Origin of the sequence: Streptomyces sp. NPDC088706, assembly GCF_044752765.1 — a bacterium.
Classification (GTDB): Bacteria; Actinomycetota; Actinomycetes; order Streptomycetales; family Streptomycetaceae; genus Streptomyces.
Map to the genome: position 1 here is coordinate 312,614 of NZ_JBIVLW010000002.1, position 57,215 is coordinate 369,828.

The window sequence follows — 57,215 nt, forward strand, 5'->3', positions numbered from 1 at the left end:
TGACGGGTATCAAGTCCGGGGAGCTGTAGCAGCCGTAGCCGCGCCCGACCGCCGACGAAGGGACGTTCCGTGACGACCGAATCCACGACCCATCAGTGGGTCAAGTCCTCCTACAGCGACACCGGCGGTTCCTGCGTCGAGTGGGCCCCGCGCACCGCGTCCACCACCGGCATCGTCCCCGTACGCGACTCGAAGAACACGAACGGCCCCGTACTCAGCCTCCCCGCTGCCGCGTTCTCCACCTTCGTGACGGGTATCAAGTCCGGGGAGCTGTAGCAGCCGTAGCCGCGCCCGACCGCCGACGAAGGGACGTTCCGTGACGACCGAATCCACGACCCATCATTGGGTCAAGTCCTCCTACAGCGCCAACGGTGGCACCTGCGTCGAGTGGGCCCCGCGCACCGCGTCCACCACCGGCATCGTCCCCGTACGCGACTCGAAGAACGCGAACGGCCCCGTACTCAGCGTCCCCGCCGCCGCGTTCACCGCCTTCGTGACGGGCGTCCGGGCCGGGGACTTCGACACCGTCTGACCGCCCGGACCAGCCGCCCGCACTGCCGCTCCACCGTGCCGAGCACGGTGGAGCGCTCTGCTGTCCGTGGCAGATCTGCTGTAGGGTGCCGCGCCCCGCTCTCCGTCAGCGGTGGCCGAGCACGTTGACCACCCGGCCGTTGGGATCGCGGACGAAGAACCGCCGTACGCCCCATTCCTCGTCCTGGAGAGGGTGGAGGATCTCCGCGCCGGTCGCCTGCACGAGCGCGTAAGCCGCGTCCACGTCGTCCACTTCCACGCTCATGTCGGGGACGACCGGGGCGGTCTTGTCACCGGCCATGAAGCTGACCTGCGCCGCCGGGTTGGACGGCGAGGCGAGCGTCATGATCCAGCCGTGGTTCATCACTTCCTCGAAACCCAGCAGACCGTAGAACTCCCGGCTTTCCTGCACGGCTTCCGACTCGATGTTGGGCACAACACGGCGAACGGCCATCGACGACTCCCTGTGAGAACGGACCTGACTCCGAGATCTCCATGAGTACTACGGCACGTCCTTCCGCGCGCCCCTGTGCGGGGACCTTATCGCCGGCGATGAAGGCCGTCTCCGTGTGGAAGTCCCTTACGGAGGAAGACGAGCAGGAGATACGTGACGGTGTCGTGCCGTGGACGAGGGGAGTGGAGATGGTGGCCGCGGACTGGGTGGTGGACCGTGAGCGCCTCACCAAGTGGGTTCCGGAGGGTGAGCGGATGATGGCGGGCTGCGGCGTGACGTACGGACGCCAGTTCTGGGGCCTGTCGGCTCGGCGGGCATCCTTGCTGCTGACCGACCGTCGGGTACGCGTACTCCGGCACCGAGGCAATGATCCCCAGTACGCCATACGCGGCATCTGGTTCGAGATGATGCGCGGTGAGGCCGAGGCGGTGTGCGGGAATCCGCGGGTGCGTGTGCAGTTCGATCACGGCCAGGAGGTCGAGCTGCGACGGCACGGGGGCGGGGTGGAGCGCGTGCTGATCAGCGAGTACGACGCGGTACACGCCGAAGCGCTGTACGAAGCGTTCCCTCCTGGAAACTGAAGGCTTCCGGCGCCCGCCGAGACTTCCCGGAGCCGGCGCGATCCGATGCCGAGACCTTCCGGACAGCGCCTAGGAGAGAGCGGAACTCAGAGCCTTGGCTATGAGGTCGCGGGCGGTCCCTCCATAGGCAGCGATGCGGGACAGCTCCGCGAATGCTCTCAGGTAGGTGTGGACTTCGCTGGGTTCTGCGATGTTCACCTCGGCCGTCAGCGTCTCCACGGCCACCTGGGCATCGTCGAACGCGTAGAATGCTTCCAGCGGCCAGACGGTACGCCGAGCCTCAAGGGGAATGATCCCCAGAGATACGTTCTGCCGTCCCATGACCTCTCCCAGGTGCCGCAGTTGTGCGGCCAGCTCGGGTCCGTCGCAGACGCGGTAGTGGAGGACAGCCTCTTCGACCAGCAGGGCGAAGCGGTGGTTGCCCTCGTAGACGACGCGGGAGCGAGCCATCCGGGCCCGGACGGCATCGGCCACGTCGTCGGGGGTGCCCTGGAAGGCCGTGATGGACCGGAGGACTCCCGTTGCGTACTCCGGGGTCTGGAGCATGCCGGGCAGGACGTTGGAGGCGTACACGCGGAAGTGGGTCGTCCGCTCATACGGGGGGAGGGTGCTCTCGTGCACTCGCCGCATCCCGTCCCGGTGGATCTGCCGCCACTGGACGTACATGGATTCGGCCGTCCGGGACGCGGCGATGAGGTCGGCCGCCTGGTTCCCCGCTCCGCAGGCTTCGCACCATGCCTGGATGTCGGAGTCCGAGGGGGCCGTCATGGCGCGCGCGATGCGAGAGGCCTTCGACTTGTGCCAGCCGCACCGCATGGCCAGCTCATGCCCGGTGAGCCCGGCGTCCCGCCGTAACCCGTCCAGACGGGACGCGAGGGCCGCACGGGCGGCACGGGCGGTGGACAGTGGCACACGGGCGGTGGACAGTGGCAACTCGGGCATGAACGTGATCCTCAGGCGGTGTACTTGTCGTGCGGTACAGCCCGCTCCCAGACGGCTTCGAAGACGGCGGAGCAGAGATCGGCCGTTTTTTGATCATCAGTTTGGTCGGTGTGGACCCAACGCCCCTCACCGTCGAACACATTGAACTGGACGAGCCTGTCGTCGAACAGCCAGAAGTCGTTGTCCGGCAGGGCAAGACCCGTGGCCGAGCGGCGCGGGAGCCAGCGGATCTCCTCGCCCACCGCGATGTTGGTAAAGGTGAACGAATGCTCGTAACGGATGTACTCGCTCGGCGGTTCGCTCACGATGCGGGCACGGCGCAGCCGAACGCCCTTGGCAGTGATCTCCTGCACGACATCGAGCCATGGCCGCCACCAGGACTCACGGTCGTCCGCGTCGAGGCGGTGGCCCTGTCGCCACGCCGCATAGCCCCTCCTCACGTCGTGCCGGGTTGTCAGCCGGCTGTGCTCAGCCTCACGGCCTTACGGTCGGGCGTCAACGCTGCACAAGGGGGCGTGCAACCGTCTGCAACAACGTGGATTTTCCGTTCGCCGCTTCCCTAGGGTCGTTCCGTCCGAGCCGCCAAGTAAAGGGGTCTTGCTATGGGTTGGGGACCTGGTAAAGGCGGCGGCGGTGGCGACGGAAAACACTCGGGGGGCAAGGATCCGGGCACCGCGAAGCCGTCACCGGAACCGAAGCACAAGGGCGTCCTTCCCGAGAAGGTCTGGGTGGGCGGTGAACTGTCGGAGTGCTCCCGGGAAGAAACGCCCGAGGACTGGCTGCGTCACGCCTATGCCGACACCGCCGTCGTCACGCAGGTCAATGACGGGGAGGCCGCCGAGCCGGGAGAGCGCTGGGCGTCGTGCTCGGCCTCTGCTCCCTCGATCGTCTTCCGCATGCTCGGCATGCTTGAGGTGAGAGCAGGCCACAGAGTCTTGGAGATCGGCACGGGTACGGGCTGGAACGCCGGCCTGCTCGCGCACCGGCTCGGGCCGGACCGGGTGACCACGATCGAGGTGGACCCGGCGCTGTCCGCACAGGCGACAGACTGTCTCCGGAGCGTGGGGCTGGAGGTGCGGGCGATCTGTGGCGACGGGACGGACGGCTATGCAACCGGGGTCCCTACGACCGGGTGATCGCGACCTGTTCCGTGCGGGCCGTTCCTCCGGCGTGGATCGCGCAGACCGAGCCGGGCGGGGTCATCCTTGTCCCGTGGGAGTCGCCGTGGCTCTGCTACGGGCTCTTGCGGCTCACCGTGGACGGTCACGGAGGCGCCTCGGGCTCCTTCTCACCGTACTCGGCGTTCATGCTGTTGCGGGGGCAGCGTAGGGACCTGCGGATCTACCGCGATGTGGTGGGGGATGGCCACGTACCTGTGGAGTCCATGACCCGGTTGTCTCCCTGGGCCGTCGCGGGCGACGACTGGGCCGCGCAGTTCTCGGTCGGCCTGCACCTGCGGAACGTATGGCGGACCTGGCATGACAACCCCGATGTGCAGGGTGTCGCATCCCGCCTGTGGCTGGCGACCACCAAGGCCGACTCCTGGGCGGCTGTGGACTGCGACGGGCGGAGTTCCGAACGCTTCACCGTGTGGGAGCACGGGCCTCGACGGCTGTGGGCGATGGCGGAAGCGGCTCACGACTGGTGGCGCGACGCGGGCCGCCCCGGGCCGGAGCGGTTCGGGATGACGATCACTCCTGAGGGCGTGCACGTGCCGTGGCTGGACACCCCGGATGACCCCATGCCCGTCCTGCCCTGACCGTGGAAGTCAGGCGGAACCGGCGGCAGCCCGCCTGCGGATGCCCACCGGGCCCCCGGTGCACGCCTCTGGGAGGGGTATGTGCGGGGCTTCGCTGCCCGTCGGCTCGTCACACAGACGCCGCGCCGACGCAGAACTCATTGCCCTCCGGGTCTCCCAACACTCCGGTCTAGCGGTTCTGGGGTGCGGTCATGGTCGCGTCGGTCCTGGTCAGGGAGCACAGCAACACGGGGAACCCGTCGGTCCCTACGGGAGGCATGAACAGTGCACCCCGGAACCCCCTCGCGGGCACGGTCTACGAAACGCGGACCCTCCGGGGTGTGCGGTGCGTGCGCCTGTCCGTATTGACCGACGAGACCACCAGCCCCGAGTGGCAGCGCGAGGCCGACGACAAGGTTGCGGCAGAACTCAACATCGACTTTGGGTTTGGTGACGCGCTCCGCGAGGCCGTAGACCTGGACGTGTCGGCGAGCAAGATTGCTCCGTTCGACCGTCCCGCCCTCGGACATTGGCTCGCCCGTCCGAACGATCAGGTCGTGCGAGGACCTGTCCGTCACGCTGGAAGCACACGGGGCGACCGTCGCGCGGCTACTGCGCGCCGTGGCCGGATATAAGTGGTTCCGGGTGCTCGCCCGTGATCGGTACACGGAAGGGCTCGCCGGCTCGGTCGAGTGGGTGCGGAGCCCTGAAGCCGGTCTGTGGGTCCAGTGGGACGAGCCGTGGATAGCGTGCGCCTACGGGCAGCACGAGCCCGCTGCAACCATGCTGCTGGCCGCGTGATGGCGACGCGAGCGTTCATCCTCGGGCGCGAGGAACGAGACGACGCGTGGACCGAGACGCAGCGATTCGCAGCGGTGCTCGTCGGGCATCGGATCACCGACCGGTACGGCGTGAGCGTGCACAAGATCCCCGGACGCCGTGGCGCGTGGGGCGTCTACCTGACCGACCGCACGCCCGAGCTGGGGCCGCCCTCGCTGCTCATAATCCGCGCATTCCGTAGCTTCGGCCCCGCCGCGTAGCACACGCGAGAGCCCGCCCCTCCGAGATGGAGAGGCGGGGCCCGTGGTAGCGGCCGTGGGGCGTCAGCCGTGCTTCCTGGCGAACGCGACCAGCCCCGCCCACTGGTCGGCCGTGAGCGCGAGATGAGGCCCTTCGGTGTCCTTGCTGTCCCGGACGAGATAGTCACCCGTTGCGGCAGCGTGCTCGGGGGCCCACTCGATGCACTGTCCTTCCCCAGCGCTGTAAGTGCTCTTGACCCACCGCAGCGGGTCAGGGCTGGGAGTGTTGCTCATTCGCGTGTTCCTCCATGATCTTGCGAATCCTGGCGAGCGACTCGTTTTCGGAGAGCGCCGCCATGCGTAGCCGGTCGAACGTGTTGACCGCCGTAACCACCACGCTAGGCGTCTCGTCCACCTGCCCGCCGTGGGTCGGCGTCTCGGTGTAGACAGCGTGCGGCTTGTCGTCCAACGAGAGCAGCGTAAAGGGCAGATGGGACGGAGCGGCACCCGCAGAGTACGGAAGCACTTGCACGGTCACGTGTGGCGACTGCATGGCCACCGCGAGGTGTTCAAGCTGCCCCACCATGACCGAGGTACTTTTGACGACGGTCCGCAAGACAGCTTCGTGAACGATCACCCAAAGTGCTGGTGGGTCGTCGCGCTCTATGACTCCTTGCCGACGCATCCGAAGCTCTACGCGGTCTTTGATCTGGTCGTCTGTCTCCCGAGGGAAGGATGCGTGCATGACCGCTGCCGCGTACTCGGGAGTCTGGAGCAGACCCATAAGGAACGTGCACGAGTAGTCCGTGACGTGGCTCGCGGACTCTTCAAGCGTGATGTACGGGACGAACCAATCCGGGTGTCCCTGTCGCGCGAGCCTGTCTCGTAGACGGCGGTAAACCCCGGGAGTCTTGGCGACGCGATCCATGGCGTCCGCGAAGGCTGGAGAGGCGAGGGCGGTGCCGCTCTCAACCTTGCTGACCTGGGCTTGTTTGTAGTGCAGTTCATCGGCGAACGCTTCTTGAGGCAGCTTCAAGTGATCGCGTAACTCCTTGACTTCCCGCCCGAAGTACGCGGCAGCGTCCCGAGGTTCCTGTTGCTGGTCTGCTTGCTCGCTCACGCGTACAACTCTTCTCTATTCCGGCTCGGTTGGAATGGCTCTGGGCCTGTTGAGCGTACGGCCGGGGCGTCACTCTAGGTGTTGTACCGCTTGCAATCCGAACCCCCGGAACCGAGGTACCCCCATGCCCGAAGCCGTGATGAGCACCAGGACGACCAGCAAACCCCGAGCTTGAGCCGGTCGCGCACCCGCAGTGCCGTATCTGCAACGCCACTCACCGGGGCCGCACGGCGTCGCGCATCAACGGCAACGACGGCGGGATAAGGCAGTACAACGCGATCATCGGAGCCCACCCGCACAAGAACGACCCGGCCGACAACGAGAGCCGCGACCAGGCCGACGACGAGCCGACCGCCAACGGCGAGGATTCCACCCTGATGCACGGTCTTCGGGAGCGTGTGAGCGAGGAAAAAGAGCTGCGCCGCTTGCACCGGGTAAACCCGTGATCATCGCCCTGCCGTCCGGCATCCTGCACCCCGACGTAACGGGCACGCCCGAGCCGGCGAGCACGGATGACGGGAACGGGTGGACATACGGAACGTGCTGGGGCTGGTGCGACCAGGAACACGCACAGGTGCTGTGGATCGGCGTAGCTCAGACGACGGGTCACGTAGTCGCTGACCTGTACTACTGCGGCCCGTGCATTGCTCGGCTTCACGACCGGATCGCCTCGCACGCTCGCGGGAGCGTTCCCGCCCGGACCGTCTCGGCCGAGGTTCTGCCGCAGCCGACACAAGGCACCGCGAACGGGACTGTTCCGGTAGCCGCGTACCCCCGCCCTGGTTGTGATCTCGGTTCCCCCCGACGACCAGGGCGGGCCCCTCGCCAACCGTCTGACCGAGAGCACTGGAATAACCCCGATGCCCAAGCGTTCCCGCGCCGAACTCGCGCAGTCCCGGGAGAAGTTCGTAGCTGCTCGCGCCGAGGTGACCGAGCGCTACCAGGGCGGAGAGTCCGCCGCGTCCCTGTCTCGTTTCTTCGGGGACGTGGGGGAAAAGTGGCTCGCCGAACGGCTCGACGAGTGGGGGATTCCCCGCCGGGACCGGTCCGCTGCTGCGGTGCCCCGTGGCCCCGGGGTGCCTCCGCTTTACGAGGGCGCGCGGCCTGACCTGACTTCCCCTGCCCGCAGGAGTGGGCGTTCCCACTCGGCAGGGGCTGCCCTGTCCCGCCACACATGAGAGGAGGGAAAACATATGGACCACGAGCCCACCACGGACGCTCCGGAAGACACGGACGTTCCGTCGGTCATCGTTCTTGGCGACGCTGCCGCGCTGACGCGGGGTAGCTCGTCATCGTCCACGGAGTCCAAGCAGACCCCGTACAGCTAGACCGGCTCGGACGGCCCCCGGGGGGAGCAATCTCCCCGGGGGCCGTTCCGTTTCCGCGGCGGAAGGGATCACGAGATGGAAGAACACAAGGCGCGGTGGTACGGCGGATGCGCACCCGGCAACCGACCCGCTGCGACACCAGTAGGCGCACGTCTGCTTTGGCGTGACCCCGCGTTGTGGGTCTGTGGTGACTGGCAGTCCGAGTACGTCCGGACCGTGCAACTCGGCAGCGCACGAATCGCCGTGCTCGGCCCTTGCTCGGCAACCATGCACGACATTGCACGTGCGCTTGCGACCCCCGATTTGGCGACGGTAGCGGGAACGTGGGCGGGCTCTCACACCGTTGTTCGGCTGTCCGAGCCGGGCCGTGTGGAAGTCCTCGCGGACGCGGGGGCAGCCTCGCCCCTCTATACCGTCAGCACGCCGGACGGGCCGGTATGGGGGTCCAGCTCCCTCGCGCTGTCACCGCTCGCCGGCGGACGCGTGGATACGGGATGGCTCGCCGCGTACCTGCGGGACAAGCACAGCCCCGCTACGGGCCGTAGTGCGTGGGCGGGGGTTGTCCCTGTCCCCGCCGGACGTCTGCTGACGCTCAACGCTAAGGACGGTCCCTCACTCTCCGCGTGGTGGAAGCCGACACGGCGCACGCCGCGCGAGGCATCGGCAGCGCTTCGGCGCACCCTCGGGGAGGGGGTCCGCGTTCGGGTCGAGGGAGTGTCCGCAACGACTGATCTTGCAGGCATGGACTCAAGCACGGTCGCTGTGCTCGCCGCACAGTGCGGACCCATCACCGGCGTGACTGTGCACCCGGCAGGTATCACCAGCGGTGGTGATATGCAGTACGCCCAAGCGCTGAACGTTCCCGGGCTCACCCGCTCACCCTTCCCTCTTACCGCTCGGCACCTGCCCTTCACGGCAACCCACGTTCCCTTGCCCGCGACGGACGAGCCGGCTCCTTCTACGGCGGTGTGGTCGATGTTCTCGGACCAGCTCGTCACGATGGCTGCTGCGGGGTCCGTCTGTCATCTGACCGGCGACGGCGGGGACAACCTGTTCTTGTCCGCCCCCGCGCACCTGGCGACCCTCGCGCGTAGCGGGAACTGGCTCCGGATGCTTGGAGATGCACGGGACTGGGCTCGGTTGCGCCGCCAAAGTCCCCGTCCGCTGGTCGCTGCCGCTCTACGGGGCAATGCTGCGCGCGTTGGCCGCTCGGATTTCGGGCGTCCCGGATGGCTTACCGCGTCGCTGCCGAGGGTGGACACCACCAGGGGCCCCGACGCTGACATGGCGCTGGTCGCCGAGCTGCGCACGGAGGCACGGTCGGCCTATTCGGAACTCCAACTCGCGGACTCGCTCGGCCTCGCGCTGCACAACCCCTACTTTGACGGCGCGGTCCTGGACGCGGTGGTCTCGGCCCCCATCGAACAGCGCTACTCGGCGCGGCGGTACAAGCCGATGCTTGCCGACACGTTCGCCGATCTACTGCCCCATGCGCACCGCACACGGGCAGCCAAGGGGCTCATGGTCGGCGACTTCCACCTAGGGCTACGGGTCAACCGTCGTCGCGTGCTCGGCCTCGCGGACGGACGTCTAGCGGCCCTCGGGCTCGTCAACCCCGTGCCGTTGCGCGCAACCGTGCACGCGGCTGCCCTCGGCGCGGAAACGATCTGGCCGCCGCTGCTGTCCGCCCTCGCTGCCGAGGCTTGGCTAGAGGCGGTCGAGCGTGCGTCCGGGACCGAGTGGACATACACCGCGCCGACTCCGGCGGGTGCATTGTGAGCCGTACGAACACCGTGGTCGCCCGCGCCTCTCACGCGTCTGTCGTGATCGACTACGACACGGGCGCGACCGAGCTACGTCCCACATCCGAGGCGGTAACCGCTATGGGGGCGACCTTCGTTGACGTGCCGGACACCGTATTGACATGGGGAACCGTCGAACAGTCGGCAGCCCCGCCCGAACCGGCTCCGATTCCGTTGCGGTGGCGGGTCACCGCTGGACCGGTCGTCCTCGCCACCGCTGCTGTGTGGGCCGCTGGTCGTCGCCGTAACCGCTTCGCTCGGCTCGTTCGCCTCGCATCCTTGGGGCGCGATTTGCCCCCGGCCGCAGAGACACAGGCTCGCTACGCTGTCCGCGCGGTTCGCTGGGCCGCACAGCTCTTGCCGATGCGCTGGGCGTGTCTGGAGGACTCGACGGCTACCGCACTCATGCTGACGGTCGTTCGACGCCGTGCCGAGTGGCGACACGGCGTAGCGCTCGACCTCGTACGGCTGCACGCCTGGATAGCGGGCCCGGACGGGTCTCCGGTCGAGGAACCGGCGGACACCGCTCTCTACACCCCCACCTACACACCAGATGGGCCCGGATCGGCTCGGGCCACCAGGAAGGTACGACCGTGAGTGAACCGCACATCCTGTTGAGCGGCGAAACCCTCGCCCTTGCCATGCCCCGGGCGGACATGCTGCCCGAGTACCACAAGTGGGAGAACGACCCCGCCACCATCACGGGGTACGGAAACCAGTGGGCGCAGGCGTGGGAGGTTCGCGCCGCCGGGTACGAGCGGCAGCGCGGAAACGAGCGCTTCCAACAGTTCGAGGTGGTCCGGGTGGACGACGGGTCATCCATGGGAATGACGATTCTGGAGGTCAACACCTACGTGCGAACGGCTGAGTTCGTAATGGTCCTCGCCCCCGAGGAGCGCGGGAAGGGCCACGCCACGGAAGCGACCCGCCTAACGCTGGACTGGGCGTTCCACCTTGCCCACCTACGCGCGGTGTGGCTCAAGGTGCTTGAACCCAACTCGGCCGGAGTCAAGGCGTACGAGAAGGCAGGGTTCCGGTCGGCTGGACGGCTCCGCCGCTCGGGGTTCTGGCTCGGCAAGCCCGTGGACGAGCTGATCATGGACGCGGTGCCTGAGGACTTCCCCGGAACGTCTGCCGTGGCCGCTGCGCTCGGTAGCTGACTCGCTGACCCCCTCGCGGCCCCGCTCGTCCATCTGCGGGCGGGACCGCACCTTTCCGCCGAAGAACACGCGGCGAGCCCTAATCTCCCTCGACCCCGCTCGGCTCGCCGACTACGTACGTCCCGCGCTGCGGCACCACGAACAGCACGCCATCGGCGACCAGGGCCGCAATGGATCGGCGCACGGTCGGACGCGAAAGCTCGTACTCCTCGCCCAACCGGGTCTCGGACGGCAGGGGGCGACGGGGCTTCCAATCGCCCCGCCCGATGCGCGCCCGCAGGATGCCCGCGAGCTGTTCATACGGGGGCTCGGGAGCATCACGAACGATCTTCGCATCGGGACTGTAGTCCATAGGGCAAACGCTAGCGGGTGCCCGACGACAGGACACTGAGAGCCGCGTGCGCTGACGTCGTTTGACGTATCTATACGCACCTTGACGTATGGATCTAAGGTCGAACCGAAAAGCGCCCCGGAAGACCGCTTGGGACCGGTCCGCCGGGGCTCCGCCGAACAGCTGTAAGAGAGCTGAAACGACATGCGATGCTATCGCCCTCGCAGCAATCGGACTCGGGTCCGTGCTCGTCATCCTGTGTGCCCTCGCGTCCCTGTCTCACCGACCCGGACGCCACTCCGCCGCATTCCTCGCCGAGCTGGCCGAGCCCGTCCCCGCCCCCGTCTCGCCCTGGTCCCGTCCGTGGACCGGATCAAAAAGAGGAAGCCGCAGCGCTGTTCCAGCGGGAAGCCGAAGCGACGCTGCAACTGCGGGTGATCCGTGAGCGGCGACGCGCGGCAACGCTCGCAACGCTCGGCGTGGACTACCCCTACACGTACGAGGGTGCCCCCTTTGGAGCCGACTCGTTCGCCGCTGCGGGGGTGTCGGCATGACCGCCGACGAGCTATTCCCGGTCGTCCTCGCGGGACACGCGGCGCTCTGTGTCGATGGCAAGACCGTGACGCGTGCTCCGGTTCCCGTCCGGTACATACAGAGCAGTAGCGGCCCCGGAACGACCCTTTACGCATGCCCCGACCACGCGGTGAAGCTCGGGGCGGGACCGACCCCCGAGGGCGTGTTGCACCGCCCGTAGGGCCAGAACTCAAAGAGCCCGGTTCGGCACCAGTTGCCGGGCGGGGCTTTTACGTGGCTTGACAAGGGGTGACCAGGGCTTACCACCAGAACTGGTAGTTACGTGTGTTGGGTTCGGCCATCACACATGGTGCCCGTCGAACTTCCCCAGGACGGTGCCGCCCGTGCGCACCAGGCGCTCGGACTCCGCCTCGATCCGCGCCCATCGCTCGTCCGGACTGCCGTGTCCTGGCACTCGGATGTCGATGTGGAGCCGGTTCTTCGCCGTCTTCCGCTCGGGGACCTCAAGGATGCAGAGACGGGGGCCGACGCCGTCGGGATCACACAGCCACGCTCCGTCCTCCACGGATTCGTCCTCCGGCAGGTCGAACTGTGCGAGCCACTCCTCGCGCGTCCTGAAAGGAGCCGGCGGTGGCTCGTCGACATCGCCCAGGGCTGCCTTCCAGAAGGCGGCAGGAGCCTGCGCGTCCGCACCATCAAGCGTCAGGTCGATTCCGGCTGCTGGTCCTGATGGGGGCCGGTGGCCAGACGACAGGCCCGGGTTCGGTCATGACGGGCAACCTAGTATGCGATCGGCGGCCCTACGATCGGGTCGGACAACACAACCAAGGAGCGCGTCAGGTGCGGGGCTGCGACGACGGGAGCCGTCAACTTGACGTCGGGGACGCGATGAACGCAGATATTCCTCCCGACCTGGAAGATCCGGCGTTCCGGACCTGGCTCCGCACCCTGTCCGAAGGCCTCGACACCGATCCGGCAGGCGTACGCGAATCCCAGGACGCCCTCGCGTTCCTCTGGGCGGTCTTCGTGGAGAACGGTGCGATGCCCCCGTCGTACTTCGCGCCTCTGCTCGGCGCGCACCGGCAGGCGCATGCCCAACAGGCCGTCACCGCCCTGCTCGCGGAGGTCCATGACGAGACCGGGCGGGCCTACGACGTCTCCGTGCGGTACTCCCCGCCCGGCGAGCGCGAGCCGGAGGGCGTCGTCCGCGTCGGGTCCGAAGCCGTCCACGGCATCGATCCGAGCGACATCCACACCGAGGCGGCCGAAGGGGTGCAATGCCTGCTGGCGGACCGGGACCGGCTCGTCTGGCCGCTCTGTCCCGTCCACCACGTCGGGCTGCACGCCACCCGCACCGCGTCCGGCTCCGTCTGGGCGTGCTCGGTGAACCGGCACACGGTACGCCCCGTCGTGAGCTGAGGCCCGGAGAGCCGAACCCGCCCGGGCGGGGTGCTCGGGCGGGTCCGGTGGCGTTGCCCCGCTGCGGACTCGCTCGCTTCCGGGCGGCAGGCCTCAGTTCTTGAGGAAGTCGAGGAGGTCCTTGTTGAACTTCTCCTTGTCACCGGGGACGAGCGCGATGCCGTGGGAACCGCCCTCGTAGACCTTGAGGGTCGCGTTCGGGATGATCTTCGCGGACTTGCGGCCGGTGGCGTCGATCGGGACGACCTGGTCGTCGTCGCCGTGCACGATCAGGGTCGGCACGTCGAACTTCTTGAGGTCGTCGGTGAAGTCCGTCGAGGCGAAGGCGTCGACACAGTCCACACCGCCCTTGATGGTCTGGGCCATGCCCATGTACCAGAAGGCGTCCTTGTTTCCCTGCGTCACCTTGTTGCCCTCGCGGTTGGCTCCGAAGAACCCGACGGCGGTGTCCTTCCAGAACTGGGAGCGCTCGGTGATGATGCCGTCCTTGATGCCGTCGAAGACGGACTGCGGCACACCCTCGGGGTTGTCCGGGCCCCGCAGCATCAGCGGCGGGACCGCGGAGAGCAGCACCGCGGACCTGATCCGGTCGGTGCCGTGCCGGCCGATGTAGCGGGCCAGTTCACCGCCACCCATGGAGTGCGCGACCAGCGTGACGTCCCGCAGGTCGAGCTGGGTGATGAGGTCGTGGAGGTCGTCGGCGAAGGTGTCGAAGTCGTAGCCGTCCCACACGGGAGTGGAACGGCCGTGGCCGCGACGGTCGTGCGCGATGCCGCGGAAGCCCGCGTCCGCGACGGTCTTCAGCTGGTCCTGCCAGGCGTCGCCGTTCAGCGGCCAGCCGTGGATGAAGACGACCGGACGCCCCTGGCCCCAGTCCTTGTAGAAGATCTCGACACCGTCGCGGGTGGTGACGATGGGCATGGTGGTTCCTCTCGCGTCGATGACCGTCCGCACACCGGACAGCCGCATCACTGAAGGTCCGGGCACCCCGACCGCTGAGCCCGGACCCGGGAAACGGGACCACCGGCGTTGTCAGGACTCCACCGGCGTGGCCGGGTCGATGGCGTACGCCTTCTCGACCAGCTCGGGGCGTGCGCCGTCGTTGAGCTCGCGCTCCCACTGCGCGGCGACCTGGTCCCGTACCGAGGGCTCCATCTCGGCCGGCAGCACGTGCCGGTAGCGGCGGTCCTCGCCGAGCAGCACCTTGACCGTCATGTCGTACACCGGCTCCGGGTCGTACTGCTCGTGCGGGAACGCGATCTCCGTGTAGTCGAAGAGCCGCTGGGACGGGTCGTCGCGCCACTGCTTCCAGGTCTCGAACATCGTGTCGTTGAAACCGGTCAGGAACGGGCCCGGGTTGATGGTCGCCACCGTGACGCCGAACTCGGCCAGCTCCTGGTCGAGGGCGTCCGCGAACGCCTCGACGGCGTGCTTCGATCCCGCGTACGCCCCGGTGAACGGGTCCACGGTGAGCCCGGCGACGGACGACATGAAGACGATCCGGCCGCTGCGGCGCGCGGCCATCTTCCGGGCGAAGCCCTGGGTCAGCAGGACGGGCCCGAAGACGTTCACCTCGAACTGGCGGCGCAGCCGGTCGGCCGGGATGTCCACCGTGGAGCCGCCCTCGGAGACGCCCGCGTTGTTGAGCAGCACCTCCACATCCCAGGCCCAGGCGTTCTCCCGGTCGTCGGGGTCGGTCACATCGAGCTTCTCCACCCGCAGCGGCGCCCCGCGCTCCTTCGCCGCCTCGCGTACGGCGGTCACCTGGGCGACGATCTCCACGCCCGCGATGACATCGTGCCCGGCCGCGGCCAGGCGCAGCGCGACCTCCTTGCCGAATCCGGTGCCTGCTCCGGTGATGAGGATCGTTCCCGCCATGCCGGTGCCACCCTTCTGCCGTTCGCCGTTCGCCATTCGCTGTCCGTTCCCCGTTACCCGCTCCCCGCCTGCCGTCACCGCCGCACGGGGGCCGACATAAGCGACCTTACGGGCGCATCGGGCAGTGCGTCGGGTCGGGCCGGGCGGCCCGCCCCAGGTGGCCGGACATGCACCACCTCGGTGGTCAGGCCGCTCCGCTCCACGGCGTCGGCACGGTGTCGGAACGGGGGGCGGAAGGGTGCCGGAACGGGAGGCGAAGGCGTGCCGGAACGGGAGGCGAAGGCGTGCCGGAACGGGAGGCGAAGGCGTGCCGGAACGTTCCTCCGGGCGGGTGAGCTTGTGGGCCCCCTCCGCCGTGTCGGCGCCCCCTCCCGCGCGGAGGCGCCTTCAGTGGACCGAAGGAATCAGTGTGATCAACTGCAAATGCCACCACACACGCACTATCCGGTCCATTCCGGTACGGGGTGGTCCGGGCCGGCCCCGGAGGTATCAGCCATGTCCCACGTCGGCGTCCCGCGCGGGACGGTACGAAAGCGCCGCTCGCTCGCGCTCCTCACGGCGGGGGTGCTCACGATCCCCGCGCTGGCGGGCTGTAGCTCCGACGGCGAGGAGACCTCCCGGGGGGTCCCGCAGGACATCGCCCCCGCCGCCCGCGACCGGGTCGCCGACGGTTCGACGGTGAACTGGGCGGTCGACGCGATGCCCACCACCCTCAACGCCTTCCAGGCGGACGCCGACAGCGCCACCACCAGGATCACCAGCGCCCTGCTGCCCACGCTCTTCCCGATGGACGCGGCCGGGCAGCCGAAGCTCAACCCGGACTACCTGGAGTCCGCGAAGATCATCGAGCGCGAACCGAAGCAGGTCGTGCTCTACAAGCTCAACCAGCAGGCGGTCTGGAGCGACGGCCGCGAGATCGGGGCGCCCGACTTCGTGGCCCAGTGGCGGGCGCTCAGCGGCAAGGACTCGGCCTTCTGGACGGCCCGCAACTCCGGCTACGAGCGGATCGAGAAGATCGAGCGCGGCGCCGACGATCTCCAGGTCAGGGTCACCTTCGCCAAGCCGTACGCGGACTGGCGCTCCCTCTTCTCGCCGCTCTACCCGAAGGAGGTCACCGGCTCGCCGGACACCTTCAACGACGGGGCGCGCACCGTCCTGAAGAACACCGCCGGCCCCTTCCAGCTGAAGAGCGTGAGCAAGGCCGACGGCACCGTCACCCTCGTCCGCAGCCCCCGCTGGTGGGGCGACAAGGCCAAGCTGGACACCCTCGTCTTCCGGGTCGTCGCCCCCGAGGACCGTACGAAGGCCCTCGCCGACGGCACCGTGCACGTCACCGACATCGACGCCCCCACGGCCAGCCGCATCACCCTCGCCCTCCGCGAGGGCAGCAACGGCCAGCCGCTCACCCACGGCCCCGGTGCCGACCTCACACCCGCCGCCGCCCTGCGCTCCTGGGCGCTGGCGCACGGCTCCGACGAGGAGCAGGCGGAGATCGCCCAGGCGGCCCGGGACGCGAACCGCAAGGCCGTCGTCGCGTACGGGGCGGAGCAGAAGGCCCTGCGTGGCTACGCCGTACGCAAGTCCCTGGAGCCCGCCTACACCCAGCTCGCGCTGAACGGCGAGTCCGGGCCGCTCGCGGACGACCGGGTGCGCCGGGCGGTGGCGCGCGCCCTGGACCGGCAGGAGCTGGCCGAGACCGTCCTGAAGCCGCTGGGTCTCCCGGCGAAGCCGCTCGGCAGCCACCTGGCCCTCGCCGGACAGCCCGGCTACAGGGACGGCAGCGGGGCGCTCGGCGACCAGAACACCAAGGAGGCCCAGGCGCTGCTGGCCGACGCGGGCTGGACCCGGGGCGGTGCGGCCGAGAAGCCCAAGGACACCAAGGCGGGCAGCGAGGCGGAGGACAAGGAGAGCGAGGAGGACAAGGAGAAAAAGGAGAAAGCGGAGGAGGAGAAGGAGGAGGGCACGGAGAAGGCGGAGAAGGCTGAGAAGGCCGACAAGGCGGAGAAGTCCGGGGCGGACGAGGAGAAGGCCGACGAGGAGGACGAGGAGAAGGCCGACCGGGCCGCCTCCGACTCCGAGGAGAGCGCCGCCTCCCGCGCCGAGGGCCTGTACATCGTCGGCCAGGACGACAAGCCGGGCGCCGGACCCGTCCAGGGCCCCGACGCCACCCACGTCCTCGCCCCCTCCCGCGCCGCCGCGGCCCAGAGCATCGCCCTGCTCCGCCAGGCCGGCGCCGCCCGCAAGGACAGCGCCGCCCGCAAGGACAGCGCCGCCCGCAAGGGCAGCGCCGCCACCGAAGCGGCCGCCAAGGTCACCGCCCAGGACAAGCAGCCCGGCGGCGCGGCCGGCGCGTACGCCCCCGTGGGTACCGCCGCCCCCGCCCCCGCCTCGGTCAAGGGACCGCTCGGCAAGGAAGGCAAGGCGCTGACCCTGCGCTTCGTGCTCCCCGCCGGCCCGGGCTCGCAGTCCCTGCGCGGCGTGGGCGAGCGGATCGCGGCCATGCTGGAGAGGATCGGGATCGGCACGGAGATCACCAAGGTCCCCGACGAGAGCTACTTCAAGGACCACATCGCCTCCGGCGACTACGACCTGGCGCTCTACTCCTGGCCCGCCACCGCCTACCCGGCCACCGACGGACGCCCGATCTACGCCAAGCCGGAGCCGGCCTCCGACGGGTCGCTGCTCGTCGAGCAGAACTACACCCGGGTCGGCACCGACCACATCGACCAGCTCTTCGACCGAGCGGTCGCCGAGCTCGACGAGCAGGCCTCCCGGGAGCTGATGAAGCAGGCGGACGCCCGGATCTGGGCGGCGGCCGGATCGATTCCGCTCTTCCAGCGCCCGCAGCTCGTCGCGGTGGACAAGAAGCTCGCCAACGTCGGCGCCTTCGGCTTCGCGGCCCCCCGTTACCAGGACATCGGGTTCACGGACCGGCAAGCGGCAGGTTCCCCCGCAGACCGGAAGAAGTAGCAGGTCCCGGTTGGAAACAGCAGGTCAGCAGCTTGCACAAGCTCAGATGCTGCTCAAAAGCCTTGCCCGCCGCCACCGCGGCGGGCAAGGTGGTACCCGCCCTGACCCGGGCCGTTCGACCCTCCCCACCCCCTCCCCCCACGCGGTCCTCCACCGGCCGCCGCCGCTTCTTGACATGAGCTGAATATCGGCTGAATCACACGGGAAGACCGCCTTCGCGGATCGGCCCGGGAAGCCCGGCCCGCGCAAGGCCCGTACCATGGGACGAGCCGTGGCGTGCCGCCCGGCGGGCGTACGAGGACTCGAAGACCGACTGAGACGCCTGATCCCACGATCCGAGAGAAGCGCAAGCCACCCATGCCCACGCGCCACGACATCCGTAACGTAGCCATCGTCGCCCACGTCGACCACGGCAAGACCACGCTGGTCGACGCCATGCTCAAGCAGGCCGGAGCCTTCGCCGCCCACGCCGCCGAGCACCTCGACGATCGCATGATGGACTCGAACGACCTGGAGCGTGAGAAGGGCATCACGATCCTCGCCAAGAACACGGCGGTGAAGTACCACCCCAAGGACGGCGGGGACCCGATCACGATCAACATCATCGACACCCCCGGCCACGCCGACTTCGGCGGCGAGGTCGAGCGCGGTCTGTCGATGGTGGACGCTGTCGTGCTGCTCGTCGACGCCTCCGAGGGCCCGCTGCCCCAGACCCGCTTCGTGCTGCGCAAGGCGCTGGCCGCGAAGATGCCGGTCATCCTCTGCATCAACAAGACCGACCGCCCCGACTCCCGGATCGCCGAGGTCGTCGACGAGACGTACGACCTGTTCCTGGACCTGGACGCGGACGAGGACCAGATCGAGTTCCCGATCGTCTACGCCTGTGCCCGTGACGGCGTCGCCTCGCTGACCAAGCCCGAGGACGGCACCGTCCCGCAGGACAGCGAGAACCTGGAGCCGTTCTTCTCCACGATCCTCTCGCACGTCCCGGCCCCCGAGTTCGACGAGGACGCCCCGCTCCAGGCCCACGTCACCAACCTGGACGCCGACAACTTCCTCGGCCGTATCGCGCTCTGCCGCGTCGAGCAGGGCGAGCTGCGCAAGGGCCAGACCGTCACCTGGATCAAGCGCGACGGCACCATGTCCAACGTCCGCATCACCGAGCTGATGATGACCGAGGCGCTCACCCGCAAGCCGGCCGAGGTGGCGGGCCCGGGCGACATCTGCGCGGTCGCCGGATTCCCGGACATCATGATCGGCGAGACCCTGGCCGACCCCGAGAACCCGATCGCGCTGCCGCTGATCACGGTCGACGAGCCGGCCATCTCGATGACCATCGGCACCAACACCTCGCCGCTCGTCGGCAAGGGCGGCAAGGGCCATAAGGTCACCGCCCGTCAGGTGAAGGACCGTCTGGACCGCGAGCTGATCGGTAACGTCTCGCTCCGCGTCCTGGACACCGAGCGCCCCGACGCCTGGGAGGTCCAGGGCCGTGGTGAGCTCGCGCTCGCCATCCTGGTCGAGCAGATGCGCCGCGAGGGCTTCGAGCTGACCGTCGGCAAGCCCGAGGTCGTCACCAAGCAGATCGACGGCAAGACGCACGAGCCGATCGAGCGCATGACGATCGACTCCCCCGAGGAGCACCTCGGCGCCATCACGCAGCTCATGGCGACCCGCAAGGGCCGTATGGAGACGATGACGAACCACGGTTCGGGCTGGGTCCGCATGGAGTGGATCGTGCCTTCCCGCGGCCTCATCGGCTTCCGTACGGAGTTCCTGACCCAGACCCGCGGTACGGGCATCGCGCACTCCATCTTCGAGGGCCACGAGCCGTGGTTCGGCGAGCTGCGCACCCGTCACAACGGCTCGCTGGTCGCGGACCGTTCGGGTTCGGTCACGCCGTTCGCCATGGTCAACCTCCAGGAGCGCGGTGTCATCTTCACCGAGGCCGGCACCGAGGTCTACGAGGGCATGATCGTCGGCGAGAACTCCCGCGCCGACGACATGGACGTGAACATCACCAAGGAGAAGAAGCTCACCAACATGCGTGCGGCCTCCGCGGACACCACGGAGAACGTGGTCCCGGCCCGCAAGCTCTCGCTGGAGCAGTCCCTGGAGTTCTGCCGCGAGGACGAGTGCATCGAGGTGACCCCGGAGACCGTGCGTATCCGCAAGGTCGTCCTGGACCAGAAGGAGCGCGGCCGCGCCGCCTCCCGCGCCAAGCGCTGACGCGACCCCCTGAGATGCGCCCGGCGGCCCCTGGGGCTGCCGGGCGGCTCCCTGTACCGCCCGGAGCCGTACGCTCCGTATACGCCGGTTCTCCGGGGCCTGTGAGGGCCCGTCGGACGGACCGTCAGCACAGGCATTGACATGAGGCCCGGCCCGCCGCAGAAACTGTGGGGGGCCGGGCCTTCGTCAATCGCTTTTTCCGACCGTGGTGTCCGGATATCGGGGGTCGCTCTCCGGAACATGTGTTAACAGTCCGTTTCGGGCGTGTCTGTCTGGGATCGCTTTGTCCGTATTTCGGGCACACGGGGGGGTCTGATGTTGTCAAACCGAGACCCTTTAAGTGTGGTTTACAGCTCTGCCGTACTCAATAGTTGGCTCCATTGAGCTCGGGTCAATGGGTCACGCACTGTGGGGAGTGCCGACTCACGAGCACACTCGGGGCACTGAACGATCACCGTCAGGGGTGTCGGTGAATCTCTCCAGTGCCCTTCTTGTAGTCAAAAGTGGACTCATGAGGAGGAAACCCATGCGTGGTGCCAAGAGCGCCAAGTGGGTCGCGGGAGCGGCCGTCATCGCCCTGGCTGCGACTGCCTGTGGTGGCGGCGACAGCAGCGACGAAGGCAAGAAGAACACGTCGGGCCAGCCCGCCGGTTACGTCTCGATCGACGTCGGTGAGCCGCAGAAGCTGCTGATGCCGGCCGACACCAACGAGACCAACGGCTCCTACGTCATCCAGTCGCTGTTCACCCAGCTGCTGGACTTCGACGCCAAGGGCGAGATCGTTCTCACGAACGCCGAGTCCGTCGAGACCCAGGACTCCAAGACGTGGACCGTCAAGCTCAAGAAGGGCTGGAAGTTCCACAACGGCGAGGCCGTCACCGCGCAGTCGTACATCGACGCGTGGAACTGGTACGCCAACGTCGACAACAAGCAGCAGAACGCCTTCTGGTTCTCCGACATCAAGGGCTACGCGGACGTCCACCCCGAGAAGGGTGCCGCGAAGGGCGACAAGATGTCCGGCCTGAAGGCCGTGGACGACACCACCTTCACCATCGAGCTGTCGGAGAAGGTCCCGTACTTCAACTACAAGCTCGGCTACGCGACGTTCGCGCCGCTGCCGAAGGTCTTCTACGACGACCCGAAGGCGTTCGGTCTCAAGCCGATCGGCAACGGCCCGTACACGTTCGAGAAGTGGGACCGCAAGAAGCTCATCCAGGTCAAGGCCTGGGGTGAGTACCAGGGCCCGAACAAGGCTGCCAACAAGGGCATCCAGTTCAAGAACTACACGACCGTCGAGGCCGCGTACACGGACGTCGTCTCGGGCAACCTGGACATCATCCGCCAGGTCGGTCCGCGTGACCTGCCGAAGTACAAGACGGACCTGGGCGACGGCGCCATCGAGCAGCCGTACGCCGCGATCCAGACGCTGGTCCCGGCCTTCTACACCAAGACGTTCAAGGACATCAACCCCAAGGTCCTCCAGGGTCTGTCCAAGGCGATCGACCGCGACACGATCACCAAGACCGTCCTGAACAACACCCGTACGCCCGCGACGAGCTTCACGCCGCCGCAGGTCAAGGGCAACCAGCAGCTCGAATCGGACTTTCTGAAGTACGACCCGGCCAAGGCCAAGGCCCTCATCAAGGAGGGTGGCGGTGTCCCGGAGAACAAGATCTCCATCCAGTACAACGCCGACGGTGGGCACAAGGAGTGGGTGACCGCGGTCTGCGAGTCCATCCGCAACGCCACCGGGGTCGACTGCGTGGGCGACGCCAAGCCGGACTTCCCGACCGACCTTGAGGCTCGTGACAACGACGAGGTCAAGGGCATGTACCGCGGTGGCTGGGTCGCCGACTACCCGGTCAACGTGAACTTCCTCAAGGAGCTCTACCACTCCAAGGCGGAGTCCAACAACGGCCGCTTCTCCGACAAGGAGATCGACGACCTGATGGCGAAGGGTGACAAGGCCGACTCGCTCGAGGCCTCCGTCGCCGCCTACCAGGAGGTCGAGAAGAAGCTCGTCGAGAAGATGCCGGCGATCCCGCTCTGGTACTACCGCATCAACGGCGGCCACGGGAAGAACGTCGAGAACGTCGAGGTCGACTTCCACGGTGACCTCGAACTGACCGGCGTCACCACCAAGTAACACGCCGGCGGGTCATTTCCCCACTTGGCCGTCATCCGGCCGCGCTGCCCTCAGCGCGGCCGGGGGCTCGGGGGTCGTCTCTGCGAAGAGGCGGCCCCCGAGCCGCAGTTATCCCCACACGGAGGCACCCATGGGGCGCTATGTCGCACGACGACTGCTCCAGATGATCCCGGTCTTCATCGGGTCGACCCTGCTGGTCTTCCTGATGATGTACGCACTGCCCGGCGACCCCGTCAGAGCACTTGCCGGTGAACAGCACGTAGATGCTTCACAGATCGCCGCGCTCAAGGCGGCCTACGGGCTCGACCAGCCGATCTGGCAGCAGTATCTGAACTACCTGGGCAATTTGTTCCAGGGGGACTTCGGCACCCAGATCGGCACGCAGCGCCCGGTCGCCGACGTCATCGCCGACGCCTATCCCATCACCGTGAGACTGGCGATCTTCGCCTTCGTCTTCACGGTCGTCGCCGGGATCTCACTCGGCATCATCGCCGGCCTCAAGGCCGAGTCCTTCCGGGACCGCGGTCTGCTCGGCCTGACGCTGGTGCTGATCTCCATGCCGTCCTTCGTGCTGGGCTTCCTCGTTCAGCACTTCTTCGCGTTCCAGCTCGGGATCGCCAAGCCCAACGTGAGCATCGAACCGACCAACGGCGAACTGATCATGCCGGCCGTCGTCCTGGCGTCGCTGTCACTCGCCTACGTGGCCCGGCTCACGCGTACCTCGGTCGCCGAGAACATGCGCGCCGACTACATGCGCACGGCCGTCGCCAAGGGCCTGCCGCGCCGCCGCGTGATCGGTGTCCACCTGATGCGCAACTCGCTCATCCCGGTCGTCACCTTCCTCGGCACCGACATCGGCGCCCTGATGGGCGGCGCGATCGTCACCGAGGGCATCTTCAACATCAAGGGCGTCGGCCAGCTGGTCTTCGAAGCCCTCGGTAAGCGTGAGGGCGCCACGGTGGTCGGCATCGTGACGCTGCTCGTCATCGTCTACCTCGTCTGCAGCCTGCTCGTCGACCTGCTCTACGCGGTCCTGGACCCGAGGATCCGGTATGCCTGACACCACCGCACTCCAGAGCACCGACGCGCCGGCCACCGCCGTCGACGCGCCCGCCGCGACCGAGGCCGGCCCCGCGCCCGGCAAGCCCCGCAGCCTCTGGTCCGACGCCTGGCACGACCTGCGCCGCAACCCGATGTTCGTCGTCTCGATGGCGCTGATCCTGGTGCTCGGCGTCATGGCGATCTTCCCGGGTCTGTTCACCAGCGCCTCGCCGCGCGACGCCGACCTGGCCAAGCACTACCTCCAGCACCCGAACTGGGGCCACTTCTTCGCCCCCGATTGGCTCGGCTACGACGGCCAGGGGCGCTCGATCTACGCGCGTGTCGTCTACGGGGCCCGTGCCTCCATCACCGTCGGCATCGTCGTGACCCTCGCGGTCACCGTCTTCGGCCTGGTGATCGGCATGATCGCCGGTTACTTCGGCGGCTGGATCGACACGATCCTGTCCCGCCTCACCGACGTCTTCTTCGGAGTGCCGTTCATCGTCGGCGCCATGGTCATCCTGACCAGCTTCGAGGAGCGCTCCGTCTGGGTCGTGATCCTGTCGATGGCCTTCCTCGGCTGGACATCGATCGCCCGGGTCGCCCGCGGCTCGGTCATCACGATCAAGCAGGCCGACTACGTGGTCGCCGCCAAGGCGCTGGGCGCCTCCACGACCCGGATCCTGACCCGGCACATCCTGCCGAACGCCATCGCTCCGGTGATCGTCGTCGCCACCATCGCGCTCGGCGGTTACATCGCCGCCGAGGCCACCCTCTCGTTCCTCGGCATCGGCCTCGCCGAGCCGACGGTCTCGTGGGGCATCGATGTGTCCGCTGCGAAGGACCAGCTGCGCAACGCTCCGTACGTCCTGATCATCCCCTCGGTGATGGTCTCGGTCACGGTGCTGTCCTTCCTGATGTTCGGCGATGCGGTCCGCAACGCCCTCGACCCCAAGATGCGCTGAGGGAGGCGTTCGTGACCACCATCGACAAGACGGCTCACGTCCCCGCACCGCGGGAGTCCGTGAGTGGCGAAGGTCCACTGCTCGACGTCCGCGACCTGCACGTGGAGTTCCACACCCGCGACGGCATCGCCAAGGCGGTCAACGGTGTCAACTACACCATCAGCGCCGGCGAGACCCTGGCGGTGCTGGGCGAGTCCGGTTCCGGCAAGTCCGTGACCGCGCAGACCATCATGGGCATCCTGGACATGCCGCCCGGGAAGATCACGCAGGGCGAGATCCTCTTCCGTGGCCAGGACATGCTGAAGATGTCCAACGAGGAGCGCCGGAAGATCCGCGGCCGCAAGATCGCGATGATCTTCCAGGACGCGCTGTCCTCGCTGAACCCGGTCCTCACCGTGGGCTACCAGCTCGGCGAGATGTTCCGGGTGCACCAGGGGCTGTCCAAGAAGGAGGCCCGCGCCAAGGCCATCGAGCTGATGGACCAGGTCAAGATCCCGGCGGCGGCGGCCCGTATCTCGGACTACCCGCACCAGTTCTCCGGCGGTATGCGCCAGCGCATCATGATCGCCATGGCGATGGCCCTGGAGCCGGACCTGATCATCGCGGACGAGCCGACCACCGCGCTCGACGTGACGGTGCAGGCCCAGGTCATGGACCTGCTGGCCGAGCTCCAGCGCGAGTACAACATGGGTCTGATCCTGATCACCCACGACCTCGGCGTGGTCGCCGACGTCGCGGACAAGATCGCCGTGATGTACGCGGGACGGATCGTGGAGACCGCCCCGGTCGGTGAGCTGTACAGCCGGCCCGCCCACCCGTACACCAAGGGCCTGCTGGACTCGATCCCGCGCCTGGACCAGAAGGGCCAGGAGCTCTACGCGATCAAGGGGCTGCCGCCCAACCTGACGCGTATCCCGACGGGCTGCGCGTTCAACCCCCGCTGCCCGAAGGCGCAGGACATCTGCCGTACGGAGGTTCCGCCGCTGTTCCCGGTGACCGAACAGGACGGCCTCGAGCTGGTCGGCCGCGGCAGCGCGTGCCACTTCTGGAAGGAGACGATCCATGGCTGAGCTCGAGAAGGAGCCCCTGGACGCCACCCCGAACGTTTCCGACGTGGAGACCGTGGACGCCGCGACCGAGGAGGAGGCCGTGGCCGCCATCGAGGCGCCGGCGAGCCGGGGCGAGCCGATCCTCCAGGTGCGCAACCTGGTCAAGCACTTCCCGCTGACCCAGGGCATCCTGTTCAAGAAGCAGGTCGGTGCGGTCAAGGCCGTGGACGGGATCTCCTTCGATCTCTACCAGGGCGAGACCCTCGGCATCGTGGGCGAGTCCGGCTGCGGCAAGTCCACCGTCGCCAAGCTGCTCATGACGCTGGAGAAGGCCACCGCGGGCGAGGTCTTCTACAAGGGCCAGGACATCACCAAGCTGTCCGGCCGGGCGCTGAAGGCCGTACGCCGGAACATCCAGATGGTGTTCCAGGACCCGTACACCTCGCTGAACCCGCGGATGACGGTCGGCGACATCATCGGGGAGACCTACGAGATCCACCCCGAGGTGGCCCCCAAGGGTGACCGGCGCCGCAAGGTCCAGGAGCTCCTGGACGTCGTCGGGCTCAACCCGGAGTACATCAACCGCTACCCGCACCAGTTCTCCGGCGGTCAGCGCCAGCGCATCGGCATCGCCCGCGGCCTCGCGCTCAACCCGGAGATCATCATCTGCGACGAGCCGGTCTCCGCGCTCGACGTGTCGGTGCAGGCGCAGGTCATCAACCTGATGGAGAAGCTCCAGGACGAGTTCAACCTGTCCTACGTCTTCATCGCGCACGACCTCTCCATCGTGCGGCACATCTCGGACCGGGTCGGCGTCATGTACCTCGGCAAGATGGCCGAGATCGGCACGGACACGCAGATCTACGACCACCCGACGCACCCCTACACCCAGGCGCTGCTGTCGGCGGTCCCGGTCCCGGACCCGGCGGCGCGTGAGGGCCGGGAGCGGATCATCCTCACCGGTGACGTTCCGTCACCGGCGAACCCGCCCTCGGGCTGCCGCTTCCGCACCCGGTGCTGGAAGGCGGAGGAGCGCTGCGCGACGGAGGAGCCGCTGCTGGCGATCCCCGAGCGCTTCGTGGCGAGCGCGACCCCGGCCGCGCACGAGTCGGCGTGCCACTTCGCCGAGGAGAAGGACGTCGTGCACGCGGCGTAACCGCTTCCGGTAGAGCTACGTCGGATGCCCGGTCCCCACCGAGGGGGCCGGGCATCGTCGTGCCCGGCAGCCCCGTGCTCGTACGGGGTAAGCCCACATGCGATGCCGGGTGGTATGGGGTGATATGAGGCATTGAGCTACTCAATGACTCTAGGAGGCACTTCATGCGCGGAGCCACACGGGTCAGGTGGGCCGCATGTGCGGTGGCCGTCGCCCTGGCAGCGACGGCCTGCGGCGGCGGGGGCGGCGACGGCGGCGGCAGCGGTGCCGACGGGATCGTCAGCTCCTCCTGGGGTGACCCGCAGAACCCGCTGGAGCCCGCCAACACCAACGAGGTGCAGGGCGGCAAGGTCCTCGACATGGTCTTCCGTGGGCTCATCCGGTACGACCCCAGGACCGGTGAGGCCCAGAACATGCTCGCCGAGTCCATCGAGTCGACCGACGCCCAGAACTTCACGGTCAAGCTCAAGAGCGGCTGGACCTTCTCCAACGGCGAGAAGGTCACCGCCAAGTCCTTCGTGGACGCCTGGAACTACGGCGCGGCGCTGAAGAACAACCAGAAGAACGCCTACTTCTTCCAGTACATCGAGGGCTACGACGAGGTCCACCCCGAGTCCGGTTCGGCCTCCGCCGACACCCTCTCCGGCCTCAAGGTCGTCGACGAACTGACCTTCACCGCCAAGCTCAGCCAGAAGTTCTCGCTCTGGCCCGACACCCTCGGCTACTCGGCCTTCGTGCCGCTGCCCAAGGCCTTCTACGACGACCACGACGCCTGGCTCTCCAAGCCCGTCGGCAACGGCCCGTACACCATCGAGTCGTACGCCAAGGGCTCCTCGATGAACCTGCGCAAGTGGGACGCCTACCCCGGCGACGACAAGCCGAAGAACGGCGGGGTCGACCTCAAGGTCTTCACCGCCAACAACACCGCCTACACCGACCTGACCTCGGGCAACCTCGACCTCGTCGACGACGTGCCCGCCTCCCAGCTCAGGAACGTCGAGCAGGACCTCGGCAACCGGTACATCAACACCCCCGCCGGCATCATCCAGACCCTCTCCTTCCCGTTCTACGACAAGGAGTGGGACACCGACGACGCCCGCAAGGTCCGCCAGGGCCTCTCGATGGCGATCAACCGGCCGCAGATCACCGACCAGATCTTCCGGAGGACCCGCACCCCCGCCTCCGACTGGACCTCCCCGGTCCTCGGTGCGGAGGGCGGCTTCAAGAAGGGGCTCTGCGGCAAGGAGTGCACGTACGACAAGGCCGCGGCCAAGAAGCTGATCGACGAGGGCGGCGGCATCCCCGGCGGCCAGCTGAAGATCTCGTACAACGCGGACACCGGCTCCCACAAGGAGTGGGTCGACGCCGTGTGCAACAGCATCAACAACGTCATGGGCGACAACCAGGCCTGCGTCGGCGGTGCGGTCGGCACCTTCGCCGACTTCCGCAGCCAGGTCTCCACCCAGAAGATGACGGGCCCCTGGCGCGCCGGCTGGCAGATGGACTACCCGCTGATCCAGAACTTCCTACAGCCGCTCTACTACACCAACGCCCCGTCCAACGACGGCAAGTGGACCGACGAGAAGTTCGACGACCTGGTCGACCGGGCGAACGCCGAGACCGACAAGGCGAAGGCCATCACCACCTTCCAGGAAGCGGAGAAGGTCCTCGTCGAGCAGATGCCGTCCATCCCGCTCTGGTACCAGAACGGCAGCGCCGGCTACTCGGAGCGGGTCGACAACGTCGAGCTGAACCCGTTCAGCGTCCCGGTCTACACGGAGATCACGGTCAAGTGACCCCCTGGGACCCCTGGGACCCCTGGGACCGTGGGGGCCGCTGGGGCCGCGGAGGCCGCTGAGGCCGAGGGGGCGGAGGGGCCGGGGCGCCGACGCGCGCCCCGGCCACCGGCCCATCCCTCCCCGCCGCATCCCTCCCCGCGCAGAGCCCCGGCAAGCCGCGCAGAGCCCCGGCAAGCCGCGCAGAGCCCCGGCAAGGCACCCCGTCCGCCCGTTCGCCCCGACCCCCCCGGAGGCCCCCATGGGACGTTATGTGATCCGGCGGCTGCTGCAGATGATCCCCGTCTTCTTCGGCACCACGCTGCTGATCTTCCTCATGGTGAACGTGATGGGCGACCCCATCGCGGGCCTCTGCGGCGACCGCCAGTGCGATCCGGCCACCGCCGCCCAGCTGCGCTCCGAGTTCGGCCTCGACAAGCCGGTATGGCAGCAATACCTGACCTACATGGGGAACCTCTTCACCGGCGACTTCGGCACCGCGTTCAACGGGCAGAAGGTCACCGAGCTGATGGCCACCGCCTTCCCCATCACGATCCGGCTCACCGTCGTCGCCATCGTCTTCGAGATCGTCATCGGCATCAGCCTCGGCGTCGTCACCGGCCTGCGGCGCGGCCGTCCCGTCGACACCACGGTCCTGGTCCTGACCCTCATCGTCATCGCCGTCCCGACCTTCGTCACCGGCCTGCTGCTCCAGCTCCTGCTCGGCGTCGAGTGGGGCATCATCAAGCCCTCGGTCTCCCCGGACCCCACCATCGACGAACTGCTCGTCCCCGGCCTCGTCCTCGCCTCGGTCTCGCTCGCCTACGTCACCCGGCTCACCCGGACCTCGATCGCCGAGAACGCCCGCGCCGACTACGTACGCACCGCCGTCGCCAAGGGCCTGCCCCGGCGCCGGGTCGTCGTCCGGCACCTGCTGCGCAACTCCCTGATCCCCGTCGTCACCTTCATCGGTACGGACGTGGGCGCCCTGATGGGCGGAGCCATCGTCACCGAGCGGATCTTCAACATCCACGGGGTCGGCTACCAGCTCTACCAGGGCATCCTGCGCCAGAACTCCCAGACCGTCGTCGGGTTCGTCACCATCCTGGTCCTCGTCTTCCTGGCGGCCAACCTGATCGTCGACCTCCTGTACGCCGTACTCGACCCGAGGATCCGCTATGCCTGAGCCGCAGTCACCGGACGAAGCGATCTCCCAGGCGGGCGCCGGCGGCGCGACGGACCTCGCCATGGCGGAGGGCACCAGTCTGGAGAAGACCCCCGGCGGCCCCGAAGGCACCGGACCGGCCGGCAGACCGCGCAGCCTCTGGTCGGACGCCTGGCGCGACCTGCGGCGCAACCCGGTCTTCATCATCTCCGCACTGGTCATCCTCTTCCTGGTGGTCATCGCGATCTGGCCCTCGCTCATCGCTGGCGGCGACCCCCTCCAGGCCGACCTGGACGACGCCCAGAAGGGCTCCGAGCCCGGCCACCCCTTCGGCTTCGACCCGCAGGGCCGGGACGTCTACACCCGCGTCGTGTACGGCACCCGGACCTCGGTGACCGTCGGTGTCTGCGCCACCCTCGGCGTCGCGCTCCTCGGCAGCGTGCTCGGCGGTCTGGCGGGCTTCTTCGGGGGCTGGTGGGACTCGATCCTCTCCCGCGTCACCGACGTCTTCTTCGGCATCCCCGTCATCCTCGGCGGCCTGGTCTTCCTCTCCGTCGTCACCAGCTCCACCGTCTGGCCCGTCGTCGGCTTCATCGTCCTGCTCGGCTGGCCGCAGATCGCCCGCATCGCCCGCGGCTCGGTGATCACCGCCAAGCAGAACGACTACGTCCAGGCGGCCTGCGCGCTCGGCGCCTCCAACTCCCGCATGCTGCTCCGCCACATCACCCCGAACGCCATCGCCCCCGTCATCGTCGTGGCGACCATCGCACTCGGCACGTACATCTCACTGGAGGCGACCCTCTCCTTCCTCGGGGTCGGCCTGAAGGACCCGGCCGTCTCCTGGGGCATCGACATCTCCGCGGCCTCCGACTACATCCGCAACGCCCCGCACATGCTGCTCTGGCCCGCCGGAGCGCTGGCGATCACCGTGCTCGCCTTCATCATGCTCGGCGACGCGGTGCGCGACGCCCTCGACCCCAAGCTGCGCTGAGGAGCCGGTTGCCATGTTGCTCGAAGTGCGCGATCTGCACGTGGAGTTCCACACCCGCGAAGGCGTCGCCAAGGCCGTCAACGGGGTCGACTACTCGGTGGCCGAGGGCGAGACGCTCGCCGTCCTCGGGGAGTCCGGCTCCGGCAAGTCCGTCACCGCGCAGGCGGTCATGGGCATCCTCGACATGCCGCCCGGGAGGATCGCCGGGGGCGAGATCCTCTTCAAGGGCCAGGACCTGCTGAAGCTCAGGACGGAGGAACGCCGGAAGATCCGCGGCCAGGAGATGGCCATGATCTTCCAGGACGCCCTCTCCTCGCTCAACCCGGTCCTCACCGTCGGCCAGCAGCTCGGCGAGATGTTCGTCGTCCACCGGGGCATGTCCCGCAAGGACGCCCGGACCAGGTCGGTCGAGCTGATGGACCGGGTCCGCATCCCCGCCGCGAAGGAACGGGTGGGCAACTACCCGCACCAGTTCTCCGGCGGGATGCGCCAGCGCATCATGATCGCCATGGCGATGGCCCTGGAACCGTCCCTGATCATCGCCGACGAGCCCACCACCGCCCTCGACGTCACCGTCCAGGCCCAGGTCATGGACCTGCTCGCCGAGCTCCAGCGCGAGCTGAACATGGGCCTCATCCTGATCACCCACGACCTCGGCGTCGTCGCGGACGTGGCCGACAGGATCGCGGTGATGTACGCGGGCCGGATCGTGGAGACCGCCCCCGTCCACGAGATCTACCAGGCACCCGCCCACCCGTACACCAGGGGCCTCCTCCGGTCGATCCCGCGCCTGGACCAGAAGGGCCAGGAGCTCTACGCGATCAAGGGCCTGCCGCCCAACCTGCTGCACATCCCGCCCGGCTGTGCGTTCAACCCCCGCTGCCCGATGGCGCGGGACGTGTGCCGCAGCGATGTGCCGCCGCTCTACGAGGTGGACGAGCGGCGCCGGAGCGCCTGCCACTTCTGGAAGGAGACGCTCGATGCACGCTGACCGCGAGGGGACCGGGGGGACGGCCGGGGACGCGGCGGGCTCCACCCTGCTGTCCGAGGCGGGGGCGGGCGGCAGGCCGTACCCGGACGGCGAACCGATCCTGCAGGTCCGCGGCCTCGCCAAGCACTACCCGCTGACCCAGGGCATCCTCTTCAAGAAGCAGATCGGCGCGGTCCGGGCCGTCGACGGCGTCGACTTCGACCTCCACGCGGGCGAGACCCTCGGCATCGTGGGGGAGTCCGGCTGCGGCAAGTCGACCGTCGCCCGGACGCTGGTCCACCTGGAGCGCCCCACCGCCGGGACGATCCGCTACCGGGGTGAGGACATCTCCCAGCTGTCCGGCCGGGCGCTGAAGGCCGTACGCCGCAACATCCAGATGGTGTTCCAGGACCCGTACACCTCCCTGAACCCACGCATGACGGTCGGCGACATCATCGGGGAGCCGTACGAGATCCACCCCGAGGTCGCCCCCAAGGGCAGCCGACGCCGGCGCGTCCAGGACCTGCTGGACGTGGTCGGGCTCAACCCGGAGTACATCAACCGCTACCCGCACCAGTTCTCCGGCGGTCAGCGCCAGCGCATCGGCATCGCCCGCGGCCTCGCCCTCAACCCGGAGATCATCGTCGCCGACGAACCGGTCTCCGCGCTCGACGTCTCCGTACAGGCCCAGGTCGTCAACCTGCTGGACCGGCTCCAGGCCGAGTTCAGCCTCAGCTTCGTCTTCATCGCGCACGACCTCTCCATCGTCCGGCACATCTCCGACCGGGTCGGCGTGATGTACCTCGGCCGGATCGTGGAGATCGGCTCCGACGCGGAGATCTACGACCACCCCACCCACCCGTACACGCAGGCGCTGCTCTCCGCCGTCCCCGTGCCGGACCCGCAGGCCCGCGCCCACCGGGAGCGGATCATCCTCCACGGTGACGTGCCCTCGCCCGCCGCCATCCCCTCGGGCTGCCGCTTCCGCACCCGCTGCTGGAAGGCGCGGGAGCGGTGCGAGCTGGAGGTGCCGCTGCTGGCGGTCCCCGCGGAGTTCCGGCTCGTGGACAGCCCGGCGCGGCACGACTCGGCGTGCCACTTCGCGGAGGAGAAGCGCGTGGTGCCGCCGGAGGGCGAGCTCGGCACCCCGGGGCGTCCGCCGGGCCCGGACGTGGAGGCGCCGGGCACGACGACGCGGGGCCGGCCCGTCAAGGACGTGGCCGAGCCGGGGGAGCCGGACGACGGGGCACCGTGATCCGGCGCCGCGTTCGTTAACACGTCGGCAACTGAGCCGTCGTCACACCGATATACGAACGCTCCATGCTGAACAGCGTACGGCCGTGCGGGTGCCGTGGACCGGCCGGAGCGTCGTCTTGTCGCTCCGGCCGGTTACCCAACTCCCGTGTCTCCGGGCCCTCTTGTTGATCGCGGCCGGGCAGTGGAGTATCGCTGGGGTGAGACTCACACGGGGAGCACGCATCACCGGCGCCGTCCTGTGCGCGGTGCCGGCGCTGATCGCCTTCGGCTGGATCGTCCGCGACCTGCGGGAAGCCGGCGGGCCGGTCGAGCTGTGGCAGCACTGGGCGGTCTACGCCGACTTCCGGACGCCCATGCGGCCCGCCACCTCGCACACCACCGCCCTCCTGCTCGTCGGGTACGTCCTCGCCGCCGTCGCCGCGCTCCGCTCCGCCCTCGCCGCCCCGGTCCTGGTCGCCACCGGCCTCGTCACCTTCGCGCTCCGGCTGCCCGCCACCTGGACCATCGGCTCGTGGACGGACGGCGTGTACGCCGACGAGCTCCGCACCCGGGCGCTGATCGGCACCTTCGTCGCCCTGGCGGCCGGGCTCGCGCTGATCGTCACGGCGGCCGCGGGCCGGCACCCCGTGGAGGACGGCCGCGAGCCGCGCCCCGGCCGGCCGGCACTCGGCGCCGCGGTCATCACCTTCCTGCTGCTGGGCGCCACGGCGGTGGTCTTCGCCGCCTGGGAGATCCGGCAGCCGTTCGTCCTCCCGGACGAGCTCTACCCCGCCTGGTTCACCGGCGGCGCGCCCCTGAGCATCCCGCTGACCGAGGCGCCGCCCGGCTGGGCCACCGCCGTGCTCGTCGCCCTCTGCCTCTGGGCCGCCTTCGCCGCCCTCGCACGCGCCGTCCACGCCCGGCCGCTGGGCCTGCTCGCGGGCGCCTTCGTGCTCGCCTCCGGGGTGCTGGGCATCGCCCGGATCGTGCACTACGAGCTGTACGAGCGGTTCACCGACCTGGACGTGGAGAACCAGCTGCACCTGGTGACCTGGCTGTTCTCCTTCTTCGCCGGCCTGGCCGTGCTCGCCGCCCTAGCCCTGGCGGGTGCGGAGCGGACCCCGGAGGGCGGGGGCCCGGGCGGCTGGGCCGTACCCGGGCCGGGTTCCGCCCCGCCGGGGCAGGGCAGCCCCCATCCGCGCGCCACGGCCCCAGGCCCCCCGCAGGGCGGCAGCTTCGCCCCTCCGCCGCCGCCCGCGTCCCCGCCCCCGGGCTGGTGAGGGGGCCGGCCCCACGGCTCAGGGGCGGGACAGCCCCAGCGACCGCTTGAGGAAGTCCACCTGGAGCAGCAGCAGGTTCTCCGCGACCTGCTCCTGGGGCGTCATGTGGGTCACCCCGCTCAGCGGCAGCACTTCGTGCGGCCGCCCGGCCGCCAGCAGCGCCGAGGAGAGCCGCAGCGCGTGCGCGACCACCACGTTGTCGTCCGCGAGCCCGTGGACGATCATCATGGGCCGCACCTGCTCGGCGGCGTGGGAGAGCCCGTCGTCGGTCATCAGGGCGTTGTACGCGTACACCTCGGGCTGCGCGGCCGGGTCGCCGAGATAGCGCTCGGTGTAGTGCGTGTCGTAGAGCCGCCAGTCCGTCACCGGGGCGCCCACCACGGCCGCGTGGAAGACGTCGGGGCGCCGCAGCACCGCGAGCCCGGAAAGGTAACCCCCGTACGACCAGCCCCGGATGGCGACCCGGTCCATATCCAGCGGGAACCGCTCGGCGAGCGCGTGCAGGGCCTCGATCTGGTCGTCCAGGGTGAGCACGAAGTCGTCCCGCACGGCCTTCTCCCAGGCGGGCGAGCGGCCCGGCGCGCCGCGCCCGTCCGCCACGATCACCGCGAAGCCCTGGTCCGCGAACCACTGCGAGGTGAGGTGCGCGTTGTGGGCGGCGACCACCCGGCGGCCGTGCGGCCCGCCGTACGGATCCATCAGCACCGGAAGCGGACCATCCGATTCCTGGTAGTCCGACGGAAGCAGCACGGCGCATGGAATGCGGCGTGCGCCCCCCTCGGTGAGCGTGACCCGGGCGGAGAGCACCGGCTCCTGGGCGTGGCTCGCGATCCGGACCAGCCGCTTGCCGTCCCGGACGACCCAGGCGGCCGATCCGGGCTCGTCCGGGGTGGCCGAGACCAGTACCGTCAGGTCGCCCGCGCGGACCGCGGAGTGCACACCCACCCCCTCGGAAATCCGCTCGATTCCCAGCTCGTTGACCCGGTACACATGGCTCTCGCCGGTCTCCGGCGCCTCGGCCTCCTCGCCCGCCACCGCGGAGACCAGGATGTCCGACGCACCGATGTCCAGCACCGCCTGGACCTGCAACTGGGCCCCGGTCAGCGGCCGGTCACCGACGGCCAGCACCCGCGCGCCGCCCTCGTCCGCGATCCGCACGAGCCGTCCGTCCGGCGCCCACGCGGGCACCCCGCCGAACAGATCCAGCCACACCGGGTCCTCGTCCACATGGACCACCCGGGTCTCCCCGGACTCCGGGTCCACCGTCAGATACCGCTGACTGCGCTGGTCACGGGCCTGCACGAGCAGCAGCGGGGCACCGGCGGAGGACCAGTGGACCTGGGCCAGGTACGGGAACGCCGCCCGGTCCCAGAGCACTTCCCGGCGGGCCCCCTCCAGGTCCACCACGAAGAGCCGCACCTCGGCGTTGGGCGTCCCGGCCGCCGGATAGGCCACCTCGGCCGGCTTGCGCTCAGGGTGCGCGGGATCGGCGATGAACCACCGCTGTACGGGGCTGTCGTCGGCCCGCGCGACCAGCAGCCGGTCCGAATCCGGCGACCACCAGAAGCCCCGGAAGCGGTGCATCTCCTCGGCCGCGACGAACTCGGCCAGACCGTAGGTGACATGGGCGTCCTCGGGCTCCGCCAGCGCCCGGTCACCCTCGCCCTCGGCGCCCACGATCCGCAGCGCGCCCCTGGACACGTACGCGATGCGGCGCCCGTCGGGGGAGGGCCGCGGGTCGATCACCGGGCCCGGCACCGGCAGCGCCCGCGCCGTCCCGGCCCGCAACTCGGCCACGTACACCTTCCCGGACAGGGCGAAGGCGGCCAACTCCGCCGCCGCGTCCACCGCGTAGGAGACGATGCCGGCCGACCCCTCCCGGGTCCGCTCCCGCCGGGCCCGCTCCTGCGGCGACAGCCTCTCCGCCGAACCGCCCAGCAGCGCCTCGGGATCGGCGACGAGCCGCTCCTCCCCGGAGGCCGGATCGAGCACCCAGAGCCGGTTGGTCCGGTCGATGCCCGAGGTGGAGCGCAGGAAGATCACCCGCGTCTCATCCGGTGAGACGGTGAAGGCGCGCGGTGCGCCCAGAGTGAACCGCTGGGTCCGTGCGTGCTGGCGGGGAAAGGACGGCTTCGTCGAGGTCATGGCTCCGAACTTAGCCGCGCGCAGCGGTCCGTGCGCCCCTCGTGCTGCTGTGCCCCGATCAATGCGGTGGCACGGAAAGTTATGATCCGTAGCGCTCGGTGGGTAAGAACCCGTCGGCTCCGTGTCTCCCCGTGTCCCCGTCCCGACCGTACTGATGGAGGTGAACCGCCGTGGCGCTCTCGATTTCGGCGGTGGTGCTGCTGGCGATCATCGTCTTCCTGCTGATCCGGAAATCCGGACTGAAGGGCGGACACGCGGTGGTCTGCATGCTGCTGGGGTTCTACATCGCCAGCTCGTCCGTCGCGCCGACCATCTCGGACCTGACGTCCAACGTGGCGGGGATGATCGGCAGCATCAAGTTCTGACCGTGTGCACTCGCCTTCCGACCGCGTGTACCCGCTTTCCGACCGGGTACGCCCGCGGTTGAGACGGTCGGCGGGGAGCGGGGGACACCGGGGCCCGCCGGGCTCGTAGGGTGGTCCCCATGAAGGACCTCCCCGCCCGCCGTCTGCTGCTGGTGCACGCGCACCCCGACGACGAGTCGATCAACAACGGCGCCACCATGGCCAGGTACGCGGCCGAAGGCGCCCACATCACGCTGGTGACGTGCACGCTGGGCGAGGAGGGCGAGGTCATCCCGCCCGCCCTCGCCCGCCTCGCCGCCGACCGGGACGACGCCCTCGGCCCCCATCGCGTGGGCGAGCTGGCCGCGGCGATGCAGGAGCTCGGCGTCACCGACCACCGCTTCCTCGGCGGCGCGGGCCGGTTCCGGGACTCCGGGATGATGGGCACCGAACAGAACGAGCGCCCCGGCGCCTTCTGGTCCACCCCGGTGGACGAGGCGGCCGCCCCCCTCGTGGAGGTGATCCGGGAGGTCCGTCCCCAGGTCCTGGTCACCTACGACCCGGACGGCGGCTACGGCCACCCCGACCACATCCAGGCCCACCGGGTCGCGATGCGCGCCGCCGACCTGGCCGCCGACCCGTCGTACGGCTCCGACGCCCCGCACACCATCGCCAAGATCTACTGGAACCGGGTGGAGCGGGCCGTGGCCGAGGCCGCCTTCGACCGCCTGCGCACCACGGCACCGGAAGCCTTCGGCGGTGTCGCGGCCGTGGGCGACGTCCCCGGAGTGGTCGGCGGCGACGAGATCACCGCGGAGATCGACGGATCGGCGTACGCCGGGGCGAAGGCGGCGGCGATGCGCGCCCATGCGACCCAGATCGTGGTGGACGGCCCCTTCTTCGCCCTCTCCAACGACCTGGGCCAGCCGCTGCTGACGACGGAGTACTACCAGCTGGTGCGGGGCGTCGCGGGGGTCGGCGGGGGAACGCGGGAGGACGATCTGTTCGCGGGGGTGGGCGCGTGAGCGAGAACCCCGGCAAGGACCGCGACCGCGCCCGCGCACCGCGCGCCGACGCACCGCGTCCCGACGCACCGCGTACCACACCCCCCAGGGTGCCCGGAGGCACCGGCCTCACCGCCCGGCCGAACCCGGCCCGGATCGCGGGCTGCCTCGCTCTCGCCGTGCTCGGGGCCCTCGTCGCGCTCGCCGGGACGCTCGTCCAAGCGGCGTGGTTCCCGGGCGGGTTGGTCATCGCCCTGCTGGGCTCGGCAGGCCTCTTCTACGGCGGCCGCATCCTGACCGGGACGCAGATCGGCGCGCTGGCCCCGGCGGTCGGCTGGTTCATCACGGTGTTCGTCCTGTTGTCGGGCCGGCCGGAAGGCGACTACGTCTTCGGCGACGAACTCGGCCTGGTGCTCTTCATGCTCGGCGGGACCGCCGCCGCTGTGATGTGCGCCACCACATCGAAAGTGCCGCAATCAGCCACCCGTAACGGCCGGTCCGGTATCTGAAGTGCTAAGTCCGCGCCCGGAATGCCCCCCACAGGTGTCATGCCGAGGTGGAGGTTTCCCCGGTCGCGGAGTGTCCGACGGCGGCGGCCAGTATGGTGGTGCGCGCGCCGAGCCGTCCCCTGGCCTGCGGCATGGGGGAAGTACGGGCGGCGGAGCCAATCGGGAGAACCTGCTTTGAGTCGTGAAACTGACAGTTCGTCCTCCGGGCCCCAGGGGCGCGGTGGAGCCGCGTACCCGTCGGGTACGCCGCCGTACGGATCCCGCCAGTATCCGTCGCCGGACGGCTCGGACGAGACCCCGGAATCCGTCGATCCGCCCCGGCCCGACGAGCCGAAGACCGAGACGACGCTGACGACGCGCATCCGGATCAACATCCCCGGGTCACGCCCGATCCCGCCGGTCGTGATGCGTACGCCGATGGCCGAGAGCGACATCGCCACCGGCCGCCCCGACGCGGAGCGCACCGGCAGCACGCTGCGCCCCGGCACGCCACCGCCCGCGGGCCCGGCGGGCGGCGGTTCGGGCGCAACCGGTACGTCCGGTGGCCCGGCCGCCTCCTCGCCCTCGCCGGGCCGGGACGGCGGCGGGCCCGCCGAGCCGTCCTCCGCCGATGAGCCGGGCAGGGCGAAGAGCGGGAGCGACTGGTTCGCCCCGCGCAAGAACCCGGCACCCGCTCCCGCACCGGCTTTCGGCGCGGGCGGCGCGCCGGGCTCCGGCGGTGCGACCGGTCCGGGCTCCGGCGGTGCGCCTGGCTCCGGCGGTGCGGGTGCCGGTGGTCCCGGCCCGCTCGGCGCGGGCGGCACCGGTCCGGGCGGCCCGGGGTCCCTCGGCGGCCCCGACGACGCCGGCCAGGCACGCCCCGACCTGCCGTACTTCTCGGACGCCGTGCCCCGGCCCGGCAACGGCCCCGGCACGTCCGGCTCCGGCATCCCGGGCCCCGGCAGCGCCCTGGACGGCTACAGCACGGAGCCCCCCGGTGCGGGCCCGCGCTCCGCGCCCGACCCCGGGGTCCGTACGCCCGGTCCGTCCGGCCCCACCACGGGCCCGGTCACCGGCACCTCGTCGCTCACGCCCAACCTCGACGGCGTCCCGGGCCTCGGCGGCCCCGGCCCGATGGTCCCGGGCACCCCCGGCGGCGTACCGCCCCGCCTCTCCGACGACACCGCGATCCTGACGCCGCAGTCCCTCGCGCCCGACTCCGGGCCCGGCGGCCATGTCTCGGGGGACACGCTGACCAGCGGCATCCCCGTGGTGCCCAGCGAGCCCCGCTCGTCGTTCCCGGGCCGGCCGGACGGGGCGGGCGGCCCCGGGGGCTTCGGCGGCCCCGGCGGCCCGTTCCCGGGAGGACCGGGCGGCCCCGGCGGCCCCGGCGTGTCCGCGCCCGGCCCCGCCACGGCCCGCCCGGCACCCGCGCCCGCCCCCGCGAAGAAGGGCCGCTCCAAGCTGGTCCTCCTCGGCGTGGCCGCGATCGTGCTGCTCGGCATCGCCTACGGCGCCGGCCTCCTGCTGAACCACTCCGAGGTCCCCAAGGGCACCACGGTGCTCGGCGTCGACATCGGCGGCGGCACGAAGGAGGAGGCGGTCACCAAGCTGGAGGCCTCCCTCGGCGAGCGGGCCCAGGCGTCGCTGACGCTGTCCGTGGACGGCAATGCGCAGAAGCTGGACCCGGAGAAGGCCGGTCTCACCCTGGACAGCCAGGAGACCGTGCGCGGTGCCGCGGGCAGCGACTACAACCCGGTCTCGGTGATCGGCTCGCTGTTCGGCGGGGAGCGCGCGGCCGACCCGGTGATCCCGGTCGACGAGGAGAAGCTCGGCGTCGCGCTGACCGATCTGGCGGGCGTCGCCGGCTCGTCCCAGGACGGCACGATCCGGTTCGAGCCGAACAAGGCGGTCGCGGTGCCGGGCAAGCCCGGCAAGACCCTGGACGTCGGCCAGTCGCTGATCTCCGTCCGCGACGCCTACCGCGCCCAGGTGCAGACCGGGCAGGCCGGGGTGGTCGAACTGCCCGTCGCCACCAGGGAGCCCACCGTCACCCAGGCCGAACTGACCCGGGCGATGAAGGAGTTCGCCGAGCCCGCGATGTCCGGCCTGATCACCATCAAGGCGGGCCCGAAGCAGATCCAGTTCGGCCCGGCGCGGTCGCTGCCGCAGATCCTGTCCATGAAGGCCGTCGACGGCCGGCTGGTCGACGTCTACGACAAGAAAGCGATCGACACCCTTCTGGACGGCGTCTTCGACGGCATCACGGCGGTCAAGGCCGACGGCGAGCAGCACCCGGTCGGCGCGGACGACGTGGCACAGGCGATGAAGACGGCCCTCACCGGGAAGACCCCGGCGGAGCGCACGGTCACCATCGACCTGACGGGCGAGGGCTGAGCCCCCGGCCGTACCCCGCCAGCACCACCCGCCGCCCCCGACCGGACACTCCGGCCGGGGGCGGCCCGGTGAACGGGACCGTCATGTGCTCGTAGGGGCGGTTGCCGCCGAGCGGGACGGCGTTCGGGCAGCCGGCTCCGGGAAGCCGTCGGACCGGAGGCAAGGGGGAGCGAGCGCAGCCGAAGTCCCGCCCGGTGCATGGCGGCGTGCCGCGGCCGGGCCGGGCGAGCGGCGGTCCGGCACAAGGGGGACCATGGGGCCATGAGCTCGCCCGGCGGTCCGTGGCGCCCGCCCCAGGACGTCGGCCGGCAGATCAAGGTCTGGTTCCGCTGCGTACCGCGTGAGGACTGGCTGCCGTACGACACCGAGGGGTTGTGGGCGACCCGGCTGAGCGCCGACACCGCCCGGGTCGACAACGTGCCCTTCCTCCAGGACGGGGTCGCCGAGGGCGAGACCGTACGGTTCACGACCGACGCGGACGGGGTGCACTGGTCCGTCGAACGGGTCGCCGATTCCGGCAACTGCACCGTCAGGGTGCTGCCCGTGCCGGACGGCCCGCTCGGCCGGGACGCCCGCGCCGTGCACGAGCGGTTCGCGCCGTTCGGGCTGGGCGGCGAGGTCTTCAGCGCGGACCTTCCCCTGGTCGCGTTCACCGTGCCGGGTGGCGCGGACCTCCGGGCGATCAAGGAGCTGCTGGTCCGCGGCCGGGACGAGGGGTGGTGGCACTTCGAGGTCGGGTGCGCCACGGACGCGTGGCGGGCGGCCTAGGGCCCCGGGCGCGGGTCGCGGTCGTGGACCGGGCCCGAGGCCGGCGGCTGATCCGTCCCGGTCCACGCCCCTGCGGTTACGGCTACGAGGCCGAGGTCCCCGTCTCCTCGTCCCCGATCTTCCGGATCACCCGGGCCGGGTTGCCCACCGCGACCACATTCGCCGGCAGGTCCTTCGTGACCACCGCCCCCGCGCCCACCACGGTGTTCTCCCCGATGCTCACCCCCGGGCAGACGATCACCCCGCCGCCCAGCCACACGTTGTCCCCGATCGTGATCGGCTCCGCGGCCTCCCACTTGGCGCGGCGCGGCTCGGGGTCGATGGGGTGGGTCGGGGTGAGGAGCTGCACGTTCGGACCCATCTGGACGTCGGCGCCGATCGTGATGCGGGCGACGTCCAGGAACACCGCCCCGAAGTTCACGAACGACCTCGGGCCCAGGGTGATCCGGTGGCCGTAGTCCACCCGCAGCGGCGGCCGGATCTCGGCGTGCTCGCCCAGCTCGCCCAGCAGCTCGGCCAGAGCCGCGCGGCGGGCCTCCGGATCGCCGGCCGACGTGGCGTTGAAGCGCTCGTTCAGGAGTGCCGAGCGCAGGGCGTCCGCCGCGATCTCCGGGTCGTCGGCGAGGTAGGGCTCGCCCGCGAGCATGGCCTCGCGCTGGCTGCGCGGGGCCTTCTCGGCGCCGGACGAGGGGGTGGCCCGCGGGCCGGTGGTCAGATCGTCCTGGCTGCTCACGAGGTGGTCGTCTCCTTCGTACGGGGTGATCCGTCCCGGTGCAGTCTGCCTGGGGAGCCCGTCCCCTGTCCTGCCCGTATTCCCGGCGCCAGGACCAGCGTCACCACCAGCGAGAGCGCCGCGACCGCCGCCATCCCGGTCGCGGGCGAGGTCAGCTGGGCGATGGTGCCCGCGACGGCGGCGCCCACGCCCTGCATCGCGAGCGTCCCCGATGAGCTCAGCCCCAGCGCGTGACCGCTCAGCTCCTTGGAGGTGAGGGCCATCAGCCGTTCCTGGAGCAGCAGGCTCGCGCTGAACCCGGTGCTCGCCAGCCCCACCGCCACCACCGCCACGGGCAGCCCGGGGCTCAGCGCGAACGCCAGGTACGGGGCGGCCAGCAGCACCCGCAGCGGACTGCCGAGGCGGGCCCGCCACCGCTCCGGCACGAACCGGCCGACCAGCGCGTCCCCGGTCAGCATCCCCAGCGCCCCGCAGGCGAAGAGGAGCCCGGCGTGCTCGGGCGCGTAGGCGATGAACAGGGACTCACACCCCACCACCAGCCCGTTGGGCACCCACAGGGCGAGGTACACCGAGCGCCGGGGTGCGGACGACCAGAGCACCGCGTTGCTCCGCCAGGTCTCCCGGACCGAGGCCCGGCCGGTGGCGCGGGGCGGCCGGGCCGTGAGCCCGAACCGGGCGAGGGCCGCGGCGAGGACGTACAGCGCCGCGCCGACCAGCAGGGTGCCCCGAGCCGAGAGAGTGGTCACCAGCACCCCGCCGACCGCGAACCCGAGGATCTGCATGGTGCCCACCGACATGGTGAACACGGAGCGGCCGAGCAGGAAGCCCCGCTCCGGAACGATCTCGTTGAGCAGCCCGTACCGCACCCCGCCGCCCAGCGAGGAGGCGACCCCGAGGGCCAGCAGGACGGCGAAGGCTGCCCACAGCGGCAGCCCGGGGACGGCCTGTACGCCGGTGCCGAGCGCGAACAGCAGCGCCAGGCCGGTCAGCGCACCGCGCGGCGGCAGCCGGTCCGCCGCCGACAGCAGGGTGAGGGCTCCGGCGACCTGGGCCAGGGACGGACCGAACATGGCCAGCGCCGACAGCAGCGGTGAGCCGGTCGACGCGTGGACGAGGGTGCCGAGGGCGAGACCGGCCGTGGTCTGGGCCGCCACCTGCACGGAGGCGGTCGTGAAGAGGGGGAGGAACTCCGGGGTGCGGAAGAGTTCGCGGTAGGTGCGCATCAGCGGAGTCTGGGACGGTGCCCGGCGGGCCCGTTACTCTTTCGCGCAGAGGCGAAACAACGACTTCCCGACGCCGAGGGTGGCCCATGGGCTGGTGGCAGATCAGCGCGGACACGCTCGCGAACAGCCGCTTCGTCGTCTCCCCGCTGGCGGAGGCCCTGGCGAGTCTGAGGACCCTGGAGCGGGCCGTCGCCGCGCATCCGCGGGAGCGCGCCTGGCTGGAGCGGTGGCTCCCCGCCTACCGGCGGCTCCGATCCGGGGATCCGCTCTCGGCCCGGATCATCCGCTCCGCCTTCACCTCCCGCTGGAGCGCCGACTTCCTCACCCCTGCCCCCGTCCCTCCGCCCGCCGGCCAGGAGCCGGACACCTTCACCCGGGAGCTGGCACGGGTCCGGGCGACGCCGCCGGACGTGGCCCGCGCCGATCTCGTCCAGAGCCTCGGCGGGCCGCTGCCCGCCGCGCTGGACCGGGACGATCTGGCGCGGCGGAGCGCCGATGTCGTGGAGTGGGTGTGGACGCACGCGGTGCTGCCGGAGTGGCCCGCCCGGCGCCGGGTTCTGGAGGCCGATGTGATCGCCCGGGCCGCCCAGTTGAGCCGGGGCGGCTGGGCGCAGGCGCTCGACGCGATGCGGCCGGGGATGCGGTGGCTGGGGGAGAGCCGGCTCCAGATCAACACCTACGACAACCCGCCGCGTGAACTGGGCGGTGCCCAGCTGGTGTTCACCCCCGTCACCGCCGATGTGGGCTGGGTCTGCTGGGACATCCCGTACCGCTACGGCGTGGTGTACCCCTGCTCGGGCGCGCTCGCCGACACCGGCCGTACCCCCGTACCGCAGGCACTGGGGGCGTTGATCGGCCCGGCGCGGGCGGTCGTCCTCGTTCTGCTGGCCTCGCCGCTGAGCACCACCCAGCTCGTCACGCTGACCGGCCAGGGACTGGGGTCGGTGGGGCGTCACCTGCGGGTTCTGCTGGACGCGGGGCTGGTACGCCGCCGCCGGGACGGCCGGTCCGTGCTGTATTTCCGGACAGCGGCGGGAAACGGGTTGGTACGCGCCGCGGGCTGAACGCGCCCCGCCCGCGCCCCCGCCCGCAGCTGCGAAGTCACCGGAAGGCGATGCGGTCCGCATGGGTCGCGCGCCTGTTTGAGTCGTGACATCGGTGACTGTTGGCGGTGCTCATCGTTGTGGCAATTTCTCTCTCGCCAGCGAAGACCGAGCGAGGGGAACGTCGTGAATCCGGAGTACGCCGCGTACTGCCAGGCGGACCGCCGCTTCTACGACGCACCCCACCGTTCCCTCGAAGAGGGCGCCGAGGAGCGTTCGTTCTTCGCACCGGTCCGCGGCGCCGCCCCCCAGGGGTGGACCCGCTCCCGGCGCGGTGACTGGCTCTCCTTCAGCCCCGACGGGCTCCGGCTGCCGCCCCAGGGCTGGAAGCTCCACATATCGGCCGCCGCCGACAACGCGGAATCGGTTCTGGAGCGGGTCGCGGCCTACTGCCTGGCCCATCGGCTGCCCTTCAAGTGCGTACCGTCGCCCGGCCTGCTGAACCTGCGGAACTCCAAGTACGCGGACCGGGCGGGCAGCGGCAAGTTCATCACCGTCTACCCGCACTCCGAGGACGCGTTCCCCGAGGTGTGCTCCGCGCTGATGGAGCTGCTGGAGGGCGAGCACGGCCCGTACATCCTCAGCGATCTGCGGTGCGGGAACGGGCCGGTACACACGCGGTACGGGGCCTTCGCCGCCCGCTTCTGCACCGGGCCCGACGGGCGGCCCGTGCCCGCCGTCGCCGACCCGCGGGGCCGCCTCGTCCCGGACGACCGGGGCCCGGCCTTCCGGACACCGGCCTGGGTGACGCCGCCCGACTTCCTGCGCCCGCACCTCGATGCCCGCGCCGCCGTCGGCCTCGGCGACCTGCCGTACACCGTCGAGAAGGCGCTCCACTTCTCCAACGGCGGTGGGGTCTACCTCGGCCGGGACAGCCGCACCGGCGAGCAGATCGTCCTCAAGGAGGCCCGCCCCTACGCCGGGCTCGCCGCCGACGGGGCCGACGCCGTCGCCCGGCTCCAGCGGGAGCGGACCGCGCTGGAGCAGTTGGCCGGACTGGACTGCGTACCGGCCGTGCACGACGCGTTCGAGGTCGGCGGCCACCACTTCCTGGTCCTCCAGTACCTGCCGGGCGCCACCCTCAACACCGTCTTCGCCCGCCGCTTCCCGCTCGCCCGTCGGGACCCCACCCCCGAGCTGATCGCCGAACACGCGGCGTGGGCCGAGGAGCTGTACGGGAAGGTCGAGCGCGCCGTCGAGGCCGTACACGGCCGGGGCATCGTCATCAGCGATCTGCACATGAGCAATGTGATGGTCGACGAGGAGACCTCCCGGATCGTCCTGCTCGACTTCGAGGCCGCCTCCCCGGCCGCCGACCGGCGCCGTCAGATCGTCGCCAACCCGGCCTTCGTGGCCCCGCCCGACCGGCGCGGCACCGACATCGACTCGTACGCGCTGGCCTGTCTGCGGCTCGCCCTGTACCTGCCGCTCACCACGCTCTTCGGCATCGACCGCACGAAGGCCGGCGGCCTCGCCCGGGAGATCGCGCGCGTCTTCCCGGTCGGCGAGGAGACCCTGCGCCCGGCGGTGGAGGAGATCCGGCGGGGTATGGACCAGCGGGCTACGGACCCGAGTGCTCCGACGCCGTCCGACCCCGGTGACCGTCCGACGCCGTCCGACCTCGGTGACCGTCCGGTGCTGTCCGAACTCGACCGGCCGGCGCTGTCCGACTCCGGCGACCGGCCGGTGCCGTCCGACCCCGGTGGCTGGCCGGCCGCCCGCGACTCGATGGCCCACGCCATCGCCGCCTCCTGTACGCCCGACCGCGACGACCGATGTTTCCCCGGCGACATCGCCCAGTTCGCCACGGCCACCGGCGGCCAGTCCTTCGCCTACGGCGCGGCCGGGGTGCTCTACGCCCTGCACGAGACGGGTGCCCCCCGGTGCGAACCGGCCGAGGCGTGGCTGCTGCGGCAGGCCAAGGACCCGGCCTCCGGCTCCCCGCTCGGCTTCTACGACGGGCTCACCGGCATCGCCTGGACGCTGAACCGGATCGGCCGCACCGCCGAGGCCGCCGACCTCGCCCGGATCGTCCTCGAACAGCCCCTGGAAGGCCTGGCACCGGGCCTGCACAGCGGGTACGCCGGAATCGGCCTCGCCCTCGACGACCTGGCCCGCACCGCCTCCGCCACCGAGGCCCCGGCGCTGGCGGCCGCGGCCGGCCGCTGCACCGCCCTCGCCGTACGGGCCCTGGTGGACGGCCCGCCGTCACCCCGGACCGGACTCCTGCACGGCGCGACCGGCGTCGCCCTGCTGCTGGTCCGCCGGTACGGGGCCACCGGGGACACCGGCCTCCTCGACCTGGCCGCCGCCGCCCTCCGGCGCGACCTGGACCGGTGCCGGGCGGGCGACGACGGCGAACTCCTCGTCGTCGAGGGCAAGCGGCTGATGCCCTACCTCGGAGCGGGCAGCGCCGGCATCGCGGCCGTCATCGACGCCTACCTGGCCCACCGCCCCGACCCGGAGCTGGAGGCCGCGGGCCGGGCGCTGCTCCCGGCCGCGCTCTCCGCCTTCTACATCCAGCCCGGACTGATGCGTGGCTCGGCCGGACTCCTGCTGCACCTGGCGGCCACGCCGCTGTGCGACGAGCAGACCCGGGAGCGCGCGATCCGCCTCCACACCGGGCTGCTCTCCAGCCACGCCCTCGCCTACGAAGGCGGCATCGCCTTCGCCGGCGAGCAGTTGATGCGGCTGTCGATGGACCTGGCCACCGGGACCGCCGGCTGCCTGCTCGCCCTGGGCAGCGCGCTCGGCCCGCCCACCACGCTTCCCTTCCTCGCCGCCGCTCCCCGGGCGGCGCACCCCGGCCGCGCGAGCGGCCCCACGGACCGGCTCCTGCAGGAGTCGTAGCACCACAACCGCTCGACACCCAGCCGGAGCAACAGGTTCCGGTTACCGTCCCAGAAAGGAAACACCATCATGGCGCTTCTTGACCTTCAGGCGATGGAGACCCCGGCCGAGGAGTCCTTCGGCGAGCTCGCCACGGGCAGCCAGGTCTCGCTGCTGGTCTGTGAGTTCAGCTCGCTCAGCGTGACCCTCTGCACCCCGTGACGCCCCGCCGCCCGCTCCGCCGGTGATCCCACCGGCGGGCCGGGCGGCCCGTCCGCCGGTCCCGCGCGGTTCGTCCGCCCGGGACCGGCGGCGTCCCTCCACCCGTACCGCCGCGAGCCGGAAAGGGAGACCACGTGCGGCTGAAACCCCGCCCCGCGGCGGAATCCGGCACCCGACGGCTCGCCCGCCGCCACCCGGCCGCCCTCCTGGTCCTCCTGTTCTGCTCCACCGGTGGCGCGCTCGCCGCCCTCGCCCTGCCGGCCGCGCTCGGCCACACGGTCGACGGGCTCATCGACGGCGGGCCCGTGCCCTGGTCCGGGCTGCTGCTCTGCGCCGCACTGACCCTCGCCGAGACCGGGTTCGACGCGGGCGCGGCCGTGCTCGGCACCAGCACCACCGCCCGGCTCACCGCCCGTCTGCGCACCCGCACCACCGCCCGGGTGCTGGCCGCCGAGCCCCGCACCGCCCTCGCCGTGCCGACCGGCGACCTCACCGCCCGGCTCACCGCCCGCACCGCCGACGCGGCTGCCGCACCCGTCACCGCCGCCGGAGCCGCCGCCGGCGTCCTGCTCCCGCTCGGCGCGGTCACCGGCCTCCTCCTCATCGACCCCTGGACGGCCGCCGCCTTCCTCCTCGGCGCCCCCCTCCTCGTCGCCCTGCTGCACACCTTCACCCGCCGCACCGCCGACGCCGGGGCCGACTACCAGCGCGCCCAGTCGGTCATCGCCCACCGTCTGACCGAGGCGCTCGACGGAGCCGACACCATCCGCGCCGCCCGCACCGGAGCCCGCGAGTACCGCCGCGTCCTCGAACCGCTCGGCGCCCTGGCCGACCACGGCCGGCGCACCTGGGCCGTGTACGGACGTGCCGCCGGCCAGAGCGCCCTGCTGCTGCCGCTGCTCATGCTGCTGGTCCTCGCGGTCGGCGGACTGCGGCTCGGCGCGGGCGCGATCGGCGTCGGCGACCTGGTCGCCGCCTCCCGGTACGCGGGCCTCGCCGTCGGCATCGGCGCCCTGACCGGTGCGCTCGGTGCCCTCGCCCGCAGCCGCGTCGCCGCCCGCACCCTGGACCCGCTGCTCACCCTGGACCCGCTGCCGCACGACGGGCTCGCCCCGGTCCCCGGTGGCCCGGGCCACCTCGAACTCCGGGACGTCGGCGTCGTACAGGACGGGCGACCGCTCCTCACCGGCGTCCGCCTCACCGTCCCCGGCGGCACCTCGCTCGCCGTCGTCGGCCGCTCGGGCTCCGGCAAGTCGGTGTTCGCGGCGGTCGCCGGACGGCTGCTCGACCCGGACACCGGAACCGTGCTGCTGGACGGCGTACCCCTGAGGGCCATGGACCCCGTCCTCCTGCGCCCCGAGGTCGCCTACGCCTTCGCCCGCCCCGCCCTGCCCGGCACCACGGTCGAGGACACCATCGCCTTCGGGCCGTGGACCGCCGGGCCCGACGCGGTACGGGACGCCGCCCGCGCCGCCCGGGCTGACGGGTTCGTCGGACGCCTCCCGTACGGCTACGCCACCTCGCTCACCGATGCTCCGCTCTCCGGCGGTGAACGCCAACGACTCGGCCTGGCCCGCGCGTTCGCCCACCCCGGCCGTCTGCTCATCCTGGACGACGCGCTCTGTGGCCTCGACACCGTCACCGAACACCACGTCCGGCGCGCCCTCGACGAGCGGGCCGGGCGCTCCACCCGCGTGATCGTGGCCCACCGGCTCTCCTCGGCCGCCCGCGCGGACCGGGTCCTCTGGCTGGAGGACGGCCGCGTCCGGGCGACGGGCCCGCACGAGGAGTTGTGGGCGGACCCGGAGTACCGGGCGGTGTTCCGTACGGACGGACCGGAGGCCACCGGGTCACCGGACGCGGCCGGGTCAACGGACGCCCCCGACGCCCCGGCACCGCCCCGACCGCGCCCCGGAGCGGCGCACGGAGCGGAGGCGCGGTGACGGCACCGGCACGGGCACACCCGTCACCGCGACCGGCGAAGGGGAGCGACCGCCGCGACGGCGCCCTCACCCGGGTCACGCACGACGCCCGCCCCTTCCTCCGCGCCCGCACCGGCGTCGTCCTGCGGCTGGCCGGCTGGTCCCTGCTGGAGTTCGTCCAGACCTTCCTCGGCGGATTCGGCGTCGCCCGCGCGCTGGACCACGGCTTCCTCGCCGGACGCCCGCTCACCGGCCTCCTCTGGCTGGCCGTCGCCGCCGCGGCCGTGCTCCCCGCCCAACTCGCCACCCGGGGCGTCTTCGGACGCCTCGCGGACCTGGTGGAGCCGCTGCGCGACGGGCTGGTGCGGCGCGCGGTCTCCCGGGCGCTCGTAGGCGCCCTCGCGCATCCCGCCGGCACCACCGCCCGCTCCCTCTCCCAGGTCACCCATCAGAGCGAGATCGCCCGGGACGGCTGGGCCGGACTCGTCCTGACGCTGCGGTCGTTCGTGTTCACGGTGGCCGGGGCCGTGGCGGGCCTGCTGGCCCTGGAGCCCAGGCTCCTGCTGATCGTGCTGCCCCCGCTGGTCCTGGGCGGCGCCCTGTTCCTGGCCACCCTGCCGCCGATGGCCGCCCGCCAGCGCGACTACCTCACCGCCGACGAGGCGTACGCGGCCCAAGCCGGCCGGACCGCCGCCGACCTGCGGGACATCGCCGCCGCCGGGGCCGCCGGCCGCACGGTGACGGAGTCCCGGGCCCTGGCCGACGACCAGGTCCGCGCGGCCCGTTCGCTGGCCCGCTGGTCCGGCGTACGGGTGGTGGCGCTGGCCGTCTGCGGCCGCTTCCCGCCGCTCCTGCTGCTGCTCGGCGCCCCCTGGCTGCTGCGCCACGGCCTCACGTCCGGCGCGCTGGTGGGGGCGCTCACCTACCTGACCCAGGCGCTGGCCCCGGCGGTGCAGGCGCTGATGACCATGCTCGCCACCGTCGGCGGCCGCCTCCTGGTGGTCCTGGACCGGTTCACGGACGCGCCGCCGCCGCCCCGCGACGACCACGACGATCCGCGACCGCCGACCGACGGCCGGCCACCGCACCCGCAGGGCCCCGACCCCGTCGCCGAACTCCACGCCGTCACCTTCGCGTACGGGCCGGCCGCGCACCCCGTCCTGGACCGGCTCTCCCTCACCGTCACCCCCGGCGAGCACCTCGCGGTCGTCGGGCCGAGCGGCAGCGGCAAGTCGACCCTCGCCGCCGTCATCGCCGGGGTGGAGCGGCCCACCGGCGGCGCGGTGCGCTGGCACGGGCGGCCGGTGCGCGCGGCCGACGCCACCTCCGTACGCGTTCTGCTGCCCCAGCACGCCTACGTGTTCACCGGCACACTGCGGGACAACCTCCGCTACCTCCGCCCCGACGCGGGCGACCGGGACCTGGCCGCCATGATCGACGCGCTCGGCCTGGACCCCCTGCTCTCCCGGCTCGGCTCCCTCGACGCGTCCCTGGAACCGGACCGGCTCTCCCAGGGGGAACGCCAGCTGATCGCCCTGGGCCGGGCCTACCTGGCCGCGCCGCCGCTCATCGTGCTCGACGAAGCGACCAGCCGGCTCGACCCGTCCGCCGAGACCCGCGCCGAGCTCGCGTTCGCCGCACTGCCCAGCGCCCTGGTGGTCGTCGCCCACCGCCTCAGCTCAGCCCGGCGCGCCGACCGGATCCTCGTGATGGACGGCCCGCGCACCCGCTGCGGCACCTCGGCGGAGCTCCTGCGCACCTCGCCCCTCTACCGGGACCTGATCGGGCTCTGGGCGCCGGACGAGAGCTCCCGCCGGAACGCTGTCATATCCACCCCGCCTCCTTCGCCCGTCTGATGGCGTCCACACGGTTGCGCGCCCCGGACTTCCGAATGGCGGCGGCGAGGTAGTTGCGTACCGTCCCCGGGGTGAGATGCAGCCGCCCGGCGATACCTGAGACGGTTTCGCCGCCTTCGGCCAGGGAGAGCACGCTCAGTTCCCTGGGAGACAACGGCATGTCGGCCACCTGCAACAGGCTGAAGGCGAGTGACTCGTCGATATGCCGCCCGCCGTCGGCCAGTTTGTGCATGACCTCGGAGAGGTCGTCCACCGGCCGGTACTTGTCGATGTAGCCGCGGGCGCCCGCCTCGTAGGCCCGGCGCAGCCCCCGCGGCCGGTCGCTGCGGGTGAGCACGGCCAGCGGACAGCCCTGGCCGTGTGGTTCGGCCATCGATCTCACCTCCTCCAGGATGTCCAGGGCGTCCGGACATTCGAGATCGGTGAGCAGGACATCCGGTCCTGTGCCGGCCACCGCCGACCGTATCGCGCCCCGGTCGGCGGTCCATACGTCTATCCCCTGTCCCGCGCCGAGCAGGGATGCCAGCGAAGCGCGCCACAGAGGCACGTTGTGGACCAGCAGAACGGTTGTCATCAGCCTTGCCTTCGGCATTTCTCTCCTGGCGTGCGCACCACGGGCCTATCGCACAGTGCGATAGCGTGTGCGCGTCGGGTGACGAGTCTCCATCGTGGCGCTTCAGCAATCAGGTGCGCCGACGAATTGGCGCATTCCCGTGCCTGCTGGGTACGGATGGTGGCGTCCGGATGGACAGCGGGAGTGCACCGCGCATCGGAATGGCGGGATCCGTCGCTACGGTGTTCGTCCGGGCGGGCCGGAGGGCGTGGTTTCAGCCAAGTCCGGGCGCGGGGGTTTCAGCCAAGTCCGGACGCGGTGGTTTCAGCCGGTCCGGACGCGGTGGTTTCAGCCGGTCCGGGCGCGGCGGTGACAGCCGGTCCGGGCGCGGAGGTTTCAGCCGGTCCGGGCGCGGAGGTTTCAGCCGGTCCGGGCGCGGAGGTTTCAGCCGGTCCGGGCGCGGAGGTTTCAGCCGGTCCGGGCGCGGAGGTGACAGCCGGAACCGCAGGCCGGCCCGGCCCGTTCCCCGTTCCCCGTTCAGTTCAGCAGCGCACGGGCGGCCTGGGCCTTGCGCCGGACCGTCTCGGCGGTCGTCGGTTCGATGGTGTCGAGCAGCTGCGCGTACTCCTCCATCTCCGCCGCCCCGCGCTGGAACTCCCCGCGCTGGACCAGGAGCTGGGCCCGCTCGTAGCGCAGCCGGGCCGGGTGCGAGGGCAGGAGCAGGGAGAGCTCCACCGCCCAGAGGGCCACATCCGTGCGCTCGGGGCGGGCGGCGGCCCAGGCCCTGATGTTGTTCAGGATGCGCAGCACGATCTCCAGCGGCCGGGCGGGCGCCGGCACGGACGGCTCCAGACGCGCCCCCGTCGCCCCCGCGACCAGCAGGTCCGCGTCCTGGCCGGTCAGTGGCGCGCCCCCGGCGAACGGATCGACGAGCACCGGTCGGGCCGGGTCCCCGAAGCCGACCACGAAGTGGCCGGGCAACGCCACCCCGAACACCGGGGCGCCGGCCCGCCGGGCGACCTCGATCCAGACCACCGAGAGCAGGATCGGCAGCCCGCGGCGCCGCCGCAGCACCTGCTGGAGGAGCGAGGAATCCAGCCGCTGGTAGTCGGCGGACGACCCGGTGAACTCATGCCGTTCACCCAGCAGTTCGGCCAGGGCCGAGGCCCAGGCGGCCGGGGAGCGGGAGCCGTACGGCAACAGCCCGGCGAGCCGGTCCAGTTCGATCTGCGCTCCGTCGATCCCGTACGGGTCGGGAGAGACCTCGTCCGGATCGACCGGGCGCGGCTCTCCGGGGCCGACCGGGCCCGCCTCCGCACCCAGCAGGAGGCAGAGCAGCGCCAGATCCGGGCGCTCCGAGCGGGCCTCCTCGGCGAACTGCCGCCGGCGGTCGGCCGTACCGGAATCCTGCGCGCTCATATGCGACCCATGCCCCTGCTCGTCCTCACTGCTGCTGGCTGCCCCACCCGGCCTACCGCTGGGCGGGCCGGAAGTGGTGGTACCGGTGGTGCGCCGCGAAGCCCATGCCGTCGTACAGCGCCCGCGCGCCTTCATTGTCCTCCTCCGCCTGGAGCCAGGCCGCCGAAGCGCCCTCGTCCAGGGCCCGGCGGGCCAGCGCCGCCATCACCGCGGTGGCCAGTCCCCGCCGCCGGTGCTCCGGAGCGACCTCGACGGCCATGAACCCCGCCCAGCGCCCGTCCACCACACATCGCCCGATCGCCGCGGGTGTCTCCCCGCCCTCCCGGCCCACGCCGTCCGCCACCGAGGCGAACCAGACCGAAGGCCCGCTGTCCAGCACCCGCGACACCTGCGGGCCGGGGATGGAGCAGCGCTGGTAGCGCGAGAGCCACGCCTCGTCCGGCGCACGGGTCAGCCGGACCTCCGTGGCGTCCGCGTCCAGGTCACCCACCGGCGCCAGCGCGGCGATTCGCACCTCGGCCGAGACCTCACGCCACCAGCCGTGCCGCTCCAGCTCCGCGCAGAGGGCCTCCTGCGTCCCCTCGGCTCCGGTCGCCGTCTGGATGTACGCGGGCAGGCCCCGCTCCCCGTACCAGCGCTCGACCCGCCCGAACGCCTCGCCCAGCGGCAGGCCCGGGTCGCCGAGCGGCAGCGCGGAGTTGGCGCGCCGGGTGAAGCCCCCGGCGGCGCGCAGCCGCCACTGGCCCAGGGACTCGCTCTCCACCGGCTGCCAGGCCCGGGCGGTGACGGCGGCCAGCTCCTGGAAGGAGGCCGCCGGGCCCCGCCTGCGGGCCGGGGCGGCGGGGACGATCTTGCCCGCGACCAGGGAGGATTCCACGATGTGGACGGACTCCCCGCTCTTTGGTGTGATGGCGATCACACCCTCGTCCCATGATGTGAGAACACCGACCGTGTCAGTGAACTCCGCGTTCGCGCCGCCCCCATCGGAGCGTCGCCGGACGGAGACGCGTTTGCCCACGTCAGCCGGTGTGATGCGCACTTCCAGCCGTCCGCCCATGGTGAATTCCACAGCTCTCTCCGCCCCTCCTGTTCGGATCGTGCCCGAGAACGGAGATACTAGGGGCGGGCATCGACGACGCCGCGCTCCCGCGCGAGAGCCAACGCCCTACCGAGGAGGAACGACAGCGTGACCTACGTCATCGCGCAGCCTTGTGTCGACGTGAAGGACAAGGCCTGCATCGAAGAGTGCCCCGTCGACTGCATCTACGAGGGCCAGCGGTCCTTGTACATCCACCCGGACGAATGCGTCGACTGCGGAGCCTGTGAGCCGGTCTGCCCGGTCGAGGCCATCTTCTACGAGGACGACACTCCGGAGGAGTGGAAGGACTACTACAAGGCGAACGTCGAGTTCTTCGACGATCTCGGCTCGCCGGGCGGCGCTTCCAAGCTCGGCCTCATCGAGCGTGACCACGCGTTCGTCGCCGGGCTGCCGCCGCAGAACCAGTAGACGGCGGCACCCAATGCGCGGCCCGGTCCCGTACGGCTTGTCACCGTGCGGGACCGAGGCGTTTCCCCGTACGGCCGGGAACGGCCCGAGCAACCTGAGAAAGCAGGGTCCCGTGTCCGCAGTCTCCTCCCGCCTCCCGGTCTTCCCCTGGGACAGGCTCACGCCGTACAAGACGACGGCCCAGGCCCACCCGGACGGCATCGTGGACCTCTCCGTCGGCACACCGGTCGACCCGGTGCCTGAGGTGATCCAGCGGGCGCTCGTCGCCGCCGCCGACAGCCCCGGCTATCCGACGGTGTGGGGGACCGAGGCCCTGCGCGACGCGCTCACCGGCTGGGTGGAGGGGCGCCTCGGCGCGGTCGGGGTGACCCACGCCAACGTGCTCCCGGTCGTCGGCTCCAAGGAGCTGGTGGCCTGGCTGCCGACGCAGCTGGGGCTCGGCGCGGGCGACAAGGTCGCCTACCCGCGGCTCGCCTACCCGACGTACGAGGTCGGCGCCCGGCTCTGCGGCGCCGAGCCCGTCGCCTACGACGACCCGACCGAGCTGGATCCGGCCGGGCTGAAACTCCTGTGGCTCAACTCGCCCTCCAACCCGACCGGGAGGGTGCTGGCCAAGGACGAGCTGACCCGGATCGTCGCCTGGGCGCGCGAGCACGGCGTGCTGGTCTTCAGCGACGAGTGCTACCTGGAGCTGGGCTGGGACGCCGAGCCGGTCTCGGTGCTCCACCCGGACGTCTGCGGCGGTCATCACGACGGGATCGTCGCCGTGCACTCGCTCTCCAAGCGCTCCAACCTGGCCGGCTACCGGGCCGCCTTCATCGCGGGCGACGCGGCCGTCCTCGGTGAGCTGCTGCTGATCCGCAAGCACGGCGGGATGATGACGGCCGCCCCGGTCCAGGCGGCCACCGTCGCCGCTCTCGGCGACGACGTGCACGTGGCCGAGCAGCGCGCCCGGTACGCGGACCGGCGCCTGGCCCTGCGCGCCGCCCTGGAGGCCCACGGTTTCCGGATCGAGCACAGTGAGGCGAGCCTCTACCTCTGGGCGACCCGCGACGAGCCGTGCTGGGAGACCGTGGCGTACCTCGCCCAGCTGGGCATCCTGGTGGCGCCCGGCGACTTCTACGGCCCGGCGGGCGAGCGCTTCGTCCGGGTGGCGTTCACCGCGACCGACGAGCGGGTGGCGGCGGCGGTCAAGCGGCTGTCCTGAGGTGAACGGACCAGGCGAGGGCCCGGGGAGTGCGCACTCCCCGGGCCCTCTCCCGTACGCAACGGCTTCGCCGGGTCAGCCGATCGGCAGCCCGCTCAGCGGCAGGCCGTCGGTGGGCAGGCCGCCCTTGGTGAGGGCGTCGGTCGGCAGACCGCCACCGGCGGCGTCGGCCACCCCGCCGACGGCCTCGCCCGCGCTGCCGGCGGTCTGGCCCGCGGTCTCCTGGACGGCCGGGGCGGCCACCTTGGCGGTCTTGCCGGCGGTCTTGCCCGCGGCGGGCACGGCGGTGCCGACGAGGCGGCCGCCGGTGTCGCCGGCCGCCTGGGTACCCTGCCGGGCGGCGCTGTCCAGGGTGTTGCCGAGACCGGCACCGTCCAGCGCGGTCAGGCCGCCGAGGTCCGGGGCCTGTGGGAGCTCTGCGGCACCTGCGGTGCCGGCCGCACCGACCACGGGGGCCGCGCCCGCGGCGATCAGCAGCGCGGCACGAGCGATCCGACGGGTCAGGGGGAGGGACATGATGCTCCTTCGACGGGATGTCAACGAGTCGTCAACGGTGTCTGACGAGGTCTGTCCGGTGAGCCGGACGCCCTGACAACCGGTCCGGGGGGAGGGAAAGTTTCGGTGGGTGAAGGTAAAGAGTGAGTAATGCGTCCGATAATCCGCCGTGGAGGAACCCGGGCAAACACAGCATTCCGAAGCCGTTCGATGAACCGTCACTTCCCTTGCGCGGCAACGGAATCGGTGCGGGGTGAACGCACCGCGACAGGGGTGTCCCCGGCGGGTCGGAGGGGCGGCCTCAAGGGTCCGTACGAGGGATGCTTCGCACTACTGAGCGACCCTGATCCGGACCGTCGACGTGTCCGGTTCCCTGTCCTTCGGGCGCTCCGTCCGCCAGCCGGAACCGGCGTCCCAGACCCGGTCGGCGTAGCTCACGCGCCGGATCCGCTGCTCCTCGGAGTGCGCCACCGCCCAGTGCGCCAGCTCCCAGCCGCGCCGCGACGCTCCGTCGGCCTTCGCCCGGGCCGTCGCCGGTACGGGCACCGAGACCGTGGCGGCGGCCGACGCGCCCGCGGTCACCGCGCCCGGCAGGACGTCCTTGCCGAAGGTGCGCAGCAGCTCGGCCCGGACCCGCGCCGCGTCCCCCGGCCCCTCCGCCGTCACCGTGGACGGCACGCAGTTCAGCGCGGCGGGCTCGCGCCCGGTCAGGGCGGCGGCCAGCAGCGCGGCGTCCGGCTCGTGCTTCGCGTACGCCTGCGGGAAGCCGCTGCGCTGCACGCGCTGCGCCGCCACGGTCAGCGGGAGCCGCGAGTAGCCCGGGACCTCGGCGAGGTGCTCGTAGAACTCCCCGGACGAGTACACCGGGTCCATGATCTGCGCCACCGTGCCCCAGCCCTGCGAGGGCCGCTGCTGGAACAGGCCCACCGAGTCCCGGTCCCCGTAGTCGATGTTGCGGAGCGTGGACTCCTGGATCGCCGTCGCAAGGGCGATGGTCACCGCCCGCTCCGGCATCCCGCGGGTGGTCCCCACGGCGGAGATCGTCGCCGCGTTCGCCGCCTGGTGCAGGCTCATCTCGTAGGCGTGGTCCCCGTCGGCGGCGCGGACCACACAACGCGGCCCGGACTCGTTGGTGGAGGAGTCGTACTGAACGGCCAGATAACCGCCCAGCGCCGCGAGCACGGTGAAGG

Annotated in this window: 51 protein-coding genes and 3 pseudogenes (1 of these 54 cut by a window edge); 37 read left to right on the forward strand and 17 right to left on the reverse strand. The window is 71.0% G+C overall.

All coding sequences use genetic code 11. The features are described 5' to 3' along the window. Positions 1–69 precede the first annotated feature (69 nt). On the forward strand, positions 70–276 hold the full coding sequence (locus ACIQAK_RS06995) for a DUF397 domain-containing protein (RefSeq protein ID WP_366387258.1): 207 nt from the start codon (positions 70–72) through the stop codon (positions 274–276). A gap of 40 nt (positions 277–316) precedes the next feature. Further along, positions 317–532 carry a DUF397 domain-containing protein gene (locus ACIQAK_RS07000; RefSeq protein WP_366387259.1) on the forward strand — a complete coding sequence of 72 codons (216 nt, stop codon included), beginning with the start codon at positions 317–319 and terminating at the stop codon, positions 530–532. A 105-nt stretch (positions 533–637) separates the two neighbouring features. On the opposite strand, the gene ACIQAK_RS07005 is transcribed toward ACIQAK_RS07000, so the two are convergent. Continuing rightward, positions 638–985 carry a VOC family protein gene (locus ACIQAK_RS07005; RefSeq protein WP_366387260.1) on the reverse strand — a complete coding sequence of 116 codons (348 nt, stop codon included), beginning with the start codon at positions 983–985 and terminating at the stop codon, positions 638–640. Positions 986–1,176: 191 nt separating this feature from the next. On the opposite strand from ACIQAK_RS07005, the gene ACIQAK_RS07010 reads away from it, so the two are divergent. Then, on the forward strand, positions 1,177–1,566 hold the full coding sequence (locus tag ACIQAK_RS07010; RefSeq protein WP_401847777.1) for a hypothetical protein: 390 nt from the start codon (positions 1,177–1,179) through the stop codon (positions 1,564–1,566). A gap of 69 nt (positions 1,567–1,635) precedes the next feature. On the opposite strand, the gene ACIQAK_RS07015 is transcribed toward ACIQAK_RS07010, so the two are convergent. After that, positions 1,636–2,508: a helix-turn-helix transcriptional regulator gene (locus ACIQAK_RS07015; protein ID WP_366387262.1), complete on the reverse strand. Its 873-nt coding sequence runs from the start codon at positions 2,506–2,508 to the stop codon at positions 1,636–1,638. A gap of 11 nt (positions 2,509–2,519) precedes the next feature. Further along, positions 2,520–2,936: pseudogene (locus tag ACIQAK_RS07020) on the reverse strand (DUF6879 family protein); the annotation flags it as partial. 174 nt (positions 2,937–3,110) lie between these two features. On the opposite strand from ACIQAK_RS07020, the pseudogene ACIQAK_RS07025 reads away from it, so the two are divergent. The 4 genes and pseudogenes from ACIQAK_RS07025 to ACIQAK_RS07040 all read left to right on the forward strand — a co-directional run bounded on the left by ACIQAK_RS07025 (position 3,111) and on the right by ACIQAK_RS07040 (position 5,286). Then, a pseudogene (locus ACIQAK_RS07025) lies at positions 3,111–4,267 on the forward strand (methyltransferase domain-containing protein). Positions 4,268–4,524: 257 nt separating this feature from the next. Then, a pseudogene (locus ACIQAK_RS07030) lies at positions 4,525–4,797 on the forward strand (recombinase family protein); the annotation flags it as partial. A 70-nt stretch (positions 4,798–4,867) separates the two neighbouring features. Then, positions 4,868–5,047 carry a hypothetical protein gene (locus tag ACIQAK_RS07035; protein WP_366387263.1) on the forward strand — a complete coding sequence of 60 codons (180 nt, stop codon included), beginning with the start codon at positions 4,868–4,870 and terminating at the stop codon, positions 5,045–5,047. Beyond that, positions 5,044–5,286 carry a hypothetical protein gene (locus ACIQAK_RS07040; RefSeq protein ID WP_366387264.1) on the forward strand — a complete coding sequence of 81 codons (243 nt, stop codon included), beginning with the start codon at positions 5,044–5,046 and terminating at the stop codon, positions 5,284–5,286. The genes ACIQAK_RS07035 and ACIQAK_RS07040 overlap by 4 nt, the downstream gene beginning before the upstream one ends. A gap of 63 nt (positions 5,287–5,349) precedes the next feature. Here ACIQAK_RS07040 and ACIQAK_RS07045 read toward each other — a convergent pair whose 3' ends face one another. Together ACIQAK_RS07045 and ACIQAK_RS07050 are read right to left on the reverse strand one after the other, a co-directional pair. Beyond that, the gene (locus tag ACIQAK_RS07045) at positions 5,350–5,559 is read right to left on the reverse strand and encodes a DUF397 domain-containing protein (RefSeq protein WP_366387265.1); all 210 of its coding nucleotides are present in this window, start codon (positions 5,557–5,559) and stop codon (positions 5,350–5,352) included. After that, the gene (locus ACIQAK_RS07050; protein WP_366387266.1) at positions 5,537–6,385 is read right to left on the reverse strand and encodes a helix-turn-helix transcriptional regulator; all 849 of its coding nucleotides are present in this window, start codon (positions 6,383–6,385) and stop codon (positions 5,537–5,539) included. Before ACIQAK_RS07050 ends, ACIQAK_RS07045 begins: the two co-directional genes overlap by 23 nt. A gap of 1,193 nt (positions 6,386–7,578) precedes the next feature. On the opposite strand from ACIQAK_RS07050, the gene ACIQAK_RS07055 reads away from it, so the two are divergent. From ACIQAK_RS07055 to ACIQAK_RS07070, 4 genes are all read left to right on the forward strand, one after another. Then, a complete protein-coding gene (locus tag ACIQAK_RS07055) occupies positions 7,579–7,713 on the forward strand; it encodes an albusnodin family lasso peptide (RefSeq protein ID WP_366387267.1) in 135 nt (44 codons plus the stop codon). A 75-nt stretch (positions 7,714–7,788) separates the two neighbouring features. Next, complete coding sequence (locus tag ACIQAK_RS07060) at positions 7,789–9,492, forward strand: albusnodin/ikarugamycin family macrolactam cyclase (RefSeq protein ID WP_366387268.1); 1,704 nt, start codon at positions 7,789–7,791, stop codon at positions 9,490–9,492. 104 nt (positions 9,493–9,596) lie between these two features. Further along, positions 9,597–10,112 (forward strand): lasso peptide biosynthesis B2 protein, encoded by a 516-nt coding sequence (locus ACIQAK_RS07065; RefSeq protein WP_366387804.1) that lies wholly within the window; start codon positions 9,597–9,599, stop codon positions 10,110–10,112. Then, entirely contained in the window at positions 10,109–10,675 is a 567-nt protein-coding gene (locus tag ACIQAK_RS07070; RefSeq protein WP_366387269.1) for a GNAT family protein, read from the forward strand. The genes ACIQAK_RS07065 and ACIQAK_RS07070 overlap by 4 nt, the downstream gene beginning before the upstream one ends. A 79-nt stretch (positions 10,676–10,754) precedes the next feature. On the opposite strand, the gene ACIQAK_RS07075 is transcribed toward ACIQAK_RS07070, so the two are convergent. Beyond that, positions 10,755–11,027: a winged helix-turn-helix domain-containing protein gene (locus ACIQAK_RS07075; RefSeq protein WP_366387270.1), complete on the reverse strand. Its 273-nt coding sequence runs from the start codon at positions 11,025–11,027 to the stop codon at positions 10,755–10,757. An 853-nt stretch (positions 11,028–11,880) separates the two neighbouring features. Beyond that, entirely contained in the window at positions 11,881–12,294 is a 414-nt protein-coding gene (locus ACIQAK_RS07080) for a VOC family protein (RefSeq protein WP_366387805.1), read from the reverse strand. A 134-nt stretch (positions 12,295–12,428) separates the two neighbouring features. Between ACIQAK_RS07080 and ACIQAK_RS07085 the strand changes: the two genes are divergently transcribed. After that, positions 12,429–12,959: a hypothetical protein gene (locus ACIQAK_RS07085; protein WP_366387271.1), complete on the forward strand. Its 531-nt coding sequence runs from the start codon at positions 12,429–12,431 to the stop codon at positions 12,957–12,959. A 93-nt stretch (positions 12,960–13,052) separates the two neighbouring features. On the opposite strand, the gene ACIQAK_RS07090 is transcribed toward ACIQAK_RS07085, so the two are convergent. Both ACIQAK_RS07090 and ACIQAK_RS07095 read right to left on the reverse strand, forming a co-directional pair. After that, a complete protein-coding gene (locus ACIQAK_RS07090; protein ID WP_366387272.1) occupies positions 13,053–13,880 on the reverse strand; it encodes an alpha/beta hydrolase in 828 nt (275 codons plus the stop codon). Between the two features lie 111 nt (positions 13,881–13,991). After that, positions 13,992–14,837, reverse strand: a complete 846-nt coding sequence (locus ACIQAK_RS07095) for an SDR family oxidoreductase (RefSeq protein WP_366387806.1) — start codon at positions 14,835–14,837, stop codon at positions 13,992–13,994. Between the two features lie 495 nt (positions 14,838–15,332). On the opposite strand from ACIQAK_RS07095, the gene ACIQAK_RS07100 reads away from it, so the two are divergent. The 13 genes from ACIQAK_RS07100 to ACIQAK_RS07160 all read left to right on the forward strand — a co-directional run bounded on the left by ACIQAK_RS07100 (position 15,333) and on the right by ACIQAK_RS07160 (position 33,810). Continuing rightward, positions 15,333–17,807, forward strand: coding sequence for an ABC transporter family substrate-binding protein (locus tag ACIQAK_RS07100; RefSeq protein ID WP_366387273.1), 2,475 nt, complete (start codon positions 15,333–15,335; stop codon positions 17,805–17,807). Between the two features lie 357 nt (positions 17,808–18,164). After that, complete coding sequence (gene typA, locus ACIQAK_RS07105; protein WP_366387274.1) at positions 18,165–20,036, forward strand: translational GTPase TypA; 1,872 nt, start codon at positions 18,165–18,167, stop codon at positions 20,034–20,036. 526 nt (positions 20,037–20,562) lie between these two features. Beyond that, positions 20,563–22,182 carry an ABC transporter substrate-binding protein gene (locus tag ACIQAK_RS07110; protein ID WP_366387275.1) on the forward strand — a complete coding sequence of 540 codons (1,620 nt, stop codon included), beginning with the start codon at positions 20,563–20,565 and terminating at the stop codon, positions 22,180–22,182. Between the two features lie 130 nt (positions 22,183–22,312). Continuing rightward, positions 22,313–23,242, forward strand: coding sequence for an ABC transporter permease (locus ACIQAK_RS07115; protein ID WP_366387276.1), 930 nt, complete (start codon positions 22,313–22,315; stop codon positions 23,240–23,242). Continuing rightward, positions 23,235–24,188 carry an ABC transporter permease gene (locus tag ACIQAK_RS07120; protein WP_366387277.1) on the forward strand — a complete coding sequence of 318 codons (954 nt, stop codon included), beginning with the start codon at positions 23,235–23,237 and terminating at the stop codon, positions 24,186–24,188. Before ACIQAK_RS07115 ends, ACIQAK_RS07120 begins: the two co-directional genes overlap by 8 nt. Before the next feature lie 11 nt (positions 24,189–24,199). After that, positions 24,200–25,258, forward strand: coding sequence for an ABC transporter ATP-binding protein (locus tag ACIQAK_RS07125; protein ID WP_366387278.1), 1,059 nt, complete (start codon positions 24,200–24,202; stop codon positions 25,256–25,258). Continuing rightward, entirely contained in the window at positions 25,251–26,393 is a 1,143-nt protein-coding gene (locus ACIQAK_RS07130) for a dipeptide ABC transporter ATP-binding protein (protein WP_366387279.1), read from the forward strand. The genes ACIQAK_RS07125 and ACIQAK_RS07130 overlap by 8 nt, the downstream gene beginning before the upstream one ends. Before the next feature lie 164 nt (positions 26,394–26,557). Further along, complete coding sequence (locus ACIQAK_RS07135) at positions 26,558–28,189, forward strand: ABC transporter substrate-binding protein (protein WP_366387280.1); 1,632 nt, start codon at positions 26,558–26,560, stop codon at positions 28,187–28,189. A gap of 241 nt (positions 28,190–28,430) precedes the next feature. Beyond that, a complete protein-coding gene (locus ACIQAK_RS07140) occupies positions 28,431–29,354 on the forward strand; it encodes an ABC transporter permease (protein ID WP_366387281.1) in 924 nt (307 codons plus the stop codon). Further along, the gene (locus ACIQAK_RS07145; RefSeq protein ID WP_366387282.1) at positions 29,347–30,324 is read left to right on the forward strand and encodes an ABC transporter permease; all 978 of its coding nucleotides are present in this window, start codon (positions 29,347–29,349) and stop codon (positions 30,322–30,324) included. Before ACIQAK_RS07140 ends, ACIQAK_RS07145 begins: the two co-directional genes overlap by 8 nt. A 13-nt stretch (positions 30,325–30,337) precedes the next feature. Beyond that, positions 30,338–31,315 carry an ABC transporter ATP-binding protein gene (locus ACIQAK_RS07150; RefSeq protein ID WP_366387283.1) on the forward strand — a complete coding sequence of 326 codons (978 nt, stop codon included), beginning with the start codon at positions 30,338–30,340 and terminating at the stop codon, positions 31,313–31,315. After that, positions 31,305–32,549 (forward strand): dipeptide ABC transporter ATP-binding protein, encoded by a 1,245-nt coding sequence (locus tag ACIQAK_RS07155; RefSeq protein WP_366387284.1) that lies wholly within the window; start codon positions 31,305–31,307, stop codon positions 32,547–32,549. The genes ACIQAK_RS07150 and ACIQAK_RS07155 overlap by 11 nt, the downstream gene beginning before the upstream one ends. A gap of 199 nt (positions 32,550–32,748) precedes the next feature. Further along, a complete protein-coding gene (locus ACIQAK_RS07160; RefSeq protein WP_366387285.1) occupies positions 32,749–33,810 on the forward strand; it encodes a hypothetical protein in 1,062 nt (353 codons plus the stop codon). An 18-nt stretch (positions 33,811–33,828) separates the two neighbouring features. On the opposite strand, the gene ACIQAK_RS07165 is transcribed toward ACIQAK_RS07160, so the two are convergent. Then, positions 33,829–35,955, reverse strand: coding sequence for a prolyl oligopeptidase family serine peptidase (locus ACIQAK_RS07165; RefSeq protein WP_366387286.1), 2,127 nt, complete (start codon positions 35,953–35,955; stop codon positions 33,829–33,831). A 170-nt stretch (positions 35,956–36,125) separates the two neighbouring features. Here ACIQAK_RS07165 and ACIQAK_RS07170 point away from each other — a divergent pair, with 170 nt between their 5' ends. The 5 genes from ACIQAK_RS07170 to ACIQAK_RS07190 all read left to right on the forward strand — a co-directional run bounded on the left by ACIQAK_RS07170 (position 36,126) and on the right by ACIQAK_RS07190 (position 40,956). After that, positions 36,126–36,320 (forward strand): hypothetical protein, encoded by a 195-nt coding sequence (locus ACIQAK_RS07170; protein ID WP_015611142.1) that lies wholly within the window; start codon positions 36,126–36,128, stop codon positions 36,318–36,320. Between the two features lie 119 nt (positions 36,321–36,439). Beyond that, positions 36,440–37,324, forward strand: a complete 885-nt coding sequence (gene mshB, locus ACIQAK_RS07175; RefSeq protein WP_366387287.1) for an N-acetyl-1-D-myo-inositol-2-amino-2-deoxy-alpha-D-glucopyranoside deacetylase — start codon at positions 36,440–36,442, stop codon at positions 37,322–37,324. Beyond that, entirely contained in the window at positions 37,321–37,812 is a 492-nt protein-coding gene (locus tag ACIQAK_RS07180; RefSeq protein ID WP_366387288.1) for a DUF6113 family protein, read from the forward strand. Before mshB ends, ACIQAK_RS07180 begins: the two co-directional genes overlap by 4 nt. A 174-nt stretch (positions 37,813–37,986) precedes the next feature. After that, entirely contained in the window at positions 37,987–40,188 is a 2,202-nt protein-coding gene (locus ACIQAK_RS07185) for a hypothetical protein (protein ID WP_366387289.1), read from the forward strand. 261 nt (positions 40,189–40,449) lie between these two features. Beyond that, positions 40,450–40,956 carry a DUF4265 domain-containing protein gene (locus tag ACIQAK_RS07190; protein WP_366387290.1) on the forward strand — a complete coding sequence of 169 codons (507 nt, stop codon included), beginning with the start codon at positions 40,450–40,452 and terminating at the stop codon, positions 40,954–40,956. A gap of 82 nt (positions 40,957–41,038) precedes the next feature. Here the strand turns inward: ACIQAK_RS07190 and ACIQAK_RS07195 are convergent, their stop codons facing one another. Together ACIQAK_RS07195 and ACIQAK_RS07200 are read right to left on the reverse strand one after the other, a co-directional pair. Next, entirely contained in the window at positions 41,039–41,602 is a 564-nt protein-coding gene (locus ACIQAK_RS07195; RefSeq protein ID WP_366387807.1) for a sugar O-acetyltransferase, read from the reverse strand. Between the two features lie 83 nt (positions 41,603–41,685). Then, positions 41,686–42,912: an MFS transporter gene (locus ACIQAK_RS07200; RefSeq protein WP_366387291.1), complete on the reverse strand. Its 1,227-nt coding sequence runs from the start codon at positions 42,910–42,912 to the stop codon at positions 41,686–41,688. An 86-nt stretch (positions 42,913–42,998) separates the two neighbouring features. On the opposite strand from ACIQAK_RS07200, the gene ACIQAK_RS07205 reads away from it, so the two are divergent. The 5 genes from ACIQAK_RS07205 to ACIQAK_RS07225 all read left to right on the forward strand — a co-directional run bounded on the left by ACIQAK_RS07205 (position 42,999) and on the right by ACIQAK_RS07225 (position 50,844). Next, positions 42,999–43,976, forward strand: coding sequence for a helix-turn-helix domain-containing protein (locus ACIQAK_RS07205; RefSeq protein WP_366387292.1), 978 nt, complete (start codon positions 42,999–43,001; stop codon positions 43,974–43,976). 165 nt (positions 43,977–44,141) lie between these two features. After that, positions 44,142–46,865, forward strand: coding sequence for a class III lanthionine synthetase LanKC (gene lanKC / locus ACIQAK_RS07210; RefSeq protein WP_366387293.1), 2,724 nt, complete (start codon positions 44,142–44,144; stop codon positions 46,863–46,865). Between the two features lie 69 nt (positions 46,866–46,934). Next, entirely contained in the window at positions 46,935–47,066 is a 132-nt protein-coding gene (locus tag ACIQAK_RS07215; protein ID WP_366387294.1) for a SapB/AmfS family lanthipeptide, read from the forward strand. A gap of 134 nt (positions 47,067–47,200) precedes the next feature. Continuing rightward, positions 47,201–49,009, forward strand: a complete 1,809-nt coding sequence (locus ACIQAK_RS07220) for an ABC transporter ATP-binding protein (protein ID WP_366387295.1) — start codon at positions 47,201–47,203, stop codon at positions 49,007–49,009. Further along, positions 49,006–50,844 carry an ATP-binding cassette domain-containing protein gene (locus tag ACIQAK_RS07225; protein ID WP_366387296.1) on the forward strand — a complete coding sequence of 613 codons (1,839 nt, stop codon included), beginning with the start codon at positions 49,006–49,008 and terminating at the stop codon, positions 50,842–50,844. Before ACIQAK_RS07220 ends, ACIQAK_RS07225 begins: the two co-directional genes overlap by 4 nt. On the opposite strand, the gene ACIQAK_RS07230 is transcribed toward ACIQAK_RS07225, so the two are convergent. From ACIQAK_RS07230 to ACIQAK_RS07240, 3 genes are all read right to left on the reverse strand, one after another. After that, on the reverse strand, positions 50,813–51,418 hold the full coding sequence (locus ACIQAK_RS07230) for a response regulator transcription factor (RefSeq protein ID WP_366387297.1): 606 nt from the start codon (positions 51,416–51,418) through the stop codon (positions 50,813–50,815). The genes ACIQAK_RS07225 and ACIQAK_RS07230 overlap by 32 nt on opposite strands. 516 nt (positions 51,419–51,934) lie before the next feature. Next, on the reverse strand, positions 51,935–52,816 hold the full coding sequence (locus ACIQAK_RS07235) for a transglutaminase-like domain-containing protein (protein ID WP_366387298.1): 882 nt from the start codon (positions 52,814–52,816) through the stop codon (positions 51,935–51,937). Between the two features lie 52 nt (positions 52,817–52,868). Further along, complete coding sequence (locus ACIQAK_RS07240) at positions 52,869–53,885, reverse strand: GNAT family N-acetyltransferase (RefSeq protein WP_366387299.1); 1,017 nt, start codon at positions 53,883–53,885, stop codon at positions 52,869–52,871. A gap of 117 nt (positions 53,886–54,002) precedes the next feature. Here ACIQAK_RS07240 and fdxA point away from each other — a divergent pair, with 117 nt between their 5' ends. Both fdxA and dapC read left to right on the forward strand, forming a co-directional pair. Further along, positions 54,003–54,323, forward strand: a complete 321-nt coding sequence (gene fdxA, locus ACIQAK_RS07245; protein ID WP_003966501.1) for a ferredoxin — start codon at positions 54,003–54,005, stop codon at positions 54,321–54,323. A gap of 112 nt (positions 54,324–54,435) precedes the next feature. After that, positions 54,436–55,530, forward strand: coding sequence for a succinyldiaminopimelate transaminase (gene dapC / locus ACIQAK_RS07250; RefSeq protein WP_366387300.1), 1,095 nt, complete (start codon positions 54,436–54,438; stop codon positions 55,528–55,530). A gap of 75 nt (positions 55,531–55,605) precedes the next feature. Here the strand turns inward: dapC and ACIQAK_RS07255 are convergent, their stop codons facing one another. Both ACIQAK_RS07255 and ACIQAK_RS07260 read right to left on the reverse strand, forming a co-directional pair. Further along, positions 55,606–56,046: an ATP-binding protein gene (locus ACIQAK_RS07255; RefSeq protein WP_366387301.1), complete on the reverse strand. Its 441-nt coding sequence runs from the start codon at positions 56,044–56,046 to the stop codon at positions 55,606–55,608. A gap of 309 nt (positions 56,047–56,355) precedes the next feature. Continuing rightward, a protein-coding gene (locus ACIQAK_RS07260) for a hypothetical protein (protein WP_366387302.1) crosses the window boundary here: on the reverse strand, positions 56,356–57,215 show its 3' portion. The gene runs 58 nt beyond the window's last position; 860 of the gene's 918 nt are visible here — the last part of the coding sequence; its start codon lies beyond the right edge, outside the window — the gene reads right to left on this strand; it ends in the stop codon at positions 56,356–56,358.

Coding starts and splice junctions, on each gene's coding strand:
- typA (WP_366387274.1), top strand. CDS start 18,165: ATGCCCACGCGCCACGACATCCGTAACGTAGCCATCGTCGCCCACGTC.
- ACIQAK_RS07165 (WP_366387286.1), bottom strand. CDS start 35,955: ATGACCTCGACGAAGCCGTCCTTTCCCCGCCAGCACGCACGGACCCAG.
- ACIQAK_RS07090 (WP_366387272.1), bottom strand. CDS start 13,880: ATGCCCATCGTCACCACCCGCGACGGTGTCGAGATCTTCTACAAGGAC.
- ACIQAK_RS07135 (WP_366387280.1), top strand. CDS start 26,558: ATGCGCGGAGCCACACGGGTCAGGTGGGCCGCATGTGCGGTGGCCGTC.
- ACIQAK_RS07075 (WP_366387270.1), bottom strand. CDS start 11,027: ATGGACTACAGTCCCGATGCGAAGATCGTTCGTGATGCTCCCGAGCCC.
- mshB (WP_366387287.1), top strand. CDS start 36,440: ATGAAGGACCTCCCCGCCCGCCGTCTGCTGCTGGTGCACGCGCACCCC.
- ACIQAK_RS07145 (WP_366387282.1), top strand. CDS start 29,347: ATGCCTGAGCCGCAGTCACCGGACGAAGCGATCTCCCAGGCGGGCGCC.
- ACIQAK_RS07055 (WP_366387267.1), top strand. CDS start 7,579: ATGGACCACGAGCCCACCACGGACGCTCCGGAAGACACGGACGTTCCG.
- ACIQAK_RS07215 (WP_366387294.1), top strand. CDS start 46,935: ATGGCGCTTCTTGACCTTCAGGCGATGGAGACCCCGGCCGAGGAGTCC.
- ACIQAK_RS07230 (WP_366387297.1), bottom strand. CDS start 51,418: ATGACAACCGTTCTGCTGGTCCACAACGTGCCTCTGTGGCGCGCTTCG.
- ACIQAK_RS07205 (WP_366387292.1), top strand. CDS start 42,999: ATGGGCTGGTGGCAGATCAGCGCGGACACGCTCGCGAACAGCCGCTTC.
- ACIQAK_RS07120 (WP_366387277.1), top strand. CDS start 23,235: ATGCCTGACACCACCGCACTCCAGAGCACCGACGCGCCGGCCACCGCC.
- ACIQAK_RS07045 (WP_366387265.1), bottom strand. CDS start 5,559: ATGAGCAACACTCCCAGCCCTGACCCGCTGCGGTGGGTCAAGAGCACT.
- ACIQAK_RS07100 (WP_366387273.1), top strand. CDS start 15,333: ATGTCCCACGTCGGCGTCCCGCGCGGGACGGTACGAAAGCGCCGCTCG.
- ACIQAK_RS07085 (WP_366387271.1), top strand. CDS start 12,429: ATGAACGCAGATATTCCTCCCGACCTGGAAGATCCGGCGTTCCGGACC.
- ACIQAK_RS07190 (WP_366387290.1), top strand. CDS start 40,450: ATGAGCTCGCCCGGCGGTCCGTGGCGCCCGCCCCAGGACGTCGGCCGG.
- ACIQAK_RS07060 (WP_366387268.1), top strand. CDS start 7,789: ATGGAAGAACACAAGGCGCGGTGGTACGGCGGATGCGCACCCGGCAAC.
- ACIQAK_RS07150 (WP_366387283.1), top strand. CDS start 30,338: ATGTTGCTCGAAGTGCGCGATCTGCACGTGGAGTTCCACACCCGCGAA.
- ACIQAK_RS07200 (WP_366387291.1), bottom strand. CDS start 42,912: ATGCGCACCTACCGCGAACTCTTCCGCACCCCGGAGTTCCTCCCCCTC.
- ACIQAK_RS07140 (WP_366387281.1), top strand. CDS start 28,431: ATGGGACGTTATGTGATCCGGCGGCTGCTGCAGATGATCCCCGTCTTC.
- ACIQAK_RS07065 (WP_366387804.1), top strand. CDS start 9,597: ATGGGGGCGACCTTCGTTGACGTGCCGGACACCGTATTGACATGGGGA.
- ACIQAK_RS07195 (WP_366387807.1), bottom strand. CDS start 41,602: ATGCTCGCGGGCGAGCCCTACCTCGCCGACGACCCGGAGATCGCGGCG.
- ACIQAK_RS07115 (WP_366387276.1), top strand. CDS start 22,313: ATGGGGCGCTATGTCGCACGACGACTGCTCCAGATGATCCCGGTCTTC.
- ACIQAK_RS07095 (WP_366387806.1), bottom strand. CDS start 14,837: ATGGCGGGAACGATCCTCATCACCGGAGCAGGCACCGGATTCGGCAAG.
- ACIQAK_RS07015 (WP_366387262.1), bottom strand. CDS start 2,508: ATGCCCGAGTTGCCACTGTCCACCGCCCGTGTGCCACTGTCCACCGCC.
- ACIQAK_RS07130 (WP_366387279.1), top strand. CDS start 25,251: ATGGCTGAGCTCGAGAAGGAGCCCCTGGACGCCACCCCGAACGTTTCC.
- ACIQAK_RS07235 (WP_366387298.1), bottom strand. CDS start 52,816: ATGAGCGCGCAGGATTCCGGTACGGCCGACCGCCGGCGGCAGTTCGCC.
- ACIQAK_RS07005 (WP_366387260.1), bottom strand. CDS start 985: ATGGCCGTTCGCCGTGTTGTGCCCAACATCGAGTCGGAAGCCGTGCAG.
- ACIQAK_RS07110 (WP_366387275.1), top strand. CDS start 20,563: ATGCGTGGTGCCAAGAGCGCCAAGTGGGTCGCGGGAGCGGCCGTCATC.
- ACIQAK_RS07155 (WP_366387284.1), top strand. CDS start 31,305: ATGCACGCTGACCGCGAGGGGACCGGGGGGACGGCCGGGGACGCGGCG.
- ACIQAK_RS07255 (WP_366387301.1), bottom strand. CDS start 56,046: ATGTCCCTCCCCCTGACCCGTCGGATCGCTCGTGCCGCGCTGCTGATC.